Genomic DNA, 56,488 nt, shown 5'->3' with positions numbered 1-56,488 from the left:
TTCTCCCATCCCCTTGTGTCGGCGCCGGCCGTCCGGCGCGGAACACCGCCACTCTAGCGGGGCGCGCCGCCGCCGGAAACGCCAGCGCGGCCGGAAACTCCAGCGGGGAAACTCCAGCGGGGTCTTGGGCGTTCATTGTCCTGTGCCGCAGCGCCGCATGGCCGAATGTCGGGGTTGAGAATGACTATCGCCTTGGATTTTTTCTCTGCTACGCTGCATTGCGAGATAGGGACTTAACGACGCGACCGAACGGTCCACACCAGGAGAGGACGACAGCCATGGCCCAGACGGCAGCCGCCAATACGAACGAGGGACCGGTGAAGGACCTTTATGAGCTCGGCGAGATTCCGCCCCTTGGTCACGTGCCCGCCAACATGTACGCCTGGGCCATCCGCCGCGACCGCCACGGGCCGCCGGAGCAGTCGTTCCAGCTGGAGGTGGTGCCGACCTGGGAGCTGGGCGAGCAGGACGTGCTCGTGCTCGTGATGGCCGCGGGTGTGAACTACAACGGCATCTGGGCCGGCCTCGGCGAGCCGATCTCCGTGTTCGACGTGCACAAGGTGCCCTATCACATCGCCGGTTCCGATGCCTCGGGCATCGTCTGGGCGGTGGGCTCCAAGGTGAAGCGCTGGAAGGTGGGCGACGAGGTGGTCGTCCACTGCAACCAGGACGACGGGGACGACGAGGAGTGCAACGGCGGCGACCCGATGTTCTCCCCCTCCCAGCGCATCTGGGGCTATGAGACGCCGGACGGCTCCTTCGCCCAGTTCTGCCGGGTGCAGGCGCGCCAGCTGATGCCGCGCCCCAAGCACCTCACCTGGGAAGAGAGTGCCTGCTACACCCTCACCATGGCCACCGCCTACCGCATGCTGTTCGGCCATCCGCCCCATGACGTGAAGCCGGGCGACTATGTGCTGGTGTGGGGCGCCTCGGGCGGCCTCGGCGTGTTCGGCGTGCAGCTCGCCGCCGCCTCCGGCGCGCACGTCATCGGCGTCATCTCCGACGAGACCAAGCGCGACTACGTGCTCGGCCTCGGCGCCAAGGGCGTCATCAATCGCAAGGACTTCAAGTGCTGGGGCCAGCTGCCCAAGGTGAACTCGCCGGAATATGCGGACTGGCTCAAGGAAGCCCGCAAGTTCGGCAAGGCCATCTGGGACATCACCGGCAAGCGCGACGTGGACATCGTGTTCGAGCATCCCGGCGAGAGCACCTTCCCGGTGTCCACGCTGGTGGGCAAGCGCGGCGGCATGATCGTGTTCTGCGCCGGCACCACCGGCTTCAACATCACGTTTGACGCCCGCTATGTGTGGATGCGCCAGAAGCGCATCCAGGGCTCGCACTTCGCCCACCTCAAGCAGGCCTCCGCCGCCAACCAGTTCATCATCGACCGGCGCGTGGACCCCTGCATGTCGGAAGTGTTCCCGTGGGACCGCATCCCCGAGGCGCACACCAAGATGTGGAAGAACCAGCATGCCCCCGGCAACATGGCGGTGCTGGTGAACGCCCCCCGCACCGGCCTTCGGACCTTCGAGGACGTGCTCGAGGCCCTGCCGAAGAAGTGAGGCGCGCCCTTCTGCGCCATCAGGGACGATCTCAGGGCCGCGGCACGCCGCGGCCCTCTTCATTTGCAAAGGACAGCGCCGCGCCATCGAGCGGCCGCGGCGCCGCAGGCATCCCAGCCATCTGCGCGGTCATCTCCACCGTCGCGAGGTCCGCCCCAGCCGCCACCACGCGGTTGCGGCCGGCGCGCTTGGCGGCATAGAGACCGGCGTCACCGCGCCGGAACAGGGTTTCTATGGTGGCGCGCTCTCCGGCGGCGATGCTGGCGCAGCCGATGGAGACGCTGCAATCGAGGTGCGACGTCGCCGGCGTGGTCAGCCCGCGCACCGCACGCCGCATCCGCTCCGCCACCACGATGGCCTCCGCTTCCGCCTCGGGCAGCAGCACCGCGAACTCCTCCCCGCCCACCCGGCCGAAGAGATCGTGGGCGCGCAGCGCGCGGTGCAGGCGCTCGGTGACGGCGGCGAGCACCTCGTCGCCGGCCGGATGGCCGAAGGTGTCGTTCACGCGCTTGAAGTGGTCGATGTCCACCAGCAGCAGGCTGGCCGGTTCGCCGCGGCCCGCCGCCCGCGCGAGCCGCTCGCGCGCGGCCTCGAAGAAGGCGCGGCGGTTGAGGATGCCGGTGAGGGAATCGATGGTCGCGGCGACCAGCAGGCGGCGGTCCACGTCTTCCTTCAACAGCAGGAGGAAGCCGACCCCCGCACCCACGCAATAGCCGAACATCACCAGAAGCCCCAACGACAGCGTCGGCGGGGCATCGAACACCCCCATCCCGGCGCCGAAGCCGGCATAGGCCCGCATCAGGAAGGCGAGCGACACGAGCAGGTAGAAGCCGGCGATGATGCGCTGGAGGCGCGAGCCCTCCCCATCCCCTGCCAGTGCCGCGAACGCGATGCCGAACAGCGCGCTGATGATGATCGCGGCGTAGCCCACGTAAAGCCCCGGCGTGGTGGCTGCGAGGACGAAGACCACGCTGCCCAGCGTCGCGACGCCGAAGAGCAGCCGGGTGACGCCGCGCCGGTGCTCCCGCGTGTCGACAATGGTCGAGACCTCCAGCGCGAAACTGAAGAAAATGGTGACATTGGCCACATAGACCGAGACGAGGCTGGAGATGTCGCCGCGCAGGCTGATGAGGATGCAGGCAACACCATGCAGCACCCGGGCGCACACGAAGCGGCGGATGAGCCGCTGCTTGGTCCCCGTTTCGCGATAGCCGAGCAGCAGCAGGCAGACCACGAAGTCCGCCAGGGACATGAGGCGGAAGAGGGTGCGCACATCAAGTGTGCTGAAGAACAGGACGGACAGGCTCATGACCCGTCCCCCCGGACGCCGAGCGCCGAGCGCGAAGGCCCGTCCCGCCGCAGTGCCGCCGCCGCTGCCTGCCCCAAGCCACTGGCCCCCTGCGCTGCCGATGCCCCCCGGCCCGGCATTGCTTCGACCAGTCTATACGCAGATCACCCCGCGGCAGAAGCCGGTGACGACCTCATATTTCAGCTCAACCCCTTCAGGCTGCAGGTTTCAGCGCCTGCAACTCTGCCGGCAGCGCATAGGCCCAGCCCGAGATGGAGCCGGCGCCGAGGCAGATCACATAGTCCCCCGGCTTCGCCAGCCCGGCGACGATGCCGGCCAGCTGCTCCGGCCCGTCCAGCGCCGTCACCGAGCGGTGGCCGTGGGCGATGAGACCCTGCACCAGATGGTCCCGGTCCGCGCCCTCGATGGGCGCCTCGCCGGCGGTGTAGACCGGCGCCACCACCACATGGTCGGCATCGTTGAAGCAGGTGCAGAATTCGTCGAACAGGGAGGCGAGGCGGCTGTAGCGGTGCGGCTGCACCACGGCGATCACCTGCCCCTCGCTCGCCGCGCGGGCGGCCTTGAGCACGGCGGCGATCTCCACCGGGTGGTGGCCGTAATCGTCGTACACGGTCACGCCGTTCCACTCGCCGGTGCGGGTGAAGCGCCGCTTCACGCCGCCGAACTGGGACAGCGCCTCGATGATCTTCTCATCCGGCACCTTCAGCTCGTGGGCGACGGCGATGGCGGCGGTGGCGTTCAGCGCGTTGTGTTTGCCGGGCATGGGCAGGCGCAGGCCGCGGATCTCGTGCACGGTCTCGCCCGCGCGATTGCGGAACACCACGCCGAACTTGGTGACGCCGCCCTTGAGGTCCACGTCCACGAGGCGCACGTCGGCCTGCGGGTTCTCGCCATAGGTGATGACGCGGCGATCCTCGATGCGGCCCACCAGCGCCTGCACCACCGGATGGTCGATGCACATCACCGCGAAGCCGTAGAAGGGCACGTTCTCCACGAACGCCTTGAACGCCTCCTGCACCTTGTCGAAGGTCTTGAAGTGGTCGAGGTGCTCGGGGTCCACGTTGGTGACGATGGCGACTTCCGTGGGCAGCTTCAGGAAGGTGCCGTCGCTCTCGTCCGCCTCCACCACCATCCAGTTGCCGTCGCCGAGGCGGGCGTTGGTGCCGTAGGCGTTGATGATGCCGCCGTTGATGACGGTGGGGTCGAAGTTGCCGGCATCGAGCAGGGCCGCCACCAGCGAGGTGGTGGTGGTCTTGCCGTGGGTGCCGGCGATGGAGACGCAGCTCTTCAGCCGCATCAGCTCGGCCAGCATCTCGGCGCGGCGCACCACGGGCAGGCGCTTGGCGCGGGCCGCCATCAGCTCGGGATTGTCGCGCTTGATGGCGGACGAGACCACCACCACGTCGGCGTCGTCCACGTTGGCGGCGGCGTGGCCGATCATCACCTTGATGCCGCGCTCGCGCAGGCGCTTCACGTTGGCGCTGTCGGCCACGTCCGAGCCCTGCACCTCGTAGCCGAGATTGTGCAGCACCTCGGCGATGCCGCTCATGCCGATGCCGCCGATGCCGACGAAGTGGATGGAGCCGAGGCCGGACGGCAGCTTCATGCGCTGTTTCCCCTGAAGGTTGCGACCGCGCCGCCGCCCGCCAGATGCCGGACGAGACCGCCCAGCCGCTCGGCGGCGTCAAGCACGCTCTGGCTTCTGGCCCGATCGGCCATCCGCGTCAATGATGCGGGTTCGGCGGCAAAGGTATTGAGTTCCAGCGCCAGCCGGTCCGGCTCGAATTCCACCTGCCGCAGCACCAGAGCCGCGCCCACCTCGGCGAGGGTGCGGGCGTTGGCGGCCTGATCCTGGTCCAGCGCATGGGGCAGCGGCACGAGGATGGAGGGCCGGCCGGTGGCGGCAAGCTCCGCCACCGTTCCGGCGCCGGAGCGGGAGATGACGAGATGGGCGCGCGCCATGCGCGCCGGCAGGTCGTCGAAGAAGGTCTTCACCTCCGCCCGGACGCCGAGCCGGGCATAGGTGTCCTGCACCCGTTGCAGATCCTCCTCCCGCGCCTGCTGGACGAGGACGAGGCGGCCCCGGAGATCGGCGCCGAGCCGCGCGATGGCCTCGGGCACCACATCGGACATCACCCGCGCCCCCTGGCTGCCGCCGAAGACGAGCACGTGGAGATCGCCACCGGGCACGGGCGGGTCATAGGGTGCCGAAGCAGCCGCGATGGCGGCGGGGCGCAGGGGATTGCCGGTCCACACCGCCTTGGCCTTCAGCGCGGGATCGGCATCCACCACGCCGGGAAAGCCGGTGGCGATGGCGGTGACGCGGCGCGCCAGCATCCGGTTGGCCCGGCCCATCACGCCGTTCGCCTCGTGCACGATGCTCGGCACACCGGAAAAGCTCGCCGCCAGCAGCGGCGGCACGGTGGGATAGCCGCCGAAGCCCACCACCGCCACCGGCTTCACCCGGCGCAGCAAGGCGAGGCTGGAGACGAAGCCGGAGGCCAGCGCAAAGCCGGTGCGGGCGAGCGAGATGGGGGAGCGCCCGCGCACCGTATCAGCCGGCAGCACATGCAGCTCCCGCGCCGGGAAGTGCCCGGCATAGCGGGCGGCGCGGGCGTCGGTGGCGAGATCCACCGTGAAGCCCTGCCGGGTCAGCACGGCGGCCAGCGCCTCGGCCGGAAACAGGTGGCCGCCGGTGCCGCCGGCGGCGAGAAGGACGAGATCGGTCACATTATCCCCTCGGGCCACGGAGCGGCCGAAGCATCAGGCAGCGTGCCGCAGTGCCCCGGCAATGCGGCGGTTCCGCGTCCGCGCGCCGCGCGATCAGGCCGGATCGGGCATCGCGGCGGGCGGCGACACCGGGCGGGCGAGGCTCTCGCCCCGGCGCGGATCGGCGCCATGGCCCTCGCTGAGCCGCGCCAGCGCCGCGGCGCCGGGCCGCTTGCGCGAGAGGGCCAGCAGCATCCCCATGCCGAAGGCGATGGAGATGAGCGAGGAGCCGCCATAGGAGATGAAGGGCAGCGTCATGCCCTTGGCCGGCGCGATATGGACGTTCACCGCCATGTTGATGGAGGCCTGCAGACTGAACAGCAGCGCAAGGCCGGTGATGGCGAAGCGGGTGAAGGGATCGCTTTCCTTCGAGGCGCGCGAGAGCGAGCGCAGCAGGATGAAGGCGAACAGGGCGAGGATGATGAGGCACAGGATGATGCCGAACTCTTCGCCCGCCACCGCGAACACGAAGTCGGTGTGGCCGTCCGGGAGCATCCGCTTCATGGTGCCCTCGCCCGGTCCGGTGCCGAACCAGCCGCCGCTCCTGAACGAGTTCAGCGCCGCATCGATCTGGTAGGTGTCGCCGGAATCGGGATTGAGGAAGCGGTTGATGCGCTTCTGCACGTGGGACACGGTCATGTAGGCGATGAAGCCGCCGCCCGCTCCGACGCCCACCAGCCCCACCATCCAGATCCAGCGCAGGCCGGCAAGGAAGAACAGGGACGACCAGACGAGACAGATCAGCAGGCTCTGGCCGAAGTCCGGCTGCTTCACCAGCGGGCCGAGCACGCTGCCGAGCAGGAGGAAGGCGAACAGGGTCGCCGGCATTTCCGGCCGCTTGGTACTTTCCGCGAACAGCCAGGCGGCGAGGATGACGAAGGCCGGCTTGATGAATTCGGACGGCTGCACGGTGATGCCGGCGATGGTGAGCCAGCGCCGCGCGCCCTTCACCTCCGGCCCGAACACCAGCGTGGCCAGCAGCAGCACGAAGAACACGCCGAACACCACCACGCAGGTGCGCCGGATGGTGCGGGGCGACATGAAGGAGGTGGCGATCATCACCACCGCGGCGGGGAGGAGGAACAGCACCTGCCGGTTCACGAAGTGGAACGGGTCGGCGATGTTGAGGCGGGCGGCCACCGCCGGGCTGGCGGCGAGGCACAGGATGATGCCGATCACCATCAGCCCGCAGAGGCTTGCCAGCAGGGCGCGGTCCACCGTCCACCACCATTCGCTCAAGACGGTGCGGTCGGCGCGCGACATCATGGGACGCATACTCCGGGACGGGACATTTCCCGCACCATGCCCCCGCGTTGGTTGACGGCCGATTAAGGATCGTCGTCACGCTCCGGGGGCATCGCGGAACGGCGCCGGGCGCCCTATCTTTGCCTCGTGGCCAGAGCGAGCAAGGCGCGCAGCGCGACACCGTCCGGGGCATCCGCCCTTCCCGAGCCGTTCGCCGGCTGGTTCCGCACGCGGGGCTGGACGCCGCGGGCGCACCAGCTCGACCTCATCGCCGCAGCCGAGAGCGGACACTCGGTGCTGCTCATCGCGCCCACCGGCGCCGGCAAGACGCTGGCCGGCTTCCTGCCGACCCTGATCGAGCTGAGCCGCCCGAAGGCGAAGATCCGCAAGGCCGCCGCCCCGGTGGCCGAAACCCCTGAAACAGACCCCGGCGCGGCGCCCGTGCCCTTCGCCCGCTGGCAGGCGGAGCGGCCGGCCTCGCCGCTGCATACGCTCTATATCTCGCCGCTGAAGGCGCTGGCGGTGGACATCGCCCGCAATCTGGAAGCCCCGGTGGAGGAGATGGGGCTCGACATCCGCGTGGAGACCCGCACCGGCGACACGCCGGCCTCGCGCCGCCAGCGCCAGCGGCGCGACCCGCCGCACATCCTCCTCACCACGCCGGAGCAGATCTCCCTGCTGCTCGCCACGAAAGATGCGGAGCATCTCTTCTCCGGCCTCAAGCGCGTGGTGCTGGACGAATTGCACGCCCTCGTCACCTCCAAGCGCGGCGACCTGCTGTCCCTCGCCCTCGCGCGGCTGCGCGCCATCGCCCCCGGCCTGCAATGCGTCGGCCTCTCCGCCACCGTCGCGGAGCCGGACGACCTCCGGCGCTATCTGGTGCCGCAAATCCACAACGAAGATGAGGATGCGGCCGAGCCCGCGCTCGCCGATCTGGTGATCGCGGCGGGCGGGGCGGCGCCGGACATCTCCATGCTGGAGAGCCGGGCGCGCATGCCGTGGGCGAGCCACACGGCGCAGCACGCCTTCGCCGAGATCTACGAGCTGATCGGCACCAACAAGCTGTCCCTCGTCTTCGTGAACACCCGCTGGCAGGCGGAATTCCTGTTTCAGGAACTCTGGCGCATCAACGACCTCAGCTATCCCATCGCGCTCCACCACGGCTCCCTCGCGGTGGAGCAGCGGCGCCGGGTGGAGGCGGCCATGGCGGCGGGGAAACTCAAGGCCGTGGTGGCCACCTCGTCGCTCGACCTCGGCATCGACTGGGGCGACGTGGATCTCGTCATCAATGTGGGCGCGCCCAAGGGCGCCTCCCGCCTCATGCAGCGCATCGGCCGCGCCAACCACCGGCTGGACGAGCCGTCCCGCGCCGTGCTGGTCCCCGCCAACCGGTTCGAAGTGCTGGAATGCCGGGCCGCGCTGGAGGCGGTGAAGGCGGGCGCGCAGGACACCCCGCCCGAGCGGGAAGGCGCGTTCGACGTGCTGGCCCAGCACATCCTCGGCATGGCCTGCGCCGCGCCCTTCTCGGCCGATGCCCTCTATGGCGAGGTGCGCTCCGCCGCGCCTTACCGCACATTGTCCCGCGAAGACTTCGATGCGGCGCTGGATTTCGTCGCCACCGGCGGCTACGCGCTCCGCGCCTATGAACGCTACGCCAAGATCCGCCGCACCAAGGACGGGCTGTGGCGCGTCGCCAATCCCATGATCGCGCAAGGCTACCGGCTGAACGTGGGCACCATCGTGGAAGCCTCCATGCTGAAGGTGCGCCTCGTCTCGGCGCGCGGCGCAGCCAAGACCGGCGTCGCCGGGCGGGTGCGCTTCGGCGGGCGGCTGCTGGGCGAGGTGGAGGAGTATTTCGTTGAGACCCTGGTGCCGGGCGACACCTTCGTCTTCGCCGGGGAAATCCTGCGCTACGAAGTGCTGGTGGAGGACGAGGTCTATGTCTCGCGCACCACCGCCACCGAGCCGAAGGTGCCGGCCTATGCGGGCGGCAAGTTCCCCTTGTCCACCTTCCTCGCCGCCGGGGTGCGGGCGCTGCTTTCCGCGCCCGAGCGCTGGGCCGCCCTGCCGCCGCAGGTGCGCGACTGGCTGGAATTGCAGAAGGCCAAGTCCCGCCTGCCGGGCCGGGACGATCTTCTGGTGGAGACCTTCGAGCGGTCGGGGCGCTACTACCTCGTCACCTACCCGTTCGAGGGCCGGCTCGCCCACCAGACGCTGGGCATGCTTTTGACCCGCCGGCTGGAGCGGGCGCGGCTGAAGCCGCTGGGCTTCGTCGCCAACGACTACGCCCTCGCCGTCTATGCCGCCGGCGACATGGGGGCGGCCATCAGCCAGAGGCGGCTGTCGCTGGACGACCTGTTCGATCAGGACATGCTGGGCGACGATCTGGAAGCGTGGCTGGCCGAGAGCGCGCTGATGAAGCGGACGTTCCGCCATTGCGCCGTCATCGCCGGGCTCATCGAGCGGCGGTTTCCGGGTAAGGAGAAGACCTCGCGGCAGGTCACGGTCTCCACCGACCTCATCTATGACGTGCTGCGCCGGCACGAGCCGGACCACCTGCTGCTGCGCGCGGCGCGGGCGGACGCGGCGACCGGGCTGCTGGACGTGAAGCGGCTGGGGGAGATGCTCGCGCGCATCCGCGGGCATGTGGTGCACCAGCCCCTGCCGCGCGTGTCGCCGCTGGCGGTGCCGGTGCTGCTGGAGATCGGACGGGAGAGCGTGGGCGGCGACGCCAACGAGGCGCTGCTCGCCGAGGCGGAGGAGGAACTGGTGCGGGCGGCGACGGAATGAGCGTCAGGCCCGCCGGGACCGTCAGGCCAACCTTGCGCGGATCACCTTCCGCGAATCACCAAGCCCCGCCGGCGGACGTCAGGGCCGCTGCGCTCAAGCACATGAAATTCCCTCGCGGCAAGCCTTTGTGGCGCGCCACGTCCCGTCCCCGCGGCGCATTTCGCACCTGCGAAAACAAATCGGAGCTGTTGCATCCATGAGACGAGCAACTTTGAACCGGCTCCAACTTCATCACAATCGCGTGATCGACCGGGGCACAAAAGGCCCGCACAATCTTCCGCTGACTCAGAAGACCGCGCCCACGACCGTCGCGACCGAAGCGGCGCTGGCCTCGTGGGGGGCGAAAAACGCAGCGATACCAAGGATGGACACCAGAGCGCCCGTGACAGCAAGCTTGCGAAGCATGGCTTTACTCCCAGATCCCGTAAGATCCCGTTCTGCACCGACAACGATGCAGGGGGATTAAGAGTTCCTTAACCAAGTCACCCTGAACCCTTTTTGATGCTTGCGTTAACGAAGTGTTCAGGAAAGTCACGGGTCCGTGACGCCGGGCGCGCGGAAGTCACCGGACTGGCCACCCCGGCGACGACTTCAGCGGTTCGTGATGTTGCGCTGCAAAATGAAGTAACGCGGATGTAACCGGCAGGAGGGGAAGCATGTCGTTGAGCGGCGTACCGTCGAAGAGCCGATGGCACGATGTGGAGGCCCCCGGGCTGGAGGAACTGGAGCAGCTGGCGCAGGAGGCCTTCGCCGCCCTGCCGGACTCGTTCCGCGCCCTGTGCCAGGGCCTCGTCATCAAGGTGGAGGACTTTCCCACCGACGAGGTGCTGGACGAGCTTGGCGCCGAGACCCCGTTCGACCTGCTCGGCCTGTTCCACGGCATCGGCCGCGCGCAGGGCGGGGCCGTGGCCCAGACCGGACAGATGCCCAACATGGTGTTCCTCTATCGCCGTCCCATCCTCGATTACTGGGCGGAGAACGAGGAGACCCTTGGCGACGTCGTCACCCACGTGCTGGTGCACGAGATCGGGCATCATTTCGGCCTCAGCGACGACGACATGGAGGCCATCGAGGACCGGGCCAATTGACCGCAGGCAAAACACTACCTTGGCACTGGACCCAGCGGCAGCGCTTTCTAGAATGACTCCAAAAAGGAGACCTCCATGCCTGTCGATCCTCGCATGACCCGTTACGGGCCGGCCCTGCGCGCCCTGCACTGGCTCACCGCCATCGCCGTCTTCACGGCGTTCGGCGTGACCTACCTGGAACAGTTCTTCGCGCGGGGAACGCCGGCACGGGGCATGGTGTGGTGGGTCCACATCTCGGTCGGCCTCCTGCTCATCGCGCTGGTGGCGGTGCGCATTCCCGTGCGCATCTTCGGCCGCAACCCGCCGGCCTCGACGCAGATCAGCCGGCCGGTGGCCATCGCCTCGCACATCGTGCACGGTCTGCTCTATCTCGCGCTCATCGCCACGCTCGCGCTCGGCGTCTATCTCGCCTTCCTGCGCGGCAATGCGGTGTCCTTCTTCTCGCTCTTCACCATCCCCTCGCCCATCGCGGTGAACCGCGACCTGGGCAAGCAGGTGCAGGAGATCCACGAGCTGATGGCCAACGCCGTGATCGTGCTGGCCCTGCTGCACGCGGCCGCCGCCGTGCTCCATCACGTCGTGCTGAAGGACGACGTGCTGAAGCGCATGCTGCCGGAGCGCCTCGCCCCCTGACGCGCGCGCCGGCGGGGCCAAGGCGCTGTGCAAGGCGCGGCGTGCCTGTTATGGATGACCGTTACGGACGCGCCCTGCGGGGTGCGTCCGGCGCGCCATAGACACGGGCTGCGCCGCCGGGTTTCAGCCACCGAGGCCCGGCACCCGAGACCCGGCAGACGGATAAGGCAGAAGGTCCCATGGAGAAGTTCACGGTCCTGGAGGGCGTCGCGGCGCCGATGAAGCTGGTCAATGTCGATACCGACATGATCATCCCCAAGCAGTATCTGAAGACGATCCAGCGCACCGGCCTCGGCAAGGGCCTGTTCTCCGAGATGCGCTATCTCGACGACGGCGCAGAGAACCCCGCCTTCGTGCTGAACCAGCCCGCCTACCGCTCTTCCAAGATCCTCGTCGCCGGCGACAATTTCGGCTGCGGTTCCTCGCGCGAGCACGCGCCGTGGGCGCTGCTGGACTTCGGTATCCGCTGCGTGATCTCCACGTCGTTCGCGGACATCTTCTACAACAACTGCTTCAAGAACGGCATTCTGCCCATCGTCGTCTCCAAGGACGACCTGGACAAGCTGTTCGACGACGCCGAGCGCGGCGCCAACGCCACCCTCACCATCGACCTGCCGGCCCAGGAAATCCGCGGCCCCGATGGCGGCGTGGTCAAGTTCGAGATCGACCCCTTCCGCAAGCGCTGCCTGGTCGAGGGGCTGGACGACATCGGCCTCACCCTCCAGAAGGCGCCGGCCATCGACCAGTACGAGACCACCAAGGGCGCCGAGCAGCCCTGGCTGTGACGCCGTGAACCGGCCGCGGCACTGACGGGAAGGACGGGCGGGCGATGGAACCATCCCCCGACCCTCTCCCCACGGGCATGAGGCCCGCAGCCCGCGCCATCGTCATCGGCGCGTCGGCGGGCGGCCCTCCCGCCCTCGGCCGGCTGCTCGCCGCGCTCGATCCGGAGCCGGATGTCGGCATCGCGGTGGTCAACCACGTGGGGGCGGACGGCCCGGACCTACTGCCCGCCATCCTCGCCCGCCTTTCGGGGCGGGCCGTCATTCTCGCGCAGGAGCGGTGCCCCCTTTCGGGTGGCCTTGTCCATGTCGCCCCTAGCGGTTACCACTTGGAAGTGGGGCGGGACCGTTGTTTTTCACTCTCCGTGGACCCACGGGTGTGCTATTCGCGTCCTGCAATTGACGTTCTGTTCGCCAGCGCCGCCGAGGCCTACGGTGACGCCCTGGCTGGAGTGGTCCTCACCGGCGCCAGCAGCGACGGGGCGGAGGGACTGAAGCGCATTCGCGAACTGGGAGGCCGTGCCCTCGTGCAGGAGCCGTCGGAAGCCGAGGTCGATACCATGCCGCTGGCCGCGCTTCAGCGCGCCGGAGCGGACCTCTGCGCCCCGCTGGCCGTCCTCGCCGAGGCGCTCACGGCGTTCGGCCGTAACCCGCGCGGAGACTTGAGCGGGCACCTGCGACCGAGGATGGCCGAATGAGCATGGCCGACCTGCCCAAGATTCTCGTCGTCGACGACGTGCGCGCCAACCTTGTCGGCATGCGCCGCCTGCTCGCACCCGTGAAGGCCGAGATCTACGAGGCCCATTCCGGCAACGAGGCGCTGGCGCTCTGCCTCGACCACCGCTTCGCGCTCATCCTGCTCGATGTGCAGATGCCCGATATGGACGGGTTCGAGGTGGCCGCCCTCCTCAACAACGACCCGGCCACCTGCGACGTCCCCATCGTGTTCGTGACCGCGGCCTATCACGACGACATCAACCGGCTGAAGGGCTACACCTTCGGCGCGGTGGACTATATCGCCAAGCCCATCAACGACGCCGTGCTCCTCTCCAAGGTCACGGTCTTCCTCGACCTGCACATCTCCAAGCTGCGCCTCAAGGGCGCGCTGGAGGAGCTGGAGAAGCGCAACCGGCAGCTGGAGATCGAGATCGAGGAGCGCCGCCGGGTCGAGAAGCAGATCCGCCACATGGCGACCCACGATGCCTTGACCGGCCTCGGCAACCGCATCCTGTTCGTGGAGCACCTGACCCGCGCGCGCGCCCAGGCGCAGCGCCACGGGCGGGAATTCGCTTTGCTCTACATCGACATCGACGGCTTCAAGCAGGTCAACGACCGGCACGGCCACGGGGTGGGCGACAAGCTGCTGTGCGCCATCGCCAACCGGCTGCGCGGCAACCTGCGGCAGGAGGATTTCGCCGTCCGCCTGTCCGGCGACGAATTCGCCGTCATCATGGTGGACCTCGCCGAGGGCGATGCCGCCCACGCCCAGGGCCAGCGCCTGTGCGAGGTGCTGCGCGAGCCCTATATCGTCTCCTACAACGATCAGGCCTACACGGTCAGCGTCGGCGCCAGCATCGGCATCGCGCTCTATCCGCGCCACACCACCGACGAGACCGAGCTGATCCGCCTCGCGGATACGGCCATGTACGAGGTGAAGCAGCAGGGCAAGGACGGCGTGCGCCTCGCCATCGCCCGGCCGGTGGTGCAATCGGCCTGAGGCGACACCCCTGTAGGGGTGCGGGCGCGGTGCGCCTTCGCAGCCCGGCGCGGCCGTGATATCCGGGACAGTGCGGGCGGTTGGCTCCCCCGCGACCAGACCACGGCCCGCCCGCCGTCCAGCCCACCGCCTTTCGGGAACTTCATGCCGAAGTCCGCCATCCGATCCGTCGTCGTCGACCTCATCGCCGTGCTCGCGGCCGTGACCGGCGGCGAGCCGCGGGTGATGACGGTGGAGCACGGCTCGGCCCTGCCCTCCGGCCCGTTCGAGCTGGCGCACCGCTCCCTCCAGCAGGGCCTGCGCGACTGGGTGGAGCAGCGCACCCACCATCCGCTCGGCTATCTCGAGCAGCTCTACACCTTCGCCGACAAGGACCGTGCCGGGGCGGAGAGCGCCGCGCGCACCATCTCCATCTCCTATCTCGGCCTCGCCCGCGAACAGGCGGCCACGGCGGGCGCCGCCGAGTGGCACGGCTGGTATGAATACTTCCCGTGGGAGGACCACCGCGACGGGCCGCCGCCCGTCATCGCCACAACGCTGGCGCCGGCCCTCGTCGCCTGGGCGGAGGCGGCCCCCTCGGTTGCCGAGCGCAGCCACCGCCGCCAGCGCGCCGCCCTCAGCTTCGGGCTCGACGGCGCGGCCTGGAACGAGGAGCTGACCCTCCAGCGCTACGAACTGCTCTTCGAGGCCGGCATCGTCGCGGAACGGCTGCGCCGTGAGGGGCACGCGGAGGCCGCGGGGGCGGGACGGGCCATGATCGCCGACCACCGGCGCATCCTCGCCACCGCCATCGCGCGGCTCAGGGCCAAGATCAAATACCGCCCGGTGGTGTTCGAGCTGATGCCGCCCACCTTCACTTTGCTCCAGCTGCAGCGCTGCGTGGAGGCCATCGCCGGGCGGACGCTGCACAAGCAGAATTTTCGCCGGCTGATGGAGCAGCAGGAACTGGTGGAGGAAGCCGGCGGCGCCACCACCGAAACCCTTGGCCGGCCTGCAAAACTCTTCCGCTTCCGCCATGCGGTGGTGGAGGAGCGGGCCTTCGCCGGAACGAAATTGCCCCTCGCACGCTCTTGACAAGACTTATGCTCAGGATAAGCATATGCCCAACATATGCTCAAACTGAGTATAGACAATGGTCGCATCCACCCTTTCCGCCGCCCCCGTTTCTGCCACTCCGGATGCCCTCGCGGCGGCCTTCGCCCGCACGGCGCCGCTCTACGAGAAGGTCCGCCGGGTGGTACCGCCCGCCGACTGGGCCTTCCTCGCCGAGGATGCGGAGGCGATCCTCCGGCTGAAGCGCGAGCGCAACGCCGTCATCCTCGCGCACAACTACCAGACGCCGGAAATCTTCCACTGCGTCGCCGACATCGTGGGCGACAGCCTGGCGCTGGCCCGCGAGGCCATGCGGGTGGATGCGGACGTGATCGTGCTGGCCGGTGTCTACTTCATGGCCGAGACGGCGAAGCTGCTGAACCCGGGCAAGACCGTCCTCATTCCCGATCAGGACGCCGGCTGCTCGCTCGCCGATTCCATCACCGCCGCCGACGTGCGCCTCATGCGCGCCGCCCATCCCGGCGTGCCGGTGATCGCCTATGTGAACACGTCCGCCGCCGTGAAGGCCGAGGTGGACGTGTGCTGCACCTCGGGCAATGCGGCGCGGGTGGTGAAGTCGTTCGGCGTGCCCAAGGTCATCATGCTGCCGGACCAGTATCTGGCGAAGAATGTCGCCGCCGAGACCGGCATCGAGATCATCTCCTGGGCCGGCCAGTGCGAGGTGCACGAGCTGTTCACCGCCGCCGACGTGCGCGAGCTGCGCGCGGCCAATCCCGGCGTCACCGTGCTGGTCCACCCGGAATGCCCGCCGGAAGTGGTGGCGGAAGCCGATTTCGCCGGCTCCACCGCCGCCATGAGCGACTATGTGAGCGAGAAGCGCCCGCCCCGCGTGGTGCTGCTCACCGAATGCTCCATGGCCGACAATGTGGCGGTCCACTATCCCGACATCGACTTCGTGCGCCCCTGCAATCTCTGCCCGCACATGAAGAAGATCACGCTCCGCAATATCCGCGCCGCGCTGGAGAACAATCTCCACGAAGTCACCATCGACCCCGAGATCGCCGCGCGCGCCCGGGGCTCGGTCGAGCGGATGCTGGCGCTATGACCCACACGCCTTTAGAAGGCCGTCCCGTCATAGTCGGCGCCGGCATCGCCGGGCTTGCAGCCGCCCTCTTCCTCGCCCCCGAGCCGGTGGTGCTCGTCACCCGCGCGCCGCTCGGCACGGACGGCTCCAGCCCGCTGGCGCAGGGCGGCATCGCCGCCAGCGTCGGGCTGGACGACGACGACGCGCTCCACCTCGAAGACACGCTGGCGGCGGGCGACGGTCTCTGCGATGCCGAGGCCGCCCGCCGCATCCTGTCCGCCGGACCTGATGCCATCGCGGCGCTGGAGCGCCTCGGCGTGCGCTTCGACCGCGACGCGGCCGGCGGCCTGCTGCTCGGCCTCGAAGCCGCCCACAGCCGGCGCCGCATCGTCCATGCGGATGGCGACGGCACCGGGCGGGAGCTGGTGCGCGCTCTGTCGGAAGCTGCGCGCGCCTGCCCCTCCATCACCCTCGTCGAGGGCGAGGCGCGGCGCATCCTGATGCGCGATGGCGCAGTCTGCGGCCTGCTCGTGGCCACGGCCGGAGGCGCGCGGGTGCTCGCCACACGCCGCCTCGTGCTGGCGACGGGCGGGGTCGGCGCGCTCTACGAACACACCACCAATCCCGTCGCCTCCTGGGGCGTGGGAATCGCGCTGGCCGCCGACGCCGGGGCGGAGCTGGCGGACCTCGAATTCGTGCAGTTCCACCCGACCGCGCTGGCGACGCCCGCCCGCCCGCTCCCCCTCATCAGCGAGGCGGTGCGCGGGGAAGGCGCGCTCATCGTGGACGGCGCTGGCCGGCGCATTCTGGAGAACGTGCCGGGGAAGGAGCTGGCGCCGCGCGATGTGGTGGCCCGTGCCGTCTGGCGCGAAGTGGTGGCGGGGCGCGACGTGTTCCTCGACGCCCGCGCCAGCCTCGGCGCGCGCTTCGCCGCCCGCTTCCCGCAGGTGGCGGCCGGCTGCCGCGCCGCCGGCATCGATCCGGCCACCGACCTCGTGCCCATCCGCCCCGCCGCGCACTACCACATGGGCGGCATCGCCGTGGATGAACACGGCCGCAGCACCGTCCCCGGCCTCTGGGCGGCGGGCGAGTGCGCCGCCACGGGCCTGCACGGCGCCAACCGCCTCGCCTCCAACTCCCTGCTGGAGGCGGTGGTGTGCGGGCGGGAGGTGGCGCAGAGCATCGCCGGGCAGGCGGCCGGACGGACCATCACGCCCGCGCCGTCCTCGCTGCCCACGGCGGCCGATGCGGCTCCGGCCCGCGCCATCGTCTCCCGCCTCGTCGGCGTCACCCGCGATGCGGAGGGGCTGACGACGGCGCTCGCCCGCCTGCTGCCGCTGGCCGAAGGCTCAGGCCCCGCCGCAGCTCCGGCCCGTGTCGGCCTGATGATGGCGGCCTCCGCCCTCGCCCGCACAGAAAGCCGCGGCGCCCATGCGCGCACCGACTTTCCGCAGACTGCGACGGTGGCCCGGCGCTCGCGCATCACCCTTCCCGCGGCGCTCGCCGCCGCCCGGCGCGTGCGCGTGCCGGACCTCGCCTTCGCCTAAAGCATTTTCGAGCGAAGTGGGTACCGGTTCGCGTGAAGAAAATGCGTCAACTCAATAACATGGATCATTTCCCCGTTCCGCGAAACGGGGAAATGACCCCATCGAACGGAGCCGCCATGGCCGCCCTCGACCCGCTCCCCGAATTGATGGTGGAGCCCATCGTCCGCGCCGCGCTGCTGGAAGATCTCGGCCGCGCCGGGGACATCACCACCGATGCGGTGGTGCCGGCGGGACACATCAGCCGCCTCGTGCTCGCCGCCCGTCAGGACGGCGTGGTGGCGGGCCTCGACTGCGCCCGCCTCGCCTTCCGCCTGCTGAACCCGGACGTGCGCTTCACCCCCATCGTGGCGGACGGTTCGCGCGTTGCCTCGGGCACCGTGCTGGCCGAGGTGGAAGGCCCCTCGCGCGCGCTCCTCACCGGCGAGCGCACAGGCCTCAACCTCGCCTGCCGCCTCTCCGGCATCGCCACAGCGACCGCCTCGCTGGCGGATGCGGTGGCGGGCCACAAGGCGCAGATCGTCTGCACCCGCAAGACCACGCCCGGCCTGCGCGCGCTGGAGAAATACGCCGTGCGCGCCGGCGGCGGCGCCAACCACCGCTTCGGCCTCGATGATGCGGTGCTGGTGAAGGACAACCATGTCGCCATCGCCGGCTCGGTGGCCGAGGCGGTCAGGCGCGTGCGCGCCCGCGCCGGTCATATGGTCAAGATCGAGGTGGAGGTGGACACCCTCGCCCAGCTGGAAGAGCTGCTGACGCTCGGCGCCGATGCGGTGCTGCTCGACAACATGACCCCCGCCACCCTCGCCGAGGCCGTGCGCATGGTCGGCGGGCGGATGCTCACCGAAGCCTCGGGTCGGGTGAACCGCGAGACGGCGCCTGCCATCGCGGCGTCCGGCGTAGACCTCATCTCCGTGGGCTGGCTGACCCACAGCGCCCCCATCCTCGACATCGGTCTCGACTGGGTGGGCTGACGGGCGATCACAGCCGCACGCCGCGCAGGCTCTGGGAGGGCGCCGCGCCGAAGGTGCGGCGGAAGTCGTGGGTGAAGTGCGCCTGATCGGCAAAGCCGGCCGCATGGGCGGCGGCGGTGAAGCTGCTGCCGTCGGCGATCTCGGCGATGGCCCGCCGCATCCGCCCCCACGCGCGATAGCGGCGGAACGGCACGCCCATCTCGGCGGTGAACAGGTGTTGCAGGCGCGAGGGAGACAGGCCCACCTCGCGAGCGAGGGCGGCAAGTTCCGGCACGCGCTCCGCATCGGTCATCGCCGCCGCCACCCGCTGGATGCGGGGATCAAGCCCGGCACGGGCGCGCCTGCGGGAGACATCCACCACATCGGTCAAGGCCGCGCCGGCCCAGCCGGCCGCGTCCGGTGCCTCCCACAGTTCGCGCAGCAGCGGCAGCCCGCCCCCGCCGCCGAAGAGGGCGCCCTGCTCCTCCCGCGCATTGGCGACCAGAGGCGCCAGCGCATGGGCGCCGTCCACGCTCGGCTCCAGATAGAAGACGGCGATGGGCTCGCCGCCCACATCCAGCTCGTGCACCACGCCCGCCGGCACCAGCGCGGTGCGGCACACCTGCCAGCTGCCGCCTTGGACCCTGAGCCCGAACGGCCCGTAGAGCCCGGCAAGGAATACCGGGGCGCCGTGCTGGTGCGGGGCATTGTAGACGAGCGGCCCGGCGAAGAAGGTCCGGCCCGCATCCAGGAACCAGAGCGGCCCTAGGCCCGCCGTCCCCGGCGCAGCACGTTCGTACAAGCGGGGCCGCGTGCCCATGCCTAGGCTCCTCCCGCCGGCACTTCATCACATCGCCGCGGGCTGCACAAAGCGGCCCGCAGGGGGACCGCCATGCAGACGCCAACGCCCCGCGGCGCGCCCAGCCGCCGCGCCCTTCTCGCCGCCGCCATCGCCGCGCCGACGCTCCTGCGCGCGCGCCGCGCGAGCGCCATGGCGCCCCAGCGTGGCGCCCTCGCCGTCACACCCTTCCGCTTCCGGCTGGGCGCGTTCGAGGTGACGACCGTGCTCGACGCGGCTGCCATGATCGACGGCCCCTGGCCCATCGTCGGCGAGGACCGGCCGGCGGCGGAGATGGCGGCGCTGATGCAGGCCAGCCTGCTGCCGGAAACGCGCTTCCGGCCCGGCTTCACCCCCACGCTGGTGAACACCGGGTCCCAGCTCCTGCTGTTCGATGCGGGCAATGGTGCGAACGGCTTCATCCCGAGGCCGAACGGCGGCTGGCTCACCCAACAGATCGCCGCCGCCGGCTATGCGCCCGAGCAGGTGGACGTGGTGGTGCTGTCCCACGCCCATGTGGACCATATCGGCGGGCTGGTGGAGGCGGGGAAAGAGGTGTTTCCCAAGGCCCGCTACGTCATCGGCGATGCGGAATATGCCTACTGGGCCGCGCCCGAGCGCCTTTCAGCGGCGCCCGACAGCCTCGAACGCGCCACCGCGCAGGTGTTCGCCAGCAACCTCGCCCCCTTCGCCGATCGTGTCACGCGGGTGCGGCCGGGCGCCGAGATCGTGCCCGGCATCCATGCGGTGGAGGCCTTCGGGCACACGCCCGGCCATCTGGCCTTCCATCTGGAGAGCGGGGGCAAGCGGCTGCTGGTCTGGGGCGATTGCGCCCACCACGAGGTGGCGTCGCTGGCGCATCCCGAGTGGCACGCCCTGTTCGACATGGACAAGACGCAGGGCGCCGCCACCCGCAAGCGCATCTACGACATGGCCGCCACCGACCGCATCCCGGTAGTGGGCTATCACACGTCCTTCCCGTCGGTGGGCTATGTGGAGCGGCAGGGCGGCGCCTATCGCTGGCTGCCGCTCACCTACCAGTTGGCGGAGTGAGGCCCGGATACGAAAACGGCCGGGCGATGAAGCCCGGCCGTCTGTGTTCAGGAAGGAAAGAGGCTCACGCCTTCGGCCAGTTCCGCACGTCCACGAAGTGGCCGGCGATGGCCGCCGCCGCCGCCATGGCGGGGGAGACGAGGTGGGTGCGGCCCTTGAAGCCCTGACGGCCCTCGAAATTGCGGTTCGAGGTGGAGGCGCAGCGCTCCTCGGGGGCGAGGCGGTCGGCATTCATGGCGAGGCACATGGAGCAGCCCGGCTCGCGCCACTCGAAGCCCGCCTCGATGAAGATCTTGTCCAGACCCTCGGCCTCGGCCTGCTCCTTCACGAGGCCGGAGCCCGGCACTACCATGGCGGAGACGTTCGGGTTCACCTTGTGGCCGCGGGCGATGGCCGCCGCCTGCCGCAGGTCCTCGATGCGCCCGTTGGTGCAAGAGCCGATGAAGGCCCGGTCGATGGTGATGTCCTGGATCTTCGTGCCCGCCGTGAGGCCCATGTAGCCCAGCGCGCGGATCTTGGCGGCGCGCTTGCCCTCGTCCTCGATGAGCGCCGGATCGGGCACGACGCCCTCGACGGACACCACGTCCTCGGGGCTGGTGCCCCAGGAAACGATGGGCGGCAAATTGGCGCCGTCGAGATGGATCTCGGCGTCGAAATGGGCGCCCTCGTCCGAGCGCAGGGTCTGCCAGAAGCGCAGCGCGGCATCCCAGTCGGCGCCCTTGGGGGACTTCGGCCGGCCCTTGAGATACTCGAACGCCTTCTCGTCGGGGGCCACCATGCCCGCGCGGGCGCCGCCCTCGATGGACATGTTGCAGACGGTCATCCGCCCTTCCATGGAGAGGGAGGTGATGCCTTCGCCGGCATATTCGATGACGTAGCCGGTGCCGCCCGCCGTGCCGATGGTACCGATGATGGCGAGCACCACGTCCTTGGCGCCGACGCCTTCGGGCAGCGGCCCGGAGACGGTGACGCGCATGTTCTTCGCCTTCTTCTGGATCAGCGTCTGGGTGGCGAGCACATGCTCCACCTCGGACGTGCCGATGCCATGGGCGAGGGCGCCGAACGCGCCGTGGGTGGAGGTGTGGCTGTCGCCGCAGACAATGGTAGTGCCGGGCAAGGTGAAGCCCTGCTCGGGGCCGACCACGTGCACCACGCCCTGGCGCTTGTCGAAGCCGTCATAATATTCGACGCCGAATTCCTTGGTGTTCTCGGCGAGCGCGGCGATCTGCGCGACGCTCTCCGGGTCCGGGTTCGGCAAAGTGCGGTCGGTGGTGGGGACGTTGTGGTCCACCACGGCGAGGGTCTTCTGCGGCGCGCGCACCTTGCGCCCCGTCATGCGCAGGCCCTCGAAGGCCTGCGGGCTCGTCACTTCGTGCACCAGGTGGCGGTCGATGTAGAGCAGGCAGGTGCCGTCGTCCTGCCGGGAGACGACGTGGTCGTCGAAGATCTTGTCGTAAAGGGTCTTGGGGCCGTTGACCGGGGCGTTCATCGCATTGTGTCCTGAGGAGAGGCCGGCGCGCGTCGGTGCGGCCGGGCCGGTAACGATGGAGGGCGGTTGTCCGTCGCGCCGCGTGCGGGCGCGTCAAAGGCGGGCGTCAAAGCACCGAGGACGCCGCCGTGGTGAAGCGGCCGAAGAAGCGGCCGGGCAGGCGCACATGGTCGGGCACCGCCGCGAACTCCATCGTCGTGCGCGCGAACGGGCCGGCCCCGCAATGGGCCGCCCGGTCGAGGCTGTGGCGATGGTCACGCGTCTGTCGCATGGGGCGGGTTTTTAGCAGTTCCACGCTGACGCGACAATCCGGCGCGCGCAGCTGTGAAACAGGACGGCCGGTCGCACACTGCCCTTGGCTTCGCCATCATCCTGGGCGAGGCGGTATACAGTCGCCGGCGGTGTCGAGGGGGAAGGAGTTTCGGGTGCAGTTCGTTTCCAATTTCCACGGGGTGCAGTTCCTCGATACCGTGGTGAGCCTTGCCGCCGCCTTCCTGTTCGGCACGCTGATCGGCGCCGAGCGGCAATATCGCCAGCGCACCGCCGGGCTTCGCACCAACGTGCTCGTGGCCGTGGGCTCCGCCGCCTTCGTCGATCTCGCCGCCAGCCTCGGCGGCCCGAGCGATGCCATGCGCGTCGCCGCCAACGTGGTGACGGGTGTCGGCTTTCTCGGCGCCGGCGTCATCATGAAGGAAGGCATGAACGTGCGCGGCCTCAACACGGCCGCGACGCTCTGGTGCTCGGCCGCCGTGGGCAGCTGCGCCGGAGCCGACCGCCTGGCCGAGGCGGCGCTCATCACCTTCATCATCATCGCCGGCAACACGGTGCTGCGCCCCGTCGCCCGCGCCATCGACCGCGCACCCCTCGACGCCCGCCGCTCGGAAGTCAGCTACGAGGTGCGCCTCACGGTGGATTCCGCCGCCGCCGCCGATCTGCGCGACGTGCTCATCGACACGCTGGAGGGCGAGAAATATCTCGTCAGCGACGTGGACGAGGAGCCCGGCACCGACGGCGCCGTGGTGCTGGTGGCGAAGCTCGTGACCACCTCGGTGGTCCCCGCCGAACTGGACGCCATCACCGACCGCCTGGCGAAGCGGCCCCATGCCCGCCATGCCACATGGGAGAGCGTGACGGAGGAATAGCCGCCTTGCGGCAGGCCGGGCCGCCGGCTCGTCAGCCGGGCCGCCGCTCCCCCACCAGATGCGCGGCGGCAGAACCGGCCGCATAGAAGGCCGCCTGCGCCGCCCGCCAGCGCGGGACCGTCACCTCGCGTTCCGGCAGCGGCACCTCCTCCGGCCGGATGCGCCCCAGCACCAGATCGGCCAGCAGGCGGCCGAACACCGTGCCCGGCCCGATCCCCCGGCCGTTGTAGCCGCTGATGGAGACGACGTTGCGCGCGAGGCGCCGGAAGCGCGGCAGGGCATCGTCGGTCATGCCGATGGTGCCGAACCAGCCGGCCTCGAACGGCGCCGGCGGCAGCTCCGGGAAGAGGCGGGCCAGCGCGCGCCGGGCATAGGCTTCATGCACGCCCGCCAGCCCGCCGAGCGCGCCGATGCTGCCGAACACCAGCCGCCCGGCCGCGTCGTAGCGCAGGGAGGTGAGCACCTGCTGGGTGTCCCATATGCCCTGCCGGCCGGGCAGGATGTGCTGGCGCAAGGCCTCGGGCACGGGAGGGGTGGCGAAGTTGAAATAGGGCAGCGGCACCTGCTCGCGGGCGAGGCGCTCCCACGGCCCGAAGCTGTAGGCGTCGGTCGCGACGATGATCCAGTCGGCCGCCAGCCGGCCCCCATCGGTGCGCAACACCCAGCCGCCGGCCTCCTCCTCCGCCGCCCGCACCGGGCTTGCGGTATGGATCACCGCCCCGGCGCCCATCGCCGCGCGGGCAAGGCCGCGGGCGTAAGCGAGGGGCTGGATGGTGCCGGCGCGGTCGTCCAGCAGCGCGCCGCGATAGGTGCCGCCGCCGATCATCGTGCGGGCGGCGTCCGCATTGAGCAGGTGCACTGGCGCGCCGCGCGCCTGCCACTGGGCGGCGCGGGCCTCGATCTCGGCCCGCCCGGCGCGACCGACCGCGCAATGCAGCGTGCCGTTGGGCGTCGCCTCGCAGGCGATGGCGTGGCGGGCGACGAGGGCGAACACCTCCGCCGGCGCCCCGCCGAGGAGCGAGAGCAGCCCCTCGCCCTTCTCGGCGCCGAGGGTGGCGACGATGTCGTCGGGCATCACCCAGAGCCCGGCATTGACGAGGCCCACATTGCGCCCCGCTCCGCCGGAGCCGATGCCGGCCGCCTCCAGCACCGTCACCCGCGCGCCCGCCCCGGCCAGACGGAGCGCGGCGGCGAGGCCGGTATAGCCGGCACCCACCACGGCCACATCGACCCGCGCGTCGCCACGCGCGTCACCCGCGAGCGGGGTGGTCTCCGGCGGCGGCGGGGCGGTCATCGCCCACAGGCCGTGGCTTTTCGGATCGGTGCCGGGGGCGGGAGGCATCTGCATGGCCTCTTTGTACAATATCGCCCGGCCACGGGAATGACCTTGCGTCCGCAGGACGGCAACGAAGAATTAACCATCCCGGCCTCAGGATGGTCCGGGGTCCCCTCAGATTGAATGGAACCCGCCGCCAGTGCGTACCTCCCTCCCGCAAGGAGAATGAAGCGCCGGCTTAGTTGCCATTGAATTGGCACGGCGCATGCTCTTTGGGCGCACTTTTGTGTTTCCTGGGCTCCTTTGATATGAGGAGCGCCCAGTAGAGATTATTCGGAGCTGCGTGATGGCTAATCCGCGCGTCTATGTTTACCAGTTCGCCTCCGGCTCCCAGTGGGCGGCCGGCGACAGCGTGGAGGCGTATCTGCGCCGTCTTCTGGATGTGGACTTCGCCCAGTCGCTCCGCGCCGACCGCCTCGCGGCGGTGACCGCCTTCCTCGACGAAGCCTTCCAGCTGGCCCACACCATCGGCTGGAGCGGCAGCGCGCGGGACATCCCGCAGATGTTCTCCCTGCCCGGCATGCCGGCCGAGGAAGCGGTCCACATGATCGCCTGGGAGCAGGAAGACGGCGTGGCCTTCATCGCCTCGCCCTATCCGCTGCCGTGGCTCGACGCCAAGGCGTCCCGCACCACCGATTCCGACCGCGCCGTTCCGGTGGAGGCCGCCGCCGCCCCCGTCGCCCGCCCGGTGCAGCAGCCGCCGCTGGAAGTGGTCTCGGCCCAGGCCGAGGAAGCGGTGGAAGCCGCCCTCGACCCGTTCTCCGAATATGTGCGCCGCGAGGAGGCCGCCCGCCTCTCGCGCGAGCCCGCGCCCCTCGCCGAGGATCGCGACGCCGCCCGCCGCTTCTTCTGAGCGAACCGATCACCCGATCCGCGATGCGCGCCCCCCAAGGGCGCGCATCGTCGTTCCGGGGCCCCTCTTTCCAGTCTGGAACGATGCCAGAGCGCGCGTGCGCCTTGCTCCGGCCGCAACGCTTGGATAGATGATTCACGGTGTGGACCGCGGCGCAGCCTCTTCGACACAAGCCGGCGCGGTTGACCTTGCGTGATGTTCCGTGGTGCGTGGTGGCGTTTTCCCATCCTGATGGCCCCAAGGTGAATCCAGCGTCCGTCGCAATGCCGCGCGCCCTCCATGCGCGGGGCATCCGGCTTCGGGCATGTTCCAAGGCTGATCGGTCCGGTTCCATGCCGGATGCGGAGACCTGAATTTGCGGTCGTTTCTCGCCGGCGTCCTCGCTCTGCCCGTGGCGCTCCTCCTCCTGCTCTGTGCGCTCACCGGCAGCGCGCAGGCGATGGAGGCGATTGCGCTTAGGCTCGATGCCAAGGTGGTGGACCTGCTGCCGGCCGTCGAGCGCCAGACCACCGAGGACGGCCGCTACCAGATTTCCACCGCCCCCGATGCCGAGGGCGTCGTGCGCCGCATCGAGGTGCCGACCTCCGACGGGCGCAGCCATGGCGAGTGGATCGCCTTCGCCCTCACCAACAATACCGACGAGCAGGTGGACCGCCTCATCGTCGCGCCGCACTACCGCATGTCCGGCTCCGGCCTGTTCTGGCCCGACCTCGGCAACCGCCGCATCCTCTCCTTGACGCCCAGCCAGGGCTTCAAGCCGGAACGCCAGTCGGCGCCGGATGCGGACGTGTTCCTCATCACGCTGGACCCCGGCTCCACCGTCACCTTCGTGGTGGAACTCGGCTCGCCCAGCCTGCCCCAGCTGCAGCTGTGGGAGCCCGACGCCTACAAGGACCGGGTGAACGCCTTCACCCTCTACCACGGCATCGTCATCGGCATCGCCGGCCTGCTGGCGCTGTTCCTCACCATCCTGTTCGTGGTGAAGGGCTCGGTGATGTTCCCGGCCGCCGCGGCGCTGGCCTGGGCCGTGCTCGGCTATATCGGCCTCGACTTCGCCTTCTGGTCCAAGGTGTTCGGCCTCTCCCCCATCGCCGAGCAGTTCTGGCGGGCGGCGGGCGAGGCGATCCTCACCGCGACGCTCCTCGTCTTCCTGTTCGCCTATCTCAACCTCAACCGCTGGCATGTGCGCTACGTGCATGTGGCCGCCGGCTGGCTGGTCTTCCTCGCCGCCCTCGTGGTGGTGGCGCTGCTCGATGCGCCGGTGGCGGCGGGCATCGCCCGCCTCTCGCTGCTGGCGGTGGCGGTGGCCGGGTTCGGCGTGGTGATCTGGCTGTCGCAGCACGGCTTCGACCGCGCGGTGCTCATCATCCCCACCTGGTCGCTGCTGGTGGTGTGGGTGTTGATGGCGGGGCTCACGGTCGCCGGCTACGTCACCAACGATCTCGCCGCCCCCGCGCTCTCGGGCGGCCTCGTGCTCATCGTCATGCTCATCGGCTTCACCGTGATGCAGCACGCCTTCGCCGGCATCGGCGGCATCCAGGGCTCCGCCTCGGAGCTGGAGCGCCGCGCGCTGGCGCTGGCCGGCTCCGGCCTCATCGTGTGGGACTGGGATGTGGACACCGACCGCATCTACACCTCCCCCGAGGCCGAGGAGGCGCTGGGCCTGAAGCGCCATTCACTGGAGACCGAGGCCGCCGGCTGGCTGGAGGTGCTGCACCCCGCCGACCGCGACCGCTTCCGCGCCACCCTCGACGGCATCATCGACCAGCGCCGCGGCCGCATCGACCAGGACTTCCGCCTGCGCGCCATCGACGGCCACTATCTCACCTTCAACCTCAAGGCCCGCCCCGTGGTGGGCGCGGACGGCGAGGTGGTGCGCTGCATCGGCACCCTCACGGACGTGACCGGCGAGCGCATCGCCGCCGAGCGCCTGCTGCACGACGCGGTGCGCGACAACCTCACCGGCCTGCCCAACCGCGAACTCTTCCTCGATCGCCTGCACCAGGCCCTCGTCGCCGCCCGCCTCGACGACAAGGTGAAGCCGACGGTGATGGTGATCGACCTCGACCGCTTCAAGCAGCTCAACGTGCAGGTGGGCATGGCGGTGGCGGATTCCATCCTGCTCACCGTCGCCCGCCGCATGACGCGGCTTCTGAAGCCGCAGGACACTTTGGCCCGCATCTCCGGCGACCAGTTCGGCATCATCCTCATGTCCGAGCGCGACGCCGAGCGCATCACCACCTTTGCCGACACGCTCCGCCGCTCGCTGCGCGCGCCCATCGCCTTCGCCGACCGGGAGGTGTTCGTCACCGCCTCCATCGGCCTCGTCCTGTCCGGACCGGACCAGGTGAAGCGCGACGAGGTGCTGAAAGACGCCGAACTGGCCATGTATTACGCCAAGCGCATCGGCGGCGACCGCATCGAGGTGTTCCGCCCGGCCATGCGCCAGCAGAAGATCGACCGCGTGGTGCTGGAGCAGGAGCTGCGCGAGGCGCTGGAGAAGGAGCAGATCTCGGTCCGCTACCAGCCCATCGTGCGCCTCGGCGACCGGGCCATCGGCGGCTTCGAGGCCTATATGCGCTGGAACCACCCGCGCCTCGGCGAGCTTGCCGCCTCGGAATTCATCCTGCTGGCCGAGGAGACCGGGCTCATCCTCGACCTCGGCCTGTTCGTGCTCGACCGCGCGGCGCGCCAGCTCGGCCAGTGGCAGCGCCTGTTGCGCGTGGACCCGCCGCTGTTCATGCACGTCAACGTCTCGTCCCGCCAGCTGCTGCGGCACGATCTGATCCAGGACCTGAAATCGGTGCTCGCCCGCAACACGGTGGCGCCCGGCTCGCTGAAGCTGGAAGTCACCGAAGGGCTGGTGATGGAAAACCCGGAATATGCCGCCGTGGTGCTGGGCCGCATGCGCGAGCTGGGCGCGGGCCTGTGCCTCGACGATTTCGGCACCGGCTATTCCTCCCTCGCCTATCTCCAGCGCTTCCCGTTCGACAGCGTGAAGATCGACCCGCGCTTCGTGCGCTCGGTGGCCAAGGGGCCGTCCCGCGCCGCCCGGCCGGTGATCGTCGGCGCCATGATCGATCTGGCCCACGACCTGGGCATGGACGTGATGGCCGAAGGGCTGGAGAAGGAAGTGGAAGCCGCCGAGATGACCCGCTTCGGCTGCGAATACGGGCAGGGCGTGGTGTTCGGCGAGCCGCTCACCGCCGAGGAATGCCGCCACCTCATCGAGCCGGCGCCGGTGGACGCCCGCAAGAAAAAGACGGGCACGGCGGCGGAATAGGCCCGTTCAGGCGCCCGTCCGGATACCCTCGTCTCTGGCGCACCCGTTCCCTTACGCGCCCGATTTGGCCCGCGTTCGGGGGCGTTTCACAGGCGCCTGTGCCCCTGTCTGGGTCCCCTTCGCGCCGCGCGGCCAGCGGGCTGGCCAGTTGACGATGTGGTCCACCAGCTCGAACAGGCCGAACTCGCTTTCCAGCCCCGCGACCCGTCCGTGTACCGAGATGCCCGCGCTGACCACCGTGTCCCGCGTGCCGGACACCAAAGGATGCCAGAACGGCAGGTCCTTGCCCTCGCGCACCAGCCGATAGGCGCAGGTGGGCGGCAGCCAGCCGATGCTCTCCACCGCCTCGGGGGTGAGGCGCACGCAGTCTTCCACGATCTCGGACCGGTTGGGATAGTCGGCGCAGCGGCAGGAGCCGGCATCGAACAGGCGGCAGGCGACGTCCGTGTAGGCGACGGCACCGGAGTCCTCGTCCTCCAGCTTGACGAGGCAGCAGCGGCCGCAGCCGTCGCACAGGCTCTCCCATTCCTCCACCGTCATGGTGGCGAGGGTCTTGGTCCGCCAGAACGGCACGGGGGTCTGCACAGGCGCAGAGGTCGCGGCAGGCGCGGGCGCAATCTCGGCGGCGGGCCGGGGTCGGGCGGAGGGAGGCATGCCGCCCCTTTAGCACAGGGACGGCGGCAAGTCGCTCACACTCACTCCCGGAGAGTCGCTCACTCGCCGCCGTAGCTCAGCAGCATCTGGTAGACGACGGGCTTGGCCGCCCGCATGTCCTTGTTGTCGGAGCGGAACTCCCGGTCCCCATCCACGTCGCCCTGATAGGCGGCGGGCGGCTCGAACCGGAGCTGCAGCCGGCAGCCGGTGTTTTTGGCGAGCCGGCCGCCGTCCCAGTCCAGCACCGAGCCGCCATAGTCCCAGCCGAAGCCGGACAGGGTGAAGGGCTTGCCGTTCGCCGCCTCCACCTCGGCCAGCGTCGCGCCGATGCCGATGCCTTCGGCCGTGCGCCACGGGCCGGGGTTATGGACGATCACGTCGCCCGGCCGCCGCCGCTTCTTCTCGTCGAGCCAGATGATCTCCACCCGGCGCGCGGGGTCGTCGGGGAACAGCACGGAGGCCTTCACCATCTCGCCCTCGGCGGCGGGCACGCTGCGGTACACCACGTTGGCGCGCCCGAACGTACGGATCAGCGCCGCCTCGTCGGTGTCGGCCGCGAACGGGCCGCTGCAGGCGAACGGCGGCAGCGCCTCCGGGCCGGCGGCGGGGGCCGGCGACGGCGCCAAAGCGATGGCGAACGGGAGAACGGCGATCAGCCGGCGGAGCATGTGGCGCGTCCCTTCAGCGTGCGGGTCTTTTCGGTGCCGTCCGCATCCACCGTGGTGAGGGTGAGGACATAGCGGCCGGCGAAACTCTCGGCGTCCTTGCCCCGGCTCCTGGTCTCGATCACCAGTTCGGCGGCGCCGGCCTTGGGATCGGGCAGGTCGCGATAGAGGTGAAGGCGCACCTCGTGGCCGTGGAACCAGTGGTGGACCAGCGCCTCGCCATCCAGCTCCAGCTTGCCGAACGGAGCCCCGCCCTTGCGCGCCGGCTTCACCTCCAGCTCGGCGCGGAAATTGTTGAAGCTGCCGCCCATGCCGTGGGAGAAGGCCGTCTGCGCGGCGAAGGACACCGCCGCATCGTCGATGCTGCAATCGAGCGTTCCGGTGGCGTGGGCCGCGGGCGCGCCGATGACCAGAGCGAGCGCGGCGAGGCCGAACACACGCCCGACAGCCCCGCTCCGGCGGTGCGGCGCGGGAGATGGTCCCCTCGAAAATCCGGTCATGGCGAGGCCCCCCAAGGCAGTTGCCGCAGGGAGCCTAGAGCAGGCGCAGGCCCGGCTGCAACGCAAGCAGGGCCGGACGCCCCGGCTTCAGCGCTTGCCGGCGGTGTAGCGATCGGCCAAAGCGAGGGCCAGAGCGAAGCCGCCGAAGGCGGTGATGATGACGGCGAGCCAGATGGCGGTCTGTGCAGGCATGGTTTCCCCCGAATGTTTATGGGGGAAAGCTAGGCAGCGCGCGGGCCGGGGACTTTGATCAAGATCAAGCCCGGCCGTTCACAGCATCCGCCGCCCGCCGGGCCGCGGGAGGGATCGCGCCTCCGGCGCATCGGGCGGGCCATCCTGCGCGTCTTCCTGCGCGTCGTCCTGCGCGTCTTCCTGGGCGTCTTCCTGGGCGCCATCCTGCGCATCGGCCTCCGGCGGCTCGCGATACTCCGGCTCGAGCTTCTGCTCCGGGGCCGGCGCGTCGGTGGCGAGGCCGTCGCGCCCTTCGGCCTTCGCCACGGCAACGAGGCCCTCGGCCCGGCTCAACAGGCTGTCGAGGCTCTCGCCCGGCCGCTGCTCGGCCACGCCGAAGCTCGCGGTGACGGTGGCGTGGGGCGGCAGCACGGAGAGACGCGCGAAGTCCAGTTCCGCGCGCAACCGGTCAGCTACGCGGGAGGCCCCGACGCGATTGGTGCGCGCCAGCAGGACCACGAACTCCTCCCCGTCCATGCGCGCCGCCGCATCCCGCGGCGAGGTCTCCTGCAGGATCAGGCGGCCGACTACGGAGAGCATCCGGTCGCCGGAGGTGGGGCCGAAATCCTCATTGATCTGCTTGAAGCGGTCCATGTCGAACGCGATGAGCGTCACCGGCCGCGCGCCGGGATCGGCGAGAATGTCCCGCGCCCGCTCCATGAAGTCGCGGCGGGTGCCGAGGCCGGTCAGGGCATCGGAGCGGCCCTCCCGGCGGATCTCGTCGATGGCGTCGGCGGCGATGGAGCCGAGCAGGGCGAGGGCGAGCAGGAGGCCGCTGATGAGCAGGGAGAAGTTCAGCACCTGCCAGAACGGCGTCGCGCGGAACAAGGCGGCGAGATCCGCGGGGTCGGCGCCGTTCTCCCGCATCCGGTCGATCTCGAAGAGGTCGCCGGAGATCCGCATGGTGAGGCCGGTGCGGATGAAGAAGTGCAGGCCGAACAGCAGGAAGGCCCAGAACAGCAGCCGGTCGATGGGCCGCCGCCGCTCCAGGGCGACCATCTTGACCGCCGCGACCACGAACATGGTGCCGTAGCCGAGATTCTGCACATAGATGCGGGCGACCAGATCGCGGTCGAAATAGAAGAAATAGAACACCAGCGCGACGATGGCGCAGGCCATGACGAGCAGCAGCCGCCCCGACCCCGCACGGCCGAACCGCACCAGCACGCCTTCCACCAGGGTGAGCACGGCGAAGGTGTAGACGATGGCCGACACCACCGCGTTCGGGCCCGCCTCGCGGGGAAAGCCGGTGATCTGGATGAGCGCGGCCAGCGCATAGGCGCAGAAGGCGGACGCGAAATAGAGCCCGCAGCGGCGCTCGCGATCGTGCAGCCAGACCAGCAGGAACACGATGGCGATCAGCAGCGAGACGATAGGTCCGGCAAAAATATAAAGGCGTCCGTCCGACATGCTCCGCCCACCGACGCCGCCCGACATCGGACGCGCGACCTGGAGGCGGCACAGCCGCCCGCCACCCTAGGTCGCATCGGCCGCCCTGCGCCTACTTGGATGGTTCCCTCGAGGGAAAGTCAAGCCTGAGCCCGGCCGCGCGCACAACACAACCTGCTGCAACGCAACAGGAAGTTGCCTTACCGGCGGTAGGCCCACAGGCGCAGCTCGTGCTTCAGCCGGCGGAAATCGTGGAAGGTGAAGGCGAGCAGCACCGTCGCGAGCACCGCCAGCGTGAGGGCGACGCCATTGGACCAGTCCAGCGCCGAGCGGGTGAAATCGTAGACGAGGTAGGCGAGGAACAGCGTCACCGCGAGGGCCGTTCCGTAATAGATTCGCGTATCCAGCCGGGCGATGAGGATGCCGACGCCCGTCCAGATGGCGAGCGCGATCAGGATGGCCCAGCCGAGGCCGAGGCCGAACTGCCGGGCGACGAAATGCCCGCCGACCCAGCACAGCAGCACCGAGGCGGCGAGCACCAGGATTCCCGCGCGCAGCCGGAAGATGTAGGAGCCCTTTGCTCCGGTCGGGGCGATGGACATGATGCACCTCGGATCGGCGCCCGCGACACGGATGTGGCGGGATGACAGGGAACCACCCGGCCGCGTCAACGCTTGTGCCGGTCTGGAGGATGTCACGATGCGGCGAATGCGGGTCGTACTCAATGCCAAAGCGGGCACCGTCCACGACATGGGCCCCGACAAGGTGCGCGATATCGTGGATGGCGCGCTCACCCGGTCCGACCTCGACGTGGACGTGGTGGTGGCGGAAGGCGACGCCATGGCGGCCGCCATCGCCTCGGCCTCCCGCGACGGCTACGATACGGTGGTGGTGGGTGCCGGCGACGGCACCGTCTCCTATGCCGCGTCCGTGCTCGCCAACACCGACATGACCCTCGGCGTGCTGCCGCTCGGCACCATGAACCTCCTCGCCTACGACATCGGCCTGCCGCGCGACCTGATGGGCGCGCTGGAGGCGCTGCATGACGCAAAGCCCATGCGGGTGGATCTTGGCACCCTCAACGGCAGGCCCTTCCACGGCGTATCCGGGGTGGGCTTCTTCAGCCAGATGGCCATGGCGCGGGAGCAGTTGCGCGACCGCGGCCGCGTCTTCGGCTGGTTCATGGCGCTGGGGCGGGCGGTGTTCCGCTCCGGGCGGATGTCGCTGGAGGTGGAGGTGGCGGGCGCCCGCGAATCCATCGACGCCTATGCCGCCCTCGTCACGGTGAACGCCTTCGACGCCTCCGGCTGGCACCGCTCGCGTCTCGACGGCGGGCAGCTGGAGGTGCTGGTGGCGGAGGATCGCGGCACCCTCGCGCGGCTGCGCACCGGCGCCGAGGTGCTGGTGGATGCCTGGCGCGGCGCGCCGGGTATCCATTCCTTCTCCGCCCGGCGCGTCACCATCCACGCCCGCCGCCGCCGCGCCTGGGTGGCGACCGACGGCGAGGTGACCCGCGAAACCCTGCCGCTGCGCTACGCCCTCGCCCCCGCCGCCCTCAGCCTCCTCGTCCCGCCCTCGGCCCTGCAATGGCAGGCGCACGAGCGCGAAGTCCACGAGCGCGATGACGTGACATAGGCGCGAGGTCCACGAGCGCGACGACGTGACCTGACCCGCGTCAGGCCGGCAGGTCCTGCACCGGCTGGCCGCGGTAGCGGATGAGGAGGGGCACGGTGAGCGTCATGGGGTGGGCGATGCCGTGCTCCCACAGGCCATCCTCGCCCCAGCAATCGCCGTGGTCGCCGCACAGCACGATGGTGGCGCCGGCGAAGCGCTCCAGCAGCGGGGCGAGCTTGCGGTCCACATACTCGCAGCACAGGCGCTGGCGCTCGCGGCACTCGGCCGAGCGGTCCACCTTCTGGAACGGCAGGCAGGGATTGTCCGTGCGGTCCCACGGCGCGCCCTCGAAATAATAGGGCACATGGGTCTCGCCCACGTTGAGGAACACGAACAGGTCGCGCCGCGTCTCCCGCGCCGCCTGCTTCTCGATGAAGGCGAGCTGGGTGGCGATGCCCTTGTCGCCGGTGAACAGGAACTGCTCGAAGCTGCCGGTGAGCTTCTTCGACACCGGCGTCTTGGGATCGAACCAGCCCATGGCCGCCGCGCCGATGGTGGCGTAGCGGGCGTTGCGGAAGCCGTCCACGATGTCGGTGCCGCTCACCGAGAAGCCGGGCCGGGCATGGCCCGCCGCGCCGGCGCGATCCAGCCGGAAGAGCCGCGCGAACTTGGGGTTCAGGAACGGCGTCGCCAGTTCCGCCACGCCGGGGGTGAAACCCGCGAACATGGCGGCGTGGGAGGCATAGGTGAAATGCGCCGGCGCCTGCGCCCTGTAGAGGGCGGAGACCGTCTTCATGGCCGGGGCATTGGCCGAAACGAAGGTATCGTAACGGCAGGAGTCGATCGTGATGAAGAGCACGCTGTCAGGGGTGACACGCATGGCCGGCGCGGCCCTCAGAAAGGGGTGGTTTCAGTTGCCGCCGTCATTGTTGGCCTCGCCGCATGTGTAGCCGACGAAGCAGCGGGGATTGTCCGTGGTGGGCATCCAGGCCGGAGAGGTGGTCTGGTCGTCCTGGCAATAGCGCTGGTCCAGCACGTAGCGCTGGGCGTTGCCGCCGCCGGTGGGGACGAGGATGAAGCCCTGCTGGCGCACCACCTGACGGACGCCGGAGCAGGTGGAGGGCGGCACGGGAACGGCCATGTAGCCTTCCGGCGGCGGCTGGTTCTGGCCGTAGATGGCGGTGCCGTCCACGGGCACCGGCAGCGGCCCCGCGCCGAGATCGGATGGCGGCGCCAGCGGATCGCCCTGGGCCAGCGCCAGAGAAGGCGCGACAACCAACGGTGCGAGAACGGCCGCCATCAACACCCGCGCGCGCAACACGGGCTCCCCACGCGCGGCCGCCCGCGACGCTCCGGACTGGACAGAACGCATCACTTTTCCCCTCAGTGCCGCCGGGGGAAGCCTGTAGCGCACCTTGCGGCGGCTGGCAAAGAGAACCGCGCGAAATCCGCACCGCGGCTCACTTTCCGCCCCGTTCAAGCTGCGTCGCCCTATTGTCATGGACGGTTCCGGGACTCTGCCGCACCGCACACGGGACGCAAGGCGCGGGTGGCGGCGTCCGGTACCATTAGCCGGCGGCGCTTTGCCCGTTATCCCCACAATCATCCACCGGGGAAAAATCGGCCCGCGCGCCGCTGGCGCAGGGGCATTCGCTCTTGCTACACCACCTTCCCAAAGCAAAAAAATTGCCCAAACCCAAGAATTGCCCAACCAAGGGATTGCCGGCTTCATGCTCGATCTGTCGGACAAGGGCGACCTCGAACCCACCTATCGCCAGGCCCCGCACAATGTGGAGGCCGAGCAGGCGCTGCTGGGCGCCATCCTCGTCAATAACGAGGCCTTCTACCGCGTCTCCGACTTCCTTGAGCCGCGCCATTTCTACGAGCCCATCCACGCCCGCGTCTTCGAGCTGGCCTCGGCGCTGATCCGCGCCGGCAAGCTGGCGACGCCGGTCACCATCAAGACCTTCCTGCCCGCGGACCTGGACGTGGCCGGCCTCACCGGACCGCAATACCTCGCCCGCCTCGCGGCGGAGGCGACCACCGTCATCAATTCCGAGGATTACGGCCGCACCATCTACGACCTCTCGGTGCGGCGCGACCTGATTCGCATCGGCGAGGAGATCGTCAACGAGGCCTACGACGCCCCGGTGGACGCCACCCCGCAGGACCAGATCGAGGAGGCGGAAAAGCGCCTCTACGAGATCGCCGAGACCGGGCGCTACGACGGCGGCTTCCAGCGCTTCGGCGAGGCGCTGCGCGAATCGGTGGACATGGCCTCCAAGGCCTTCCAGCGCGACGGCCACCTCTCAGGCATCGCCACCGCCCTCGACGACCTCGACCACCAGATGGGCGGCCTCCAGCCCTCGGACTTGGTGATCCTCGCCGGCCGACCGGCCATGGGCAAGACCTCGCTCGCCACCAACATCGCCTTCAACATCGCCGCCGCCTATCGCGGCGAGACCCGGCCGGACGGCTCCACCGAGACGGTATCCGGCGGCGTGGTGGGCTTCTTCTCGCTGGAAATGTCGGCCGAGCAGCTCGCCACCCGTATCCTCGCCGAGCAGGCGGAGATCGCCTCCTACAAGATCCGCCGCGGCGACATCTCGGAAAGCGAGTTCTCAAAGCTCGCCGCCGCCGCCCAGACCATGCAGACCATCCCGCTCTACATCGACGACACCGGCGGCATCTCCATCGCCCAGTTGGTGGCGCGGGCGCGGCGGCTGAAGCGCCAGCGCGGGCTGGACTTCATGGTCATCGACTATCTCCAGCTGCTCTCCGGCTCGTCCAAGGCGTCGTCGCAGAACCGCGTGCAGGAAATCACCGAGATCACGACGGGCCTGAAAGCCCTGGCGAAGGAGCTGCAGGTGCCGGTCATGGCCCTGTCCCAGCTCTCGCGTCAGGTGGAAGCCCGCGACGACAAACGGCCGCAGCTTTCGGACCTGCGTGAATCCGGCTCCATCGAGCAGGACGCCGACGTCGTCATGTTCGTTTACCGGGAGGAGTATTATCTTAAGAGCAAGGAGCCGAAGCCCGGCACAGAGGAGTGGTTCAAGTGGGAGATCGAGATGAAGGCGGCCGAGAACACGGCCGAAATCATCATCGGAAAGCAGCGCCACGGCCCCACCGGGACGGTGAAGGTGCATTTCGAGCCGCAATTCACCCGCTTCTCCAACCTGGCGCGGGAGGACCACCTGCCGGATCGCCACTGACCGGCGAGCCGCAGGCCCCCGAGGACCCCGCCGCCAGCGCTGCGGCAGCAGACCAGGCCGCGCGCGAGGCGCGCGAAGCCGGCGCCATCCTCACCGTCGATCTGTCCGCCATCGCCGACAACTGGCGCACCCTTGCCGCGCTCGCCGCCCCGGCCGAATGCGCGGCGGTGGTGAAGGCCAACGCCTACGGCCTCGGCATCGACCGCGTCGCCCCGGCCCTGTGGAAGGCGGGCGCCCGCACCTTCTTCGTCGCCCACTTCAAGGAAGCGCTCGAACTGCGCGCCCTGCTGCCCGAGGCGGTGATCTACGTATTGAACGGCCTGTTGCCGGAGACCGCCGCCGACCATGCGGCGGCGCGCCTGCGGCCGGTGCTGGGCTCGGTGCCCGAGATCACCGAATGGAGCGACTTCTGCCGCGACCAGGGGGCGGACCTGCCCACCGCGCTCCATGTGGATACCGGCATGAACCGGCTCGGCCTCTCGGTGGACGAGGCGGTGCAGCTCGCCGGCACGCGCAGGATGCTCGGCTTCACGCCGAGCCTCGTCATGAGCCACCTCGCCTGCGCCGACACCCCCGGCCACGCCCTCACCGCCCGCCAGCGCGCGGTGTTCGCCGACGTGATCCGCCGCTTCCGGGGCGTGCCGGGCTCGCTGGCCAATTCCGCCGGTACCCTGCTGGGCCGCGATTTCCGCTTCGAGCTGGTGCGGCCGGGCATCTTCCTTTACGGCGGCGTCGCCATCACCGGCGTGCCGCCGCTACGCCCCGTGGTGCGGCTGGAAGCGAAGATCATCCAGGTGTCGAGCGTCGCGGCCGGCGAGACCGTGGGCTATGGCGCCGCCGAGCGGCTGAAGCGGCCGAGCCGCCTCGCCACCGTCTCCATCGGCTATGCGGACGGGCTGTTCCGGGCCGCCGGCTCCTCCGACCTCGCCAAGGGGGTGGAGGCCGTGGTCGCCGGCCGGCGCTGCCATCTCGTGGGCCGCGTCTCCATGGACCTCGCCACCCTCGACATCACCGACCTGCCCGAGGGCACGGTGCAGCGGGGCGACGTGGCGGTCTTCCTCGGCGACGGCATCAGCGTGGACGACCTCGCCGCCCGCTCCGGCACCATCGGCTACGAGGTGCTCACCTCGCTGGGCGCCCGCTACGCCCGCCGCTACATCGGCGGCTGAGGGGCGAAGGGCTTGGGGGCGGCGGGCTCCCGTGCGGCCGCCATCTCCGCCGCATAGGTCTCCTCGAACCAGCCGATGCGCTTCTCGAAGGCGGGGCTCAGGCGCTGGTCCTCGGTGATCTGGCGGGCGACCTCCTGCTGGCCCTCGCACACCGCATTGTCCTCGGCCAGCACGCGACGCGCATAGAAGGGCACGATGCGCGAAATCACCTTCTGCGCGAAGCGGTCGAAGACGCCGAGCAGCCCCGGCCGCGGCGGCGCGATGGGCCCCTCGATGAGCCAGCCCTCCAGCCGCGAGCGGTCATGGGCCAGCGGCGCATAGCGCAGCACCATCACCGCATAATAGGAGCGGCCGAGGAGATCGATGACGTGGAACTGGGACGCCCCGAAGGTGGGGAACAGGTTCACGATCAGATAGTCGCGGGCGCGGTAGGTGCCGGCCCGGCAATCGGCGAGCACGCCCCCCAGCGGGTCATCCCCCGGCTCGGTGGTATAGGCGCTGTGCCGGCCGAAGCGGGCATAGGTGACCTCCTTCGCCTTCAGATAGCCGTTGGCGCCGAAGGTGGAGGGGTGAACGGCGACGATGTGGTAGTCGTCCAGCGTCACGTGGGTGAGGAACTTCCAGTTGGCCGGCACCTCGCCGCCGAAGCGGGTGAAGGTGCGCCCGGGCGGGCAGAGCGCGGCGAGCATGGGCGCGGCATCGCCGAGAAAGTCCGCCAGCGATTCCCCCTCCGGATCGGGAAAGCGGCCGAACACGAGGCCGGCGAACGCCTCCACCTCGATGGGCTTCAGATGCGCGTTGAGCTGCTTCGGCAGGCAGCCGTAGGCCTCGTCGCAGACCGGGATGCCCAGCGCCTGCCCCTCGGCATTGTAGCGCCAGTGGTGGAAGGCGCAGACCATGGCGCCCTTCCCGCTGCGCTCGCGGCGGATGGGGTGGAAGCGGTGGGCGCACACATTCTCGAAGCCGCGCAGCCGGTCGCCGAAGCGCTGGATGAAGACCGAGCGCCCGCCGAGATCGGTGCGGAACCACTGGCCGTCCTGCGCCACCTCCCCGTCGAGGCAGAGGAAGGTCCACACCCGCCCCAGCGCCTGCTGCTCGGCGGTGAAGGCCGCGGGATCGGTGGCCGCGCGCACCCATTCGGCGGGCTGGCCGGCGGCCGGCGCGGGCCGGGCCGGCTCTTGCGGCGTGGGTGCGGAAGCAGGGCTGTCTCGGAACACGGGCGATCCCCTGACATGACGGAAAAGGGCAGCGCAGGCTGATTAGCAGAGGTGTTCCGTTCCCGCCATCTGGGGATGCGCCGCAGATGCCGCGCAACCCCGGAGGCGAAGCCTGGGGCCTTGACCGACCCACCGCGCGACCGATGGGGTATATAGAGAACATCGCCCGAGATTCGGGCCTCTCCTCCAGACCCGGCCGGCCTGCCCGCGCCGAGGGTGATCTTCATGGCCCGGCGCGACACGTCCTTCATCTGCCAGTCCTGCGGAGCGGTCTACACGCGCTGGCAGGGCAAGTGCGAGGCGTGCGGCGGCTGGAACACCATTTCCGAGGAAGTCGCGGTCGCCGCCAGCGTGCCGGCGGCGCAACGCTCCGGCCGCAAGGGCCGCGCGGTGGTGCTGGAAAAGCTGGAGGGCACGGCCAAGCCCGCCCCGCGCCTCGTCTCCGGCATCGGCGAGCTGGACCGGGTGGCGGGCGGCGGCTTCGTGCCCGGCTCCATCCTGCTCATCGGCGGCGATCCCGGCATCGGCAAGTCCACCTTGCTGGTGCAGGCCTCGGCGGCCCTGGCCCAGCGCGGGCAGCGCGTCGTCTACGTCTCCGGCGAGGAGGCGGTGGATCAGGTGCGCCTGCGCGCCCAGCGGCTGGGGCTGGAAAAGGCGGACGTGGGCCTCGCCGCCGAGACCAATGCGGAGAACATCATCGCCACGTTGTCGGGCGGGCCGCCCGTTCACATGGTCGTGATCGATTCCATCCAGACCATGTGGTCGGACAGCGTGGAGAGCGCGCCCGGAACGGTGACGCAGGTGCGCACCTCCGCCCAATTGCTGGTGCGCTACGCCAAGCAGACCGGGGCCTGCGTCATCCTCGTCGGCCATGTCACCAAGGACGGGCAGATCGCCGGCCCGCGCGTGGTGGAGCATATGGTGGATGCGGTTTTCTCCTTCGAGGGCGACGGCGGCCACCAGTTCCGCATCCTGCGCGCCCAGAAGAACCGCTTCGGCCCCACCGACGAGATCGGCGTGTTCGAGATGACCGGGCGCGGCCTGTCCGAAGTGGCGAACCCCTCGGAACTCTTCCTCTCCAACCGCGACGCCGGGGCGCCGGGCACCGCCGTGTTCGCCGGCATGGAGGGCACGCGCCCGGTGCTGGTGGAGATTCAGGCGCTGGTCGCCCCCTCCTCGCTGGGCACCCCGCGCCGGGCGGTGGTGGGGTGGGACCCCAACCGCCTCTCCATGGTGCTGGCGGTGCTGGATGCCCGCTGCGGCGTGCGGCTCGGCGGGCACGACGTCTATCTCAATGTCGCCGGCGGGCTGAAGATCGGCGAGCCGGCGGCGGACCTCGCGGTGGCCGCCGCCCTCGTCTCCTCGCTGACCGGCGCGCCCCTGCCGGCGGATGCGGTGCATTTCGGCGAGGCGAGCCTCACGGGGGCGGTGCGCCCCGTCTCGCAGGCGCAGGCGCGGCTGAAGGAGGCGGCGAAGCTCGGCTTCGCCAGCGCCGTCATCCCCTCCGGCGGCCTCGACGGGCTGGACCCGCCGGTCACGGTGCGGCCGGTTTCCTCCCTGGCGGAGCTGGTGGCCGGCATCGCGGCCAGCGCGCCCCGCCGGGCTCCGCGCGAGACGCGCGACACTGCCATGCGCGAAACGCGGGGCTCGAACGACCGCAATCCCCCGCAAAGGGCCGTCCAGCATGCGGATTGGGGCGACGACGAGGAAAGGTGACGCGGGCGGGCGCGCAAGCTATATCAGCCCCGCGGCTGGGCTCTCCGGGGGTGGGCGGGTCGCGCGCATGCGCGTCTGGCGGTGCGCCCATCACGGATCGATGCGCCGATGCCCATAACCTTGCTCGACATTATCGTTCTCTCTGTGATGCTGATTTCCGGCATCCTGGCGATGGTGCGCGGCTTTCTGCGGGAAGTCTTCTCCATCCTGTCCTGGGCTGTCGCGGCCGGCGTCACCGTCTATTTCTACAAGTCCGCCTTGCCTGTGGTGAAGCAATACATCTCGCAGGACTCGGCCGCTCTTGCGGTGACGGTGGCGTTGCTGTTCCTCGGCACGCTGCTCATTGCCTCCATCGTCACCGCGCGCATCTCGGACCTGGTGCTCGACAGCCGAATCGGCGCCCTCGACCGCACGCTGGGCTTCGCCTTCGGCCTCGCCCGCGGCCTGCTGCTGATGGTAATCGCGCTCTTGTTCTTCAACTGGCTGGTGCCGCCCGAGAAGCAGCCCCCGTGGGTCGCCAACGCAAAATCGCTCCCCGCCATCACGAAAGCGGGGGAGTGGCTGAAGGCGCAGTTGCCGGATGACCCTGAAAACACCATTTTGAACAAGTTGAAGAAGCCGCCCGCCGCTGAGGAGGGCGACACGCCTGCCGCCCCGGCCGCCCCGACGGGGGGACAGCGGTAGGTTTCTTTTTGGGGGCAGCAACTGACCGGCCGGCCGGCCGGGACATCCACGCGGGGGCGCTGAGCCTTCCGCGCTATGGGTGTTCCCGCTCCGACCTCCCGGCGCAAGCTCGCACGGCGCTGCCTGACCGGCCCGCGCGGAGGGTGCATGATGGACTTGGGATGTGACGGGCCGATCTCAGTGGCCGGCGGAGATTCCTTCCGCACGGATGGCGAACCCCTCGCGGGTGGTCGCGCCGATCTCGATCTCGACCTGAACGGCGATCGCCTCCGCGAGGAATGCGGCGTCTTCGGCATCTACAATCACCCCGAGGCCGCGGCGATCACCGCCATCGGCCTCCACGCCCTCCAGCATCGCGGACAGGAAGCCGCCGGCATCGTCTCCTATGACGGCCGCCGCTTCCATTCCGAGCGCCGCCTCGGCCTCGTGGGCGACGCCTTCTCCGACGCCGGCGTCATCGCCCGCCTGCCCGGCGACGCGGCGGTGGGCCATGTGCGCTACTCCACCACCGGCGAGACCCTGCTGCGCAACGTGCAGCCCCTGTTCGCCGAGCTGGACGCGGGCGGCTTCGCCGTGGGCCACAACGGCAACCTCACCAACGGCCTCACCCTGCGCCGCCAGCTGGTGCGCGAAGGTGCCATCACCCAGTCCACCACGGACACCGAGGTGATCCTCCATCTCGTGGCACGCTCCCGCAAGCCGCGCTTCATCGACCGCTTCATCGACGCCATCCGGGCGCTGGAAGGCGCCTATTCGCTGGTGGCGCTCACCAACAAGAAGCTCATCGGCGCCCGCGACCCCCTCGGCATCCGCCCGCTGGTGCTCGGCTCGCTGGACGGCTCCCCCATCCTCGCCTCCGAAACCTGCGCCCTCGACATCATCGGCGCGCGCTATGTGCGCGACATCGAGAACGGCGAGGTCATCGTGATCGACGAGGAGGGCGTGCAGTCCTTCAAGCCGTTCCCGGAGATGGCGGCGCGGCCCTGCATCTTCGAGTACATCTATTTCGCCCGGCCGGATTCCGTGGTGGGCGGGCGCTCCGTCTATCAGGTGCGCAAGAACATGGGCCGCGTGCTGGCCACCGAAAGCCCGGCCCATGCAGACGTGATCGTCCCCGTGCCGGATTCCGGCGTGCCGGCGGCCATCGGCTTCTCCCAGACCTCGGGCATCCCCTACGAGCTGGGCATCATCCGCAACCACTATGTCGGCCGCACCTTCATCCAGCCCACCCAGTCCATCCGCGACCAGGGCGTGCGCATGAAGCATTCCGCCAACCGCTCGGTGGTGGAGGGCAAGAGCATCGTCCTCGTGGACGACAGCCTCGTGCGCGGCACCACCTCGGTGAAGATCGTGCAGATGATGCGCGATGCCGGAGCCAAGGAGGTGCATTTCCGCATCGCCTCGCCGCCCATCACCCACCCCGACTATTATGGCATCGACACGCCGGACCGGGACAAGCTGCTCGCCGCCACCCACGATCTGGAAGGCATGCGCCGCTACATCGGCGCGGATTCGCTGGCCTTCCTCTCGGTGGATGGCGTCTACCGCGCCATGGGCTTCGAGGGCCGCGACCCGGTGAAGCCGCAGTTCACCGACCACTGCTTCACCGGCGACTATCCCACCCCGCTGACCGACCGCGCCGGCGCGGTGGCCCAGCAGCAGCTCTCGCTGCTCGCCGAAGCGAGCTGAGGGGAACCCCCTCAGCCTTGCGACGTCTCCGGCGCGGCGGCATAAAGCTGCCGTAACGGAAGGAGACGCGGCATGGTGGAAATGAACAGCTGGCAGCGCGGCCGGCTCATCGATCACATCCAGCTTGTCGTCCGCGACATCGCCCCCGCGCGCCGCTTCTACGGCGCGGTGATGGAGGTGCTCGGCGTGCCCATCATGGATGCCGAAGACTTCTTCTTCGCCGACGAGCTGTGCGTGAGCGTCGGCGAGCCGCTCACGGGCCGCGCCCACATCGCCTTCCAGGCTCAGGACCGCGAGACCGTGCAGCGCTTCTACGATGCTGCCCTCGCCGCCGGCGGCACGGACAACGGGGCGCCGGGGCTGCGCCCCTATCACGCGGACTATTACGCCGCCTTCGTGCTCGACCCCGATGGCAACAACATCGAGGCGGTGTATCACGGACCGGCCGAGCGCTCCGCGCCCTCGGTGGAGATCCGGGCCGCAGGCTGAACCCGCGCCCCCAAGGAAGAGGACATCCGACCGTGACCGACCGGCCGCTTGCCGAAAAGATCGCCCTCGTCACCGGCGCCACGCGCGGCATCGGCGCCGCCACCGCGGTGGCGCTGGCGAAAGCCGGTGCGCATGTGGTGTGCGTGGGCCGCTCGGAAGGCGGGTTGCAGGAGGTGGACGACGCCATCCGTGCGGTGGGCGGCAGCGCCACGCTGGTGCCGCTGAACCTCAAGGATTCCGACGGCATCGACCGGCTCGGCGGCGCGCTCTACGAGCGCTACGGCCGGCTCGACATCTATGTGGCCAATGCCGGCGTGCTCGGCCCGCTTTCCCCGCTGGGCCACGTCTTTCCCAAGGACTGGGAGGACACGGTGGCGGTGAACCTCACCGCCAACTGGCGCTGCGTGCGCTCCTTCGATCCGCTGCTGAAGCTCTCCCCGGCCGGCCGGGCGGTGGTGGTCACCTCCGGCGCGGCGAGCAAGGCGCGCGCCTATTGGGGGCCTTACGCCATCACCAAGGCGGGCCTGGAAGTGATGGCCCGCACCTGGGCGGACGAGAGCGTGTCGGGCAACCTGAAGGTCAACCTCTTCAACCCCGGCCCCATCCGCACCCTGATGCGCGCCAAGGCCTTCCCGGGCGAGGACCCGTCCAGCCTGCCGGCGCCGGAAGAGGCGGCGGAGGCCATCCTGCCCCTGTGCCTGCCCACCTTCATGGAAACCGGCAAGCTCTACGACTTCCCGCAGAAGAAGCTGCTCAGCTTCCAGATGCCGGCGTAGGTGGGCTGGAGGGGGCGATGCCTGTAAACTCAACCGCCGTCATGGCCGGGCTTGTCCCGGCCACCCACGTCGGGCCGACAGAATAACTCTCGAAAAGCCATTCCCGGCCGAACCACGTGGATGGCCGGGACAAGCCCGGCCACGACGATTGCACCCGGGATTCCTGCCGCCCGACCCAACCATGGATCGCCCCGCCATGACAGCTTGCGCCTCCCCTCTCCCCTCGCGGGAGAGGGGCCGGGGGTGAGGGGGGCTGCTTCCGCCTTCAAGGCGTTGGGACGAAGGGCGCGACACCCCTCACCCCAGCCCTCTCCCGCAAGGGGAGAGGGAGCACGACGGCTCACGCCGCCGCCAGTTCTCCGGCCAGCGCCTTGCGGATCAGTTCGCGCGTCTCGGCCACCCCGTAGATGGCGACGAAGGAGCCGAAGCGGGGGCCGCGCTCCAGGCCCAGCAGCACCTGATAGAGCGTGTTGAACCACTCCACCGAGACGCCCGGCCGCTCGGGCGTGGCGCCCTTGGCCTTGAGGTCCTGATAGCGCGGGATGGGGCGGGCCACGTCGTAGAGCACGGTCTGGATGTCGTCCGCGCTGGCGCCCGCCGGCAGCGCCGCGAGGGCCGCGTCGAGCTTTTCGAGGGCGTCGCGCTCCACCGCGTCGGGGGTGCGGAAGACCTTGTTGGGCTTCACGAAGTCATGGAAATAGCGCACCGCATAGCCCACCAGCTCATGCAGCTTGGGGTGCGTCTGGTCCGACACGCCGGGCACGTGGCGCTTGAGGAAGCCCCACAGCACGCTCTCATCCTCCGTGTTGGAGGCGGAGGCGAGGTTGAGGAGCATGGTGAAGCTCACCGGCATGTCCACATCCGGCGGGTTGCCCGCATGGATGTGATAGACCGGGTTGCCGAAGCGCAGCTTCCAGTCCTGCTGCGCATAGCGGGCGAGGAAGTTGAAATACTCGTCCACCGCCTTCGGAATCACGTCGAAGTGCAGCTTCTTCGCCGAGCGGGGCGACTGGAACATGTAGAGCGCGAGGCTCTCCGGGCTCGCATAGGTCAGCCACTCGTCGATGGTGAGCCCGTTGCCCTTGGACTTGGAGATCTTCTGGCCCTTCTCGTCCAGGAACAGCTCGTAGACGAAATGCTCCGGCGCGGTGCCGCCGAGGATCTGGCAGATCTTGTCGTAGATCGGCGCGTTGGTCTGGTGGTCCTTGCCGAACATCTCGAAATCGACGTCGAGCGCCGCCCAGCGGGCGCCGAAATCCGGCTTCCATTGCAGCTTCACCTTGCCGCCGGTGACGGGGAGGGTCAGCTCGGTGCCGTCCTCGTCGTCGAAGGTGATGGTGCCGGCCCTGGCGTCCACCTTCTTCAGCGGCACGTAGAGCACGCGCCCCGAGGTGGGGGAGATGGGCAGGAAGGGTGAATAGGTGGCCTGCCGCTCCTCGCCGAGGGTGGGCAGCATGACGGCCATGATCTCGTCGTACTTCTCGGCGGCCTTCAGCAGCACGGCGTCCAGCTTGCCGGAGAAGTAGTATTCTGTGGCGCTGGCGAATTCGTAGTCGAAGCCGAAGGTGTCGAGGAAGCGCCGGAGCATGGCGTTGTTGTGCGCGCCGAAGCTCGGGTAGTCGCCGCCGAACGGGTTCGGCACCTTGGTGAGCGGCATCTGGAGGTAAGGCACGAGCGCGGCCGGGTCCGGCACGTTCTCGGGAATCTTGCGCATCCCGTCCATGTCATCGGAGAAGCACAGGAGGCGCGTCTTCACCTTGTCCTCGGTGAGGATGCGGAAGGCGTGGCGCACCATGGTGGTGCGCGCCACCTCGCCGAAGGTGCCGATGTGCGGCAGGCCCGAGGGGCCGTAGCCGGTCTCGAACAGCACCTCGTCCTTGGGCCGCTTCTTCAGCCGCTCCACCAGCTTGCGCGCTTCCTCGAACGGCCAGGCGGTGGCCGTTTCCGCGACCGCCTTCAGCTCGGCGGCGAGCTGGGTGGGATCGACGGGCGCAGGCGAGGCTTCGGACGAGGACATGACAGGCTCCGGAAAAGGAGCGCGAACTTAGGAATGCAGCCGCCCGGCGTCAACGCGAAGGCGTGTGGCGGGCTCCCCCGCTCTTGCGTTGACGGCGGGCGGCAAACGCCTATGCTGCACCCGCGTTCCAGCTGCCCCGGCGAAAAGGGCGGAGGGAACGCAAGACATCGGACGATCCCTGCGGGAGAGACCGGCACCCTTGAGTTGAGGTGTGCCGGCGCCGAAGGCGCAACCGCCCCGGAACCGCTCAGGCACCAAGGGCCGCAGGGGGACGAAACTCTGGAAAGCAGCCGTGCTGCGCCTTGAAGGGCGCGGCTGGGCTCACCGAAGGAGTAAGCCGTGCCCTTCCACGAGGCGCGGTGAAATCTCTCAGGTCGGCAGACAGAGGGGGCGCCGCGCGGGCCGCGCAGGACCACCGGAAACGGGGTTCGGCAGGCCCGGAAATTGGCGCTGTTCGTCCCGGAGCCTCCATTGGCATCGTCCCCCGATTCGCATTCCCCCTCCGAGCCTCTGCTCGAAACCCCGCTCGCCGCCGCCCATGGCGCGCTCGGCGCGCGCATGGTCCCGTTCGCGGGCTACCTCATGCCGGTCCAGTATCCCGAGGGCATCCTCGCGGAGCACAATTGGACCCGCACCCATGCCGGCCTGTTCGACGTCTCCCACATGGGCCAGGCGCTGCTCGTCGGCCCGGACCACGAGACCACCGCGCGGGCGCTGGAAGCCCTCGCCCCGGCGGATTTCGTCGCCCTCGCCCCCGGCAAGCAGCGCTATTCGCAGCTCACCGCCGAAGACGGCGGCATCCGAGACGACTTCATGGCCACCCGCCCGGCGGACCCTGACGCCGACGGCACGCTGATCCTCGTGGTCAATGCCGCCTGCAAGGGTGACGACTTCGCGCACATCGAAGCCAATCTCCCCGACAGCGTGAAGCTGGTGCAGCGCCCCGAGCGGGCGCTCGTCGCGCTGCAAGGCCCGGAGGCGGCCATGGTGATGGCGCGCCATTGCCCGGAGGCGGCGAACCTCGACTTCATGACCGCCCTTCCCCTGTCCTTCGACGGCGTGCCGGTGGAGGTCTCCCGCTCCGGCTATACCGGCGAGGACGGCTACGAGATCTCCGTCGCCGCCGAGGATGCGCCCGCCCTCTGGGCGGCGCTGCTGGCCGAGCCGGAGGTGAAGGCCATCGGCCTCGGCGCCCGGGATAGCCTGAGGCTGGAAGCCGGGCTCTGCCTCTATGGCCACGACATCGACCTTTCCACCTCGCCCATCGAGGCGGCGCTCGTCTGGTCCATCCAGAAGCGGCGGCGGCAGGACGGCGGCTTTCCCGGCGCGGCGCGTGTCCAGCGCGAGCTGGCGGAAGGTCCCGCCCGTGTGCGCGTCGGCCTGAAGCTGGAGGGCCGCGCCCCGGCCCGCGAGGGCGCGGAGATCGCCTCCAATGGGGAGATCGTCGGCCGCGTCACCTCGGGCGGCTTCGCCCCGACGCTGCAGGCGCCCATCGCCATAGGCTATGTGCCGCCGGCGCTGTCCGCGCCCGGCACCCGCCTCGACATATTGGTGCGCGGCAAGGCCCTGCCGGCCGTCGTCACCGCCCTTCCCTTCGTACCCACGCGCTATGCGCGCAAGCAGAAAACCGGGGGCTGATCATGACCGTGCGCTACACCAAGGACCACGAATATGTCCGCATCGACGGCGACGTGGCGGTGGTCGGCATCTCCGACTACGCCCAGGGCCAGCTCGGCGACGTGGTGTTCGTGGAGCTTCCCGAGATCGGCAAGTCCGTCACCCGCGGCAAGGAAGCCGCCGTGGTGGAAAGCGTGAAGGCCGCCAGCGAGGTCTATGCCCCCATCTCCGGCGAGGTGGTGGAGGTGAATTCCGAGCTGGAAGGCGCCCCCGGCCTCGTCAACGAGGATGCCGAGGGCAAGGGCTGGTTCCTGAAGCTCAAGGTGACGAAGCCCGACGAGCTGTCCGAGCTCATGGACGAGGCCGCCTACAAGGCCTTCCTCGACACGCTCTGACGCACGGAAAGGCGGACACCATGAGCGACGACACCCCCATTGCCGCCGTCCGCTGGGAGCGCGGCGACGCCGTCTTCACGGACGGGCGCTATCCCCGCGCGCACCAATGGATGTTCGACGGGCTGACCGTGCCCGGCTCGTCCTCGCCCGCGGTGGTCCGCCTGCCCTTGTCGAAGGCCGATGCGGTGGATCCGGAGGAGGCGCTCGCCGCCTCCCTCTCCGCCTGCCACATGCTGTTCGTGCTGGATTTCGCCCGCCGCGGCGGCTTCTGCATCGACGTCTACGAGGACAAGGTGATGGCCGCGTTCGGCAAGACCGAGCGGGGCAAGACCTGGATTTCCCGCATCGCGCTCAACCCCGCCATCGTCTTCTCCGGTGACAAAACGCCGACGGCCGAGGACGTGGCGGCATTGCACGACAAGGCCCACGACGAATGCTTCGTGGCCAATTCCCTGCGCTCGGAGGTGGTCATCACCCCGAGCTTCACCATCGCCTGAAACGGGATCAGCGGCATCATGCGCTATCTTCCCCTCACCGCCGATGACCGCGCCGAGATGCTGGCGCGCATCGGCGTTCCCTCGGTGGACGATCTGTTCGCCGACATTCCTGCCGCCCAGCGCGCGCATGAGCTGCCGCGCCTGCCGCTCCACAAGAGCGAGATGGAGGCGGAGCGCGCGCTCTCCCGCCTTGCCGCGCAGAACGTGCCGGCGGGCTCGGTGCCCTTCTTCGTCGGCGCCGGGGCCTATCGCCACCATGTGCCGGCGAGCGTGGACCACCTGATCCAGCGCTCGGAATTCCTCACCTCCTACACGCCGTACCAGCCGGAGATCGCGCAGGGCACCCTGCAATATCTCTTCGAGTTCCAGACGCAGGTGGCCGAATTGACCGGCATGGAGGTGGCCAACGCCTCCATGTATGACGGCTCCACCGCCGCCGCCGAGGCGGTGCTGATGGCCCATCGCGTCACCAAGCGCCGCAAGGCGCTTTTGGCCGGCAACCTGCACCCGCACTATCGCGCGACCATCGAGACCATCTCCCGCTATGCGGCGGACGAGGTGGTGGCGCTGGCGCCGGTGCCCACGGGCGGGGAAGACATCATCGCCGCCATCGATGCGGGCTGCTCCTGCGTCGTCGTCCAGTCCCCGGACGTGTTCGGCAACATCGTGGACCTGAAGCCCATCGCCGAGGCCGCCCACAAGGCCGGCGCTATGCTCATCGCCGTGTTCACCGAGGCGGTCAGCCTCGGCCTCATCGAGCCGCCGGGGGCGCAGGGCGCCGACATCGTGGCGGGCGAAGGCCAGTCCATCGGCAACGCGCTGAATTTCGGCGGCCCCTATGTGGGCCTCTTCGCCACCCGGCAGAAGTTCGTGCGGCAGATGCCCGGCCGCCTTGCCGGCGAGACGGTGGATGCGGAAGGCCGCCGCGGCTTCGTGCTCACCCTCTCCACCCGCGAGCAGCACATCCGCCGCGAGAAGGCGACCTCCAACATCTGCACCAATTCGGGCCTGTGCGCGCTGGCCTTCACCATCCACATGAGCCTGCTCGGCCAGACCGGGCTCACACGGCTGGCGCGGGCCAACCACGCGGCGGCCTGCGACCTCGCGGACCGGCTCGCCGCCGTGCCGGGGGTGAGCGTGCTCAACGACACCTTCTTCAACGAATTCACCCTGCGCGTGCCGGGCAAGGCTTTGGGCGTGGTGGAGAAGCTCGCCGCCAAAGGCATCCTCGGCGGCGTCCCCTATTCCCGCCTCGCCCCGAAATCAGGGCTCGACGACTTGATCCTCGTCGCCGCCACCGAGACGACCACCGAGGACGATCGCGCCGCCTATGCCGCGGCCCTCAAGGAGGTGCTGTGATGAACCGCGAAGGCCGTGGCGCGACGACGCCGCACATCGTCGGGGGCACCAGCGCTGGCCCCGTCACCTTCACCGGCAACCGGGGCCTCGACCTGGAGGAAGGGCTGATCTTCGAGATCGGCCGCACCGAGGTGACCGGGGTGGACATCCCCGAGCCCGCCCCGTTCAAGGACCGCCTCGGCGGCCACGCGCGCACCGCGCCGCTGGAGCTGCCCGGCCTCTCCGAGCCCGAGGCCATGCGCCATTACGTGCGCCTCTCGCGCATGAACTATGGCATCGACAGCGGGCTGTTCCCGCTGGGCTCCTGCACCATGAAGCACAACCCGCGCCTCAACGAGAAGATGGCGCGGCTGCCGGGCTTTGCCGACATCCACCCGCTCCAGCCCCTCTCCACCGTGAAGGGTGCGCTGGAGCTGATGGCGGAGCTGTCGCGCTACCTGCTCGAACTCACCGGCATGACCGCCGTGGCGCTCACCCCCAAGGCCGGCGCCCATGGCGAACTGTGCGGCATGATGGCCATCAAGGCCGCCCATGCGGCGCGCGGCGAGGCGCAGCGCAATGTGGTGCTGGTGCCGGAGAGCGCCCACGGCACCAACCCCGCCACCGCCGCCCTCATCGGCTATGAGGTGCGCTCCATCCCCGCCCGCGCCGACGGCACGGTGGACCCCGAGGCGGTGAAGGCCGCGCTGGGGCCGGAGGTGGCCGCCCTCATGCTCACCAATCCCAACACCTGCGGCCTGTTCGAGCGGGACGTGGTGGCCATCGCCGAGGCGGTGCACGGGGCCGGTGCCTATTTCTATTCGGACGGCGCCAATTTCAACGCCATCCTCGGCAAGGTGCGCATCGCCGACCTCGGGGTCGATGCCATGCACATCAATCTGCACAAGACCTTCTCCACCCCCCACGGTGGCGGTGGTCCGGGTGCGGGGCCGGTGGTGCTCTCCGAAGCGCTGGCGCCATTCGCCCCGGTGCCGGCCCTCGTCGCCACGGCCGATGGGCTGGCGCTGGTGGAGGACCAAGGTGCGGACGGGGCCGAGCAGGCCCTCGGCCGCATGAGCGCCTTCCACGGCCAGATGGGCATGTTCGTGCGCGCGCTGAGCTGGATGCTCTCCCACGGCGCCGACGGCATGCGGCAGGCCTCCGAGGACGCCGTCCTCTCCGCCAATTATGTCCGCGCCTGCCTGATGGACGTGATGAGCGCCCCCTTCGCCGAGCGCCCGGCCATGCACGAGGCCCTGTTCGACGACACCTGGCTGGCGGACACCGGCATCTCCACCCTGGACATCGCAAAGGCGCTGATCGACGAGGGGTACCACCCCATGACGGTCTACTTCCCTCTGGTGGTCCACGGGGCGATGCTGATCGAGCCGACGGAGAGCGAATCGAAGGCCTCCCTCGACCTCTTCCTCGGTGCCCTGCGCGACCTCGCCATGGCGGCCAAGATGGCGGCCAAAACGGGGGACAAGGAGCGCTTCCTCGGCGCCCCCCATTATGCCCCCCGCCGTCGTCTGGACGAGACCCGCGCCGCCCGCGCGCCGGTTTTGCGGTGGGTTCGGCCTGAACCGCTCCCGAACGCCGCCGAATAGGTGGGGTGAACGCACCTGACAGGGTGGTGTGAACCACCCTTTCGTCCGTGCCGGGAGGGGGTATGCTCAGGCATGTTCTCCCCCCTCCCCCTCCTGCGCCGCATGCGCCACGGCATGACTCTCGGTGTCCGGGTACTGGCCACCGACCCGGCCGGCCGGCTCCTTTTGGTCCGACATACCTACGTGTCCGGCTGGCATTTTCCCGGCGGCGGGGTGGATCTGGGCGAGACCTCCGAACAGGCGGCCCGGCGCGAGCTGCGCGAGGAAGCCAATGTGGAGGCCGAGGGGCCTCTGACGATTTCCGGCTGTTATTTCAACCCCTTGGTGGGTGGACGCGACCACGTTGTCCTGTACCGGACGGCGGCTCTGGTGATCGGTCCCCGGCCCGAGCGGAACCTCGAAATCGTCGCCGCCGACTTCTTCCCGCCCGACGACCTGCCCTCCGACACCAGCCCCGCCACCCTGCGCCGCATCGCCGAATGGCAGGGCGCACCCCCCTCCGACCGCTGGTGAGGCGCCCTGTCACGGGCGATTGACCGGCGCGGATTGGATAAATACCGCCGCCCGCGCTATCGTGGCGGCTGACGTTTCATCCCAACCGGCGCGCCATGTCCGTCACCCTGTCCCAGGAAACCGAGGTTTCGCAACGGCTTGCACCGCACGCCGATGGCGAGGCCGCGTCTGGACCGGGCCTGGGTCGCGCCGGTGTCATCGGCCTCGGCGTGGCCTTGGCCATGCTCTGTGCGGGCGGGCTGGCGCTGTGGGCGCGCTACGGCGCGGCCGTGTTCTTCGATCTCCTGAGCGCCGGCTTTTCCGGCTGCCTCTGAGGCTTCCCCGACCGCCCCCAAGGCCTTGAAAACATGTCGTCACGCACGAAGATCATTGCCCTTTTCTCGGCCTTCGCCGCCGGCGCCCTCATCCTCGTCACCGCCGTCACCCTGTTCCTGCCGGAGCCACCGCCGAAGGTGACGGGACAGGCGGCGGTGGGCGGGCCCTTCAGCCTCACCGACCAGAACGGGCAGCCGATCACCGAGGCCGCCCTCAAGGGCAAGCCAACGCTCATCTTTTTCGGCTTCACCCACTGCCCGGACGTGTGCCCGACCGCCCTGTTCGAGATGTCCGAAATCTTCAACGCGCTGGGGCCGGACGCGAGCAAGGCGCAGGCCTTCTTCGTCTCGGTGGACCCCGAGCGGGACACGCCGGACGTGCTCAAATCCTACGTTTCGAGCTTCTCGCCGCAGATCGTCGGACTGTCGGGCACACCGGAGGCCACCGAGCAGATCAAGCGGGAGTTCCGCGTCTATTCCCGTAAGGTCCCCCTGAAGGACGGCGACTACACCATGGACCACACCGCCGTGGTCTATCTCATGGACAAGAATGGCAATTTCGTCGCCCCGTTCAACTCCAAACGCCCTCCGGCCGAGGCTGCGGCGGAGCTGAAGCGCTACTTCTGAGCCCCCCGCCGCCTCCGCGATGGGCGGCGCCGTGCTCGGTCTTCTGCCAGTGGTACGGCCTGCGGATCAGCTCGATCACCGCCCGCCACGCCGCAACCGACAGCAGCAGCCAGTAGAAGGGGATGCCGACGATCGTCCGCCAGCCCGGCCTCATGCCCCGCCGGCCAAGCCCGACGGTCATGGTCGCGGCCGCGCCAGCGTAGCCGGCGATGAGGGTGGTGTAGGTAAGCGCGCTCGTCACCACCTCCGCCATGTGGGTGCACGGCAGCCCGGCGACGCCCCGAACGATATCGGCGATGAACAGGGCAAGGCACAGCGGATGCACCAGCGCCGCCGCATAAGGCCCGGCCGTGAGCAGCACCAGCGCGAGCGTACCGCCCCGACCGAGATCGCGCACCAGCGCCCGCGGCCGGCGGCCGTGCACCAGCAGGGTCTGCGCCCAGCCCTTCAGCCAGCGGGTGCGCTGGCCGATCCAGGCGCGCCGCGTGACGGGCGCCTCCTCGAAGGTGGTGGAGGAAATGACCCGTGTCTGCCAGCCGGCACGGGCGAGACGGATGCCGAGATCGGCGTCCTCGGTGACGTTGTAGGGGTCCCATCCTCCCACCTGATCGAGTACGCGGCGGCGGAAATGGTTCGAGGTGCCGCCGAGCGGAATGGGCAGGCCGAGGGCGCTGAGCGCTGGCAGCAGAACATCGAACTGGCCGGCATATTCGGCGGCGAACTGGGCCGAGATCCAGCTGTCGCCGCCATTGTCGATGCACAGCCGCGCCTGCACGCAGCCCACTTTCGACCCGCCTGCATGGAAGGCGGCGACGGCCCGGCGCAGTTGATCGGGCTCCGGCAGATCCTCGGCGTCATAGATCGCGACGATGCTGCCGCGGGCGAAGGGCAGTGCTGCTTCCAGCGCCTTGGGCTTGGTCCGCGGCCCAACCGGCGCGATCACCACCTCCGCCATGTGCGGCGGCAACTCGAGCGCGGCGATGGCTGCGCGCGTGGCATGGTCGTCCGCTTCGACCACGAGCTTGATGTCGAGCTTCTCGGGGGGATAGTCGAGCGCCGAGAGGGCAGCGACCAGCAGCGGCAGGCTCGCCGTCTCGTGATAGAGCGGCACCAGGAGGGAATAGACCGGCAGAGACCGCGCATCGAGGGCCGGCACCGGCTCCTCAGGCGGCACATAGAGGCAGCCGGCGAGTCGCAGGGCGATCCACGCCAGGAAGACGAGCGAAAGAGCCGCCTGAACGGCGAGAAGGCCCATTTCCGGCGCCAGTGCCAGGAGCAGCGCGAGCGGCAGGCCGATGGCGGCGGCCGCGAGCCCGACGATGCGGCCGGGCCGCAGTGTCGACGCCGATTTGAGCGGATCGGACAGGACGAGACGTGCCGTCGCGGCGGCGGCGAAGCTGGGCGCGCAAACCGCGTCGACGCGCCGGGCAAGCGCCGCCGGGCTGATCAATTCCACGCGCGAGGCAAGACCCGCATCCCGCTTCAGCCCCCGTCGAAGCCGCCGGACGATGCGGCCACGCGCCGCCATCACGAAGCGTGGTCGGCCACTGCCGGTCCCCAGCATGAGGGTGCCTGTACGCAGCACGGCCTCCGCCATCGCCGGGTCGTCTGGCAGGTTCGCCAGGTTTGGCGCCCCAACGGGAAGACCGAGATCGCGGGCAAGGAGACGCGTGGCGGTTTCGTCATCAAGTGCACCTGAGGCGACCAGCACCTCGTCGACACCGACCCCGACGAGTCCGGCTCGCACGGCAGCCGCATGCAGTTCGTCGGCATCCACATGATCGCGATAGGGACGAAGCTCGGAGGCCAGCACGGTGCGCGGGAGGGATGCCGGCAGCGGGACGGCAGCGGCCACATCATCCTGAGCGCGGACCCGCTCGCGCCCAAGGTCGCGATGGTCCTCGCCCGCGTCATGGCTTACATGGCTTCGCCCCTTGCGGGCGGCACCGGCATCCCCCACCATGCCCCGACCCTCATGCAACCCTAGGGTAAGCTTGCCGCAATGCTTCCACCAGCCTCTTTCCTGAGCATCCGTGCGGGCCGCCGCACGCCCACGCTTCAGGCCGGCCTCAAAGCTCTGGTTCTGGCCACGGTGGCGTTGATGGCAGGAGCCGCGGGGGCCCAGCAGCCGCCGGCGGGACAGGTGAAGCCGGCGCAGGGCGGCCCCCCGCCTCTGGTGGAACGGGCCGACAAGATCGCCATCACGCCGGTGGTCGTGCCGAATTTCTGGAACGTGGAGCGTCGGCTCGAGCGCCCCGATGCGGCCAAGCTCCCGAAGGAGCTGCGCTTCGTCACGACGGACGATTACCCGCCCTTCAACTTCATCAATTCCACTGGGGCTCTTTCCGGCTTCAACATCGATCTGGCGCGGGCGATCTGCGCAGAACTTTCCGTCACCTGCAGCTTCCAGACTGCGGCGTTCGCCAATGTGGCGGACGTGGTGGACCAGGGCCGGGCGGAAGCGGCCATCGCCGGCCTCGTCGCAACCCCGGCCTCCCGGGCGACGCTGGATTTCTCCGAGCGTTACCTCGGCACGCCGGCGCGCTTCGTGGGCCGCAGCCAGGAGACGCTGGCGAAAGCGACGCCCGAAGAGGTGGCTTCCAAGAAGGTGGCCGTGGTGAGCCGAACCGCGCACGAAGCCTATCTCCGCTCCTTCTTCAACGAGGCCGCCATCCGCCCCTACCCCGACCTCAAGGCGGCGCAGGAGGCGCTGAAGGCCGGGCAGGTGGACCTTCTGTTCGGCGACGGCATCACCCTCGCGCTCTGGCTGAACGGCACCGACAGCGCCGGCTGCTGTCGCTTTGTCGGCGGCCCCTTCACCGAAAGCCGCTTCTTCGGAGACGGCTTTTCCGTGGCTGTGAAGGACGGCAACGATACCCTGCGCCACGCCATCGACTTCGCCCTCCAGCGCATCTGGGAGAAGGGCGTCTATACCGACCTCTATCTGCGCTGGTTCCCGGTCGGCTTCTACTGACTCGCGCCATCGGAAATGCCGGGCCGGCGCTCAAGAGCCGCCGGGCGGCTGGCCGGCGATG

51 protein-coding genes and 1 riboswitch (1 of these 52 running past the window's edge) are annotated in these 56,488 nt (G+C 69.6%); of the genes, 32 read left to right on the top strand and 19 right to left on the bottom strand.

The annotated features are described in order from the left end of the window. Window positions 1-278: 278 nt before the first annotated feature. The gene (gene ccrA, locus A37E_RS0111940; RefSeq protein ID WP_029556796.1) at window positions 279-1,562 is read left to right on the top strand and encodes a crotonyl-CoA carboxylase/reductase; all 1,284 of its coding nucleotides are present in this window, start codon (window positions 279-281) and stop codon (window positions 1,560-1,562) included. Window positions 1,563-1,593: 31 nt separating this feature from the next. Here the strand turns inward: ccrA and A37E_RS25950 are convergent, their stop codons facing one another. From A37E_RS25950 to ftsW, 4 genes are all read right to left on the bottom strand, one after another. Further along, on the bottom strand, window positions 1,594-2,871 hold the full coding sequence (locus A37E_RS25950) for a GGDEF domain-containing protein (RefSeq protein WP_051678969.1): 1,278 nt from the start codon (window positions 2,869-2,871) through the stop codon (window positions 1,594-1,596). A 193-nt stretch (window positions 2,872-3,064) separates the two neighbouring features. Beyond that, complete coding sequence (gene murC, locus A37E_RS0111930; RefSeq protein WP_029556794.1) at window positions 3,065-4,477, bottom strand: UDP-N-acetylmuramate--L-alanine ligase; 1,413 nt, start codon at window positions 4,475-4,477, stop codon at window positions 3,065-3,067. Next, complete coding sequence (gene murG, locus A37E_RS0111925; protein WP_038192952.1) at window positions 4,474-5,601, bottom strand: undecaprenyldiphospho-muramoylpentapeptide beta-N-acetylglucosaminyltransferase; 1,128 nt, start codon at window positions 5,599-5,601, stop codon at window positions 4,474-4,476. Before murG ends, murC begins: the two co-directional genes overlap by 4 nt. Before the next feature lie 93 nt (window positions 5,602-5,694). Continuing rightward, a complete protein-coding gene (gene ftsW / locus A37E_RS0111920) occupies window positions 5,695-6,906 on the bottom strand; it encodes a putative lipid II flippase FtsW (protein ID WP_029556792.1) in 1,212 nt (403 codons plus the stop codon). Between the two features lie 126 nt (window positions 6,907-7,032). Between ftsW and A37E_RS0111915 the strand changes: the two genes are divergently transcribed. From A37E_RS0111915 to nadC, 10 genes are all read left to right on the top strand, one after another. Then, window positions 7,033-9,675, top strand: a complete 2,643-nt coding sequence (locus A37E_RS0111915; RefSeq protein WP_038192949.1) for a ligase-associated DNA damage response DEXH box helicase — start codon at window positions 7,033-7,035, stop codon at window positions 9,673-9,675. A 656-nt stretch (window positions 9,676-10,331) separates the two neighbouring features. Continuing rightward, on the top strand, window positions 10,332-10,763 hold the full coding sequence (locus A37E_RS0111905; RefSeq protein WP_024277175.1) for a metallopeptidase family protein: 432 nt from the start codon (window positions 10,332-10,334) through the stop codon (window positions 10,761-10,763). A 75-nt stretch (window positions 10,764-10,838) separates the two neighbouring features. Further along, window positions 10,839-11,396: a cytochrome b gene (locus A37E_RS0111900; RefSeq protein ID WP_029556790.1), complete on the top strand. Its 558-nt coding sequence runs from the start codon at window positions 10,839-10,841 to the stop codon at window positions 11,394-11,396. A gap of 179 nt (window positions 11,397-11,575) precedes the next feature. Continuing rightward, window positions 11,576-12,181 carry a 3-isopropylmalate dehydratase small subunit gene (gene leuD / locus A37E_RS0111895; RefSeq protein ID WP_029556789.1) on the top strand — a complete coding sequence of 202 codons (606 nt, stop codon included), beginning with the start codon at window positions 11,576-11,578 and terminating at the stop codon, window positions 12,179-12,181. A 77-nt stretch (window positions 12,182-12,258) separates the two neighbouring features. After that, window positions 12,259-12,876 (top strand): chemotaxis protein CheB, encoded by a 618-nt coding sequence (locus tag A37E_RS0111890; protein WP_081837561.1) that lies wholly within the window; start codon window positions 12,259-12,261, stop codon window positions 12,874-12,876. Further along, entirely contained in the window at window positions 12,873-13,895 is a 1,023-nt protein-coding gene (locus A37E_RS0111885; protein ID WP_024277171.1) for a diguanylate cyclase, read from the top strand. The genes A37E_RS0111890 and A37E_RS0111885 overlap by 4 nt, the downstream gene beginning before the upstream one ends. Before the next feature lie 144 nt (window positions 13,896-14,039). Continuing rightward, window positions 14,040-14,969, top strand: a complete 930-nt coding sequence (locus tag A37E_RS0111880) for a membrane protein (RefSeq protein ID WP_029556787.1) — start codon at window positions 14,040-14,042, stop codon at window positions 14,967-14,969. Window positions 14,970-15,027: 58 nt separating this feature from the next. After that, window positions 15,028-16,053, top strand: coding sequence for a quinolinate synthase NadA (nadA, locus tag A37E_RS0111875; RefSeq protein WP_029556786.1), 1,026 nt, complete (start codon window positions 15,028-15,030; stop codon window positions 16,051-16,053). Continuing rightward, the gene (locus A37E_RS0111870) at window positions 16,050-17,579 is read left to right on the top strand and encodes an L-aspartate oxidase (RefSeq protein WP_029556785.1); all 1,530 of its coding nucleotides are present in this window, start codon (window positions 16,050-16,052) and stop codon (window positions 17,577-17,579) included. The genes nadA and A37E_RS0111870 overlap by 4 nt, the downstream gene beginning before the upstream one ends. A gap of 116 nt (window positions 17,580-17,695) precedes the next feature. Continuing rightward, entirely contained in the window at window positions 17,696-18,550 is an 855-nt protein-coding gene (gene nadC / locus A37E_RS0111865; RefSeq protein WP_029556784.1) for a carboxylating nicotinate-nucleotide diphosphorylase, read from the top strand. A gap of 7 nt (window positions 18,551-18,557) precedes the next feature. Here nadC and A37E_RS0111860 read toward each other — a convergent pair whose 3' ends face one another. Continuing rightward, the gene (locus A37E_RS0111860; RefSeq protein ID WP_029556783.1) at window positions 18,558-19,349 is read right to left on the bottom strand and encodes an AraC family transcriptional regulator; all 792 of its coding nucleotides are present in this window, start codon (window positions 19,347-19,349) and stop codon (window positions 18,558-18,560) included. Window positions 19,350-19,421: 72 nt separating this feature from the next. Between A37E_RS0111860 and A37E_RS0111855 the strand changes: the two genes are divergently transcribed. Then, window positions 19,422-20,420, top strand: coding sequence for an MBL fold metallo-hydrolase (locus tag A37E_RS0111855; RefSeq protein ID WP_029556782.1), 999 nt, complete (start codon window positions 19,422-19,424; stop codon window positions 20,418-20,420). A 64-nt stretch (window positions 20,421-20,484) separates the two neighbouring features. Here the strand turns inward: A37E_RS0111855 and leuC are convergent, their stop codons facing one another. Both leuC and A37E_RS26870 read right to left on the bottom strand, forming a co-directional pair. After that, window positions 20,485-21,909, bottom strand: coding sequence for a 3-isopropylmalate dehydratase large subunit (gene leuC / locus A37E_RS0111850; RefSeq protein WP_029556781.1), 1,425 nt, complete (start codon window positions 21,907-21,909; stop codon window positions 20,485-20,487). A gap of 106 nt (window positions 21,910-22,015) precedes the next feature. Then, complete coding sequence (locus A37E_RS26870; RefSeq protein ID WP_155982206.1) at window positions 22,016-22,180, bottom strand: hypothetical protein; 165 nt, start codon at window positions 22,178-22,180, stop codon at window positions 22,016-22,018. A 154-nt stretch (window positions 22,181-22,334) separates the two neighbouring features. On the opposite strand from A37E_RS26870, the gene A37E_RS0111840 reads away from it, so the two are divergent. Beyond that, window positions 22,335-23,051: an MgtC/SapB family protein gene (locus tag A37E_RS0111840; RefSeq protein ID WP_029556780.1), complete on the top strand. Its 717-nt coding sequence runs from the start codon at window positions 22,335-22,337 to the stop codon at window positions 23,049-23,051. Window positions 23,052-23,082: 31 nt separating this feature from the next. On the opposite strand, the gene A37E_RS0111835 is transcribed toward A37E_RS0111840, so the two are convergent. Further along, window positions 23,083-24,393, bottom strand: coding sequence for an FAD-binding oxidoreductase (locus tag A37E_RS0111835; protein ID WP_029556779.1), 1,311 nt, complete (start codon window positions 24,391-24,393; stop codon window positions 23,083-23,085). Window positions 24,394-24,673: 280 nt separating this feature from the next. Between A37E_RS0111835 and A37E_RS0111830 the strand changes: the two genes are divergently transcribed. Next, window positions 24,674-25,240: a hypothetical protein gene (locus tag A37E_RS0111830; RefSeq protein WP_029556778.1), complete on the top strand. Its 567-nt coding sequence runs from the start codon at window positions 24,674-24,676 to the stop codon at window positions 25,238-25,240. Between the two features lie 439 nt (window positions 25,241-25,679). Continuing rightward, window positions 25,680-28,523 carry an EAL domain-containing protein gene (locus tag A37E_RS0111825; RefSeq protein ID WP_245279447.1) on the top strand — a complete coding sequence of 948 codons (2,844 nt, stop codon included), beginning with the start codon at window positions 25,680-25,682 and terminating at the stop codon, window positions 28,521-28,523. Window positions 28,524-28,574: 51 nt separating this feature from the next. Here the strand turns inward: A37E_RS0111825 and A37E_RS0111820 are convergent, their stop codons facing one another. The 5 genes from A37E_RS0111820 to A37E_RS0111795 all read right to left on the bottom strand — a co-directional run bounded on the left by A37E_RS0111820 (window position 28,575) and on the right by A37E_RS0111795 (window position 32,564). After that, window positions 28,575-29,096, bottom strand: a complete 522-nt coding sequence (locus tag A37E_RS0111820) for a YcgN family cysteine cluster protein (RefSeq protein WP_280938442.1) — start codon at window positions 29,094-29,096, stop codon at window positions 28,575-28,577. A 140-nt stretch (window positions 29,097-29,236) separates the two neighbouring features. Next, window positions 29,237-29,845 carry a hypothetical protein gene (locus A37E_RS25945; RefSeq protein WP_029556775.1) on the bottom strand — a complete coding sequence of 203 codons (609 nt, stop codon included), beginning with the start codon at window positions 29,843-29,845 and terminating at the stop codon, window positions 29,237-29,239. Then, window positions 29,830-30,342 carry a hypothetical protein gene (locus tag A37E_RS0111810; RefSeq protein ID WP_156026296.1) on the bottom strand — a complete coding sequence of 171 codons (513 nt, stop codon included), beginning with the start codon at window positions 30,340-30,342 and terminating at the stop codon, window positions 29,830-29,832. Before A37E_RS0111810 ends, A37E_RS25945 begins: the two co-directional genes overlap by 16 nt. 270 nt (window positions 30,343-30,612) lie before the next feature. Further along, entirely contained in the window at window positions 30,613-31,983 is a 1,371-nt protein-coding gene (locus tag A37E_RS0111800) for a GGDEF domain-containing protein (protein WP_051678966.1), read from the bottom strand. 179 nt (window positions 31,984-32,162) lie between these two features. Continuing rightward, window positions 32,163-32,564 (bottom strand): hypothetical protein, encoded by a 402-nt coding sequence (locus A37E_RS0111795; RefSeq protein WP_051678965.1) that lies wholly within the window; start codon window positions 32,562-32,564, stop codon window positions 32,163-32,165. A gap of 106 nt (window positions 32,565-32,670) precedes the next feature. On the opposite strand from A37E_RS0111795, the gene A37E_RS0111790 reads away from it, so the two are divergent. Continuing rightward, on the top strand, window positions 32,671-33,597 hold the full coding sequence (locus tag A37E_RS0111790) for a diacylglycerol kinase family protein (protein ID WP_245279318.1): 927 nt from the start codon (window positions 32,671-32,673) through the stop codon (window positions 33,595-33,597). A 40-nt stretch (window positions 33,598-33,637) separates the two neighbouring features. Here A37E_RS0111790 and A37E_RS0111785 read toward each other — a convergent pair whose 3' ends face one another. Both A37E_RS0111785 and A37E_RS25940 read right to left on the bottom strand, forming a co-directional pair. Beyond that, window positions 33,638-34,456 (bottom strand): hypothetical protein, encoded by an 819-nt coding sequence (locus tag A37E_RS0111785; RefSeq protein ID WP_029556770.1) that lies wholly within the window; start codon window positions 34,454-34,456, stop codon window positions 33,638-33,640. Between the two features lie 30 nt (window positions 34,457-34,486). Next, window positions 34,487-34,876 (bottom strand): hypothetical protein, encoded by a 390-nt coding sequence (locus tag A37E_RS25940; RefSeq protein ID WP_156026295.1) that lies wholly within the window; start codon window positions 34,874-34,876, stop codon window positions 34,487-34,489. Window positions 34,877-35,306: 430 nt separating this feature from the next. On the opposite strand from A37E_RS25940, the gene A37E_RS0111775 reads away from it, so the two are divergent. Together A37E_RS0111775 and alr are read left to right on the top strand one after the other, a co-directional pair. Then, a complete protein-coding gene (locus A37E_RS0111775; protein WP_029556768.1) occupies window positions 35,307-36,788 on the top strand; it encodes a replicative DNA helicase in 1,482 nt (493 codons plus the stop codon). Beyond that, a complete protein-coding gene (gene alr, locus A37E_RS0111770) occupies window positions 36,785-37,957 on the top strand; it encodes an alanine racemase (protein WP_081837817.1) in 1,173 nt (390 codons plus the stop codon). Before A37E_RS0111775 ends, alr begins: the two co-directional genes overlap by 4 nt. On the opposite strand, the gene A37E_RS0111765 is transcribed toward alr, so the two are convergent. Beyond that, window positions 37,942-39,174 carry an SRPBCC family protein gene (locus A37E_RS0111765; RefSeq protein ID WP_029556766.1) on the bottom strand — a complete coding sequence of 411 codons (1,233 nt, stop codon included), beginning with the start codon at window positions 39,172-39,174 and terminating at the stop codon, window positions 37,942-37,944. The genes alr and A37E_RS0111765 overlap by 16 nt on opposite strands. 225 nt (window positions 39,175-39,399) lie before the next feature. Between A37E_RS0111765 and radA the strand changes: the two genes are divergently transcribed. The 5 genes from radA (at window position 39,400) to A37E_RS0111740 (ending at window position 44,528) form a co-directional block, all read left to right on the top strand. Continuing rightward, window positions 39,400-40,890, top strand: coding sequence for a DNA repair protein RadA (gene radA, locus A37E_RS0111760; RefSeq protein ID WP_029556765.1), 1,491 nt, complete (start codon window positions 39,400-39,402; stop codon window positions 40,888-40,890). A gap of 108 nt (window positions 40,891-40,998) precedes the next feature. Next, complete coding sequence (locus A37E_RS0111755; RefSeq protein ID WP_024277148.1) at window positions 40,999-41,574, top strand: CvpA family protein; 576 nt, start codon at window positions 40,999-41,001, stop codon at window positions 41,572-41,574. A gap of 150 nt (window positions 41,575-41,724) precedes the next feature. After that, window positions 41,725-43,263, top strand: a complete 1,539-nt coding sequence (gene purF, locus A37E_RS0111750; RefSeq protein WP_029556763.1) for an amidophosphoribosyltransferase — start codon at window positions 41,725-41,727, stop codon at window positions 43,261-43,263. Between the two features lie 72 nt (window positions 43,264-43,335). Beyond that, window positions 43,336-43,752, top strand: coding sequence for a VOC family protein (locus A37E_RS0111745; RefSeq protein ID WP_029556762.1), 417 nt, complete (start codon window positions 43,336-43,338; stop codon window positions 43,750-43,752). 32 nt (window positions 43,753-43,784) lie between these two features. Further along, on the top strand, window positions 43,785-44,528 hold the full coding sequence (locus A37E_RS0111740; protein WP_029556761.1) for an SDR family NAD(P)-dependent oxidoreductase: 744 nt from the start codon (window positions 43,785-43,787) through the stop codon (window positions 44,526-44,528). Window positions 44,529-44,868: 340 nt separating this feature from the next. Here A37E_RS0111740 and A37E_RS0111735 read toward each other — a convergent pair whose 3' ends face one another. Beyond that, complete coding sequence (locus A37E_RS0111735; protein ID WP_029556760.1) at window positions 44,869-46,545, bottom strand: lysine--tRNA ligase; 1,677 nt, start codon at window positions 46,543-46,545, stop codon at window positions 44,869-44,871. A 171-nt stretch (window positions 46,546-46,716) separates the two neighbouring features. Continuing rightward, window positions 46,717-46,819: riboswitch (glycine riboswitch) on the top strand. 197 nt (window positions 46,820-47,016) lie between these two features. Here A37E_RS0111735 and gcvT point away from each other — a divergent pair. The 8 genes from gcvT (at window position 47,017) to A37E_RS0111695 (ending at window position 53,453) form a co-directional block, all read left to right on the top strand. Next, window positions 47,017-48,183, top strand: a complete 1,167-nt coding sequence (gene gcvT / locus A37E_RS0111730; protein WP_029556759.1) for a glycine cleavage system aminomethyltransferase GcvT — start codon at window positions 47,017-47,019, stop codon at window positions 48,181-48,183. A 2-nt stretch (window positions 48,184-48,185) separates the two neighbouring features. Continuing rightward, window positions 48,186-48,557 carry a glycine cleavage system protein GcvH gene (gcvH, locus tag A37E_RS0111725; RefSeq protein ID WP_029556758.1) on the top strand — a complete coding sequence of 124 codons (372 nt, stop codon included), beginning with the start codon at window positions 48,186-48,188 and terminating at the stop codon, window positions 48,555-48,557. Window positions 48,558-48,577: 20 nt separating this feature from the next. Continuing rightward, window positions 48,578-49,054 carry an OsmC family protein gene (locus A37E_RS0111720; protein ID WP_029556757.1) on the top strand — a complete coding sequence of 159 codons (477 nt, stop codon included), beginning with the start codon at window positions 48,578-48,580 and terminating at the stop codon, window positions 49,052-49,054. Window positions 49,055-49,072: 18 nt separating this feature from the next. After that, a complete protein-coding gene (gene gcvPA / locus A37E_RS0111715) occupies window positions 49,073-50,413 on the top strand; it encodes an aminomethyl-transferring glycine dehydrogenase subunit GcvPA (RefSeq protein WP_029556756.1) in 1,341 nt (446 codons plus the stop codon). After that, window positions 50,413-51,999 carry an aminomethyl-transferring glycine dehydrogenase subunit GcvPB gene (gene gcvPB / locus A37E_RS0111710; RefSeq protein ID WP_029556755.1) on the top strand — a complete coding sequence of 529 codons (1,587 nt, stop codon included), beginning with the start codon at window positions 50,413-50,415 and terminating at the stop codon, window positions 51,997-51,999. The genes gcvPA and gcvPB overlap by 1 nt, the downstream gene beginning before the upstream one ends. A 72-nt stretch (window positions 52,000-52,071) precedes the next feature. Continuing rightward, a complete protein-coding gene (locus tag A37E_RS0111705; RefSeq protein WP_029556754.1) occupies window positions 52,072-52,512 on the top strand; it encodes an NUDIX domain-containing protein in 441 nt (146 codons plus the stop codon). A gap of 95 nt (window positions 52,513-52,607) precedes the next feature. Then, window positions 52,608-52,826: a hypothetical protein gene (locus tag A37E_RS0111700; RefSeq protein WP_029556753.1), complete on the top strand. Its 219-nt coding sequence runs from the start codon at window positions 52,608-52,610 to the stop codon at window positions 52,824-52,826. 33 nt (window positions 52,827-52,859) lie between these two features. Then, window positions 52,860-53,453, top strand: coding sequence for an SCO family protein (locus A37E_RS0111695; protein ID WP_029556752.1), 594 nt, complete (start codon window positions 52,860-52,862; stop codon window positions 53,451-53,453). Here A37E_RS0111695 and A37E_RS0111690 read toward each other — a convergent pair. Further along, entirely contained in the window at window positions 53,398-55,416 is a 2,019-nt protein-coding gene (locus tag A37E_RS0111690) for a glycosyltransferase (protein ID WP_156026293.1), read from the bottom strand. The two genes, A37E_RS0111695 and A37E_RS0111690, sit on opposite strands and share 56 nt — an antisense overlap. A 138-nt stretch (window positions 55,417-55,554) precedes the next feature. On the opposite strand from A37E_RS0111690, the gene A37E_RS0111685 reads away from it, so the two are divergent. Beyond that, a complete protein-coding gene (locus A37E_RS0111685) occupies window positions 55,555-56,427 on the top strand; it encodes a transporter substrate-binding domain-containing protein (RefSeq protein WP_081837816.1) in 873 nt (290 codons plus the stop codon). Between the two features lie 30 nt (window positions 56,428-56,457). Here the strand turns inward: A37E_RS0111685 and A37E_RS0111680 are convergent, their stop codons facing one another. Continuing rightward, on the bottom strand, window positions 56,458-56,488 hold the 3' end of the coding sequence (locus tag A37E_RS0111680; RefSeq protein ID WP_038192938.1) for a TetR/AcrR family transcriptional regulator. Its footprint extends 578 nt past the window's final position; 31 of the gene's 609 nt are visible here — the last part of the coding sequence; its start codon lies off the right edge, out of view; its stop codon occupies window positions 56,458-56,460.

The sequence above is a fragment of the Xanthobacter sp. 91 genome (assembly GCF_000702385.1).
In the GTDB taxonomy this organism is placed as follows: domain Bacteria; phylum Pseudomonadota; class Alphaproteobacteria; order Rhizobiales; family Xanthobacteraceae; genus Xanthobacter; species Xanthobacter aminoxidans.
The sequence above is the reverse complement of the archived record's forward strand: the minus strand, read 5'-3'. Positions and strand labels throughout refer to the sequence as shown.

Coding starts and splice junctions, on each gene's coding strand:
- ccrA (WP_029556796.1), top strand. CDS start 279: ATGGCCCAGACGGCAGCCGCCAATACGAACGAGGGACCGGTGAAGGAC.
- A37E_RS25950 (WP_051678969.1), bottom strand. CDS start 2,871: ATGAGCCTGTCCGTCCTGTTCTTCAGCACACTTGATGTGCGCACCCTC.
- murC (WP_029556794.1), bottom strand. CDS start 4,477: ATGAAGCTGCCGTCCGGCCTCGGCTCCATCCACTTCGTCGGCATCGGC.
- ftsW (WP_029556792.1), bottom strand. CDS start 6,906: ATGATGTCGCGCGCCGACCGCACCGTCTTGAGCGAATGGTGGTGGACG.
- A37E_RS0111905 (WP_024277175.1), top strand. CDS start 10,332: ATGTCGTTGAGCGGCGTACCGTCGAAGAGCCGATGGCACGATGTGGAG.
- A37E_RS0111900 (WP_029556790.1), top strand. CDS start 10,839: ATGCCTGTCGATCCTCGCATGACCCGTTACGGGCCGGCCCTGCGCGCC.
- leuD (WP_029556789.1), top strand. CDS start 11,576: ATGGAGAAGTTCACGGTCCTGGAGGGCGTCGCGGCGCCGATGAAGCTG.
- A37E_RS0111890 (WP_081837561.1), top strand. CDS start 12,259: ATGAGGCCCGCAGCCCGCGCCATCGTCATCGGCGCGTCGGCGGGCGGC.
- A37E_RS0111885 (WP_024277171.1), top strand. CDS start 12,873: ATGAGCATGGCCGACCTGCCCAAGATTCTCGTCGTCGACGACGTGCGC.
- A37E_RS0111880 (WP_029556787.1), top strand. CDS start 14,040: ATGCCGAAGTCCGCCATCCGATCCGTCGTCGTCGACCTCATCGCCGTG.
- nadA (WP_029556786.1), top strand. CDS start 15,028: ATGGTCGCATCCACCCTTTCCGCCGCCCCCGTTTCTGCCACTCCGGAT.
- A37E_RS0111870 (WP_029556785.1), top strand. CDS start 16,050: ATGACCCACACGCCTTTAGAAGGCCGTCCCGTCATAGTCGGCGCCGGC.
- nadC (WP_029556784.1), top strand. CDS start 17,696: ATGGCCGCCCTCGACCCGCTCCCCGAATTGATGGTGGAGCCCATCGTC.
- A37E_RS0111860 (WP_029556783.1), bottom strand. CDS start 19,349: ATGGGCACGCGGCCCCGCTTGTACGAACGTGCTGCGCCGGGGACGGCG.
- A37E_RS0111855 (WP_029556782.1), top strand. CDS start 19,422: ATGCAGACGCCAACGCCCCGCGGCGCGCCCAGCCGCCGCGCCCTTCTC.
- leuC (WP_029556781.1), bottom strand. CDS start 21,909: ATGAACGCCCCGGTCAACGGCCCCAAGACCCTTTACGACAAGATCTTC.
- A37E_RS26870 (WP_155982206.1), bottom strand. CDS start 22,180: ATGCGACAGACGCGTGACCATCGCCACAGCCTCGACCGGGCGGCCCAT.
- A37E_RS0111835 (WP_029556779.1), bottom strand. CDS start 24,393: ATGCCTCCCGCCCCCGGCACCGATCCGAAAAGCCACGGCCTGTGGGCG.
- A37E_RS0111830 (WP_029556778.1), top strand. CDS start 24,674: ATGGCTAATCCGCGCGTCTATGTTTACCAGTTCGCCTCCGGCTCCCAG.
- A37E_RS0111825 (WP_245279447.1), top strand. CDS start 25,680: ATGGAGGCGATTGCGCTTAGGCTCGATGCCAAGGTGGTGGACCTGCTG.
- A37E_RS25945 (WP_029556775.1), bottom strand. CDS start 29,845: ATGCTCCGCCGGCTGATCGCCGTTCTCCCGTTCGCCATCGCTTTGGCG.
- A37E_RS0111810 (WP_156026296.1), bottom strand. CDS start 30,342: ATGACCGGATTTTCGAGGGGACCATCTCCCGCGCCGCACCGCCGGAGC.
- A37E_RS0111800 (WP_051678966.1), bottom strand. CDS start 31,983: ATGTCGGACGGACGCCTTTATATTTTTGCCGGACCTATCGTCTCGCTG.
- A37E_RS0111795 (WP_051678965.1), bottom strand. CDS start 32,564: ATGTCCATCGCCCCGACCGGAGCAAAGGGCTCCTACATCTTCCGGCTG.
- A37E_RS0111790 (WP_245279318.1), top strand. CDS start 32,671: ATGCGGGTCGTACTCAATGCCAAAGCGGGCACCGTCCACGACATGGGC.
- A37E_RS0111785 (WP_029556770.1), bottom strand. CDS start 34,456: ATGCGTGTCACCCCTGACAGCGTGCTCTTCATCACGATCGACTCCTGC.
- A37E_RS25940 (WP_156026295.1), bottom strand. CDS start 34,876: ATGGCGGCCGTTCTCGCACCGTTGGTTGTCGCGCCTTCTCTGGCGCTG.
- A37E_RS0111775 (WP_029556768.1), top strand. CDS start 35,307: ATGCTCGATCTGTCGGACAAGGGCGACCTCGAACCCACCTATCGCCAG.
- radA (WP_029556765.1), top strand. CDS start 39,400: ATGGCCCGGCGCGACACGTCCTTCATCTGCCAGTCCTGCGGAGCGGTC.
- A37E_RS0111755 (WP_024277148.1), top strand. CDS start 40,999: ATGCCCATAACCTTGCTCGACATTATCGTTCTCTCTGTGATGCTGATT.
- purF (WP_029556763.1), top strand. CDS start 41,725: ATGGACTTGGGATGTGACGGGCCGATCTCAGTGGCCGGCGGAGATTCC.
- A37E_RS0111745 (WP_029556762.1), top strand. CDS start 43,336: ATGGTGGAAATGAACAGCTGGCAGCGCGGCCGGCTCATCGATCACATC.
- A37E_RS0111735 (WP_029556760.1), bottom strand. CDS start 46,545: ATGTCCTCGTCCGAAGCCTCGCCTGCGCCCGTCGATCCCACCCAGCTC.
- gcvH (WP_029556758.1), top strand. CDS start 48,186: ATGACCGTGCGCTACACCAAGGACCACGAATATGTCCGCATCGACGGC.
- A37E_RS0111720 (WP_029556757.1), top strand. CDS start 48,578: ATGAGCGACGACACCCCCATTGCCGCCGTCCGCTGGGAGCGCGGCGAC.
- gcvPA (WP_029556756.1), top strand. CDS start 49,073: ATGCGCTATCTTCCCCTCACCGCCGATGACCGCGCCGAGATGCTGGCG.
- gcvPB (WP_029556755.1), top strand. CDS start 50,413: ATGAACCGCGAAGGCCGTGGCGCGACGACGCCGCACATCGTCGGGGGC.
- A37E_RS0111705 (WP_029556754.1), top strand. CDS start 52,072: ATGTTCTCCCCCCTCCCCCTCCTGCGCCGCATGCGCCACGGCATGACT.
- A37E_RS0111700 (WP_029556753.1), top strand. CDS start 52,608: ATGTCCGTCACCCTGTCCCAGGAAACCGAGGTTTCGCAACGGCTTGCA.
- A37E_RS0111695 (WP_029556752.1), top strand. CDS start 52,860: ATGTCGTCACGCACGAAGATCATTGCCCTTTTCTCGGCCTTCGCCGCC.
- A37E_RS0111690 (WP_156026293.1), bottom strand. CDS start 55,416: ATGGTGGGGGATGCCGGTGCCGCCCGCAAGGGGCGAAGCCATGTAAGC.
- A37E_RS0111685 (WP_081837816.1), top strand. CDS start 55,555: ATGGCAGGAGCCGCGGGGGCCCAGCAGCCGCCGGCGGGACAGGTGAAG.